The sequence below is a fragment of the Pectobacterium parmentieri genome, assembly GCF_001742145.1.
Lineage (GTDB): Bacteria > Pseudomonadota > Gammaproteobacteria > Enterobacterales > Enterobacteriaceae > Pectobacterium > Pectobacterium parmentieri.
The window spans coordinates 3284244-3341914 of sequence record NZ_CP015749.1 but is presented as its reverse complement, the minus strand read 5'-3'; the positions used below and the strand labels follow the sequence as shown (position 1 = coordinate 3341914).

The window sequence follows — 57671 nt, the reverse complement described above, 5'->3', positions numbered from 1 at the left end:
GTTATTACCCGCGGCTATGGTCGCGTTGCCTGTAATAGCAAAGGGGGCGGATGTTCAACGCTCGGATAAACCTAGGCTGTGTCCCTTAACTTAACAGCCTTTTCAAAAATAACCGGCTCGCCCCCAGTTTAAGCATACTCAGATAATTTCTTGCTGTTTTTTTTGAGCGTGTAGCGATGCGACGATTTTCTTTTAATCCCGCAAAGCAGCGCTCCACAACATTGCGTTTTTTGTACAACCGTGTATTGAGTTTTCTGCGTCTATCCTGACTGGCCTTCTTAATTAGGGTGAATATGTATGCATAATGGAAAGCGGTTTTTTTATTAAGCCGATAACCACATCAGCCTGAGGAGAGTCATATCTTCAACTTTGCGCTGTGTTCGGATTGTCTGAGGGAAGGAGGGCGCGGCTTTGTTGTATATTAAAAATTAATAATTCAATAAAGCCGAGCATAAAAATTCATCAGTAACACCTGACAAATGTTCATTTATTTAACAACGCGAATTGAACATTCTGTCAATTTTAAAATAGATATTTAAAACGAATGCGCGCGCCATAGCGATCTTTATCACTGCTATCAACTGATGTCATGTCTCCGTGGCCGTTTATGTAAGAATAGTACGCGCCAAGGTAAGTTTTAAAATTATCCATCTCTAAGATGTTAGGTAATTCATAAGATGTAAATACGGTGTGGATGTCGTATTTCCCGGGGCGTAACGCTTTGTCCTGGTCTGAGTTATTATTACGTTGGTAGTATTTAATATCATTGCGTGCATAAATATAACCAACCTGTAACTTACGCCATAATACGTTACCGCCAACAGAAAAGTCACTTTCATTCTTGGCATCTAAATATGCCGTGCTTAAATTAGCGACGATGCCGTTTTCACTATTATCTTTCAAGTTATCCCAATTCAAATTGAGACCATAGCCGGTTCGACGAGATTGGTCTTCAAATTTCCCATCTGTATTTTGGTAACCGTAGGCATTACGGATGACGTTAGCATCCATAGCACCCGCAATGGTGAGGTTATCTTTTTTCCAAGCGACTACCGGACGGACATAGACCACATTTTTGCGGTTATCCAATTTGCGGCCATGATATTTTTCATCTTTGAACACCTTACTGCCATTTTCAACTAATGTATTCACTTCGAAGTACCAATCATTGTAGGTACTGCTCAAATTCATGGCTCCTCCGTTATTACTTCTCCCCCGACCCTCTTTCATCATATAGACGTAACCGAATCCGTCTGCATATAAGTCGTTGGCGCTATTTCCTGAGTGTTCAACGAAGGTATCCTGGTTAAGTGGGAACATATCGTAGGCTTCATATCGGCCAATCTTGAAGTTCCACTTATTATCTTTACCAAAATAGAAGACGGCATCATCAAGCCCCATGGAACCGGACATATTAGCCAAAGGTTGCACCTTAAATCCGGCACGATTTCCGTTGGAAAGCGCTCGTTCTCCATCCAAACCAATCAAAATGCGTCCATTCAAATCCCAGCGTTCTTTATCTTTAAAGTCTCCAGATCCACTCCCTGCCTGAGTGTGCATTGATGTGATCTGGCCTTTGCGGCTTGCGGCATCAATGTTAAATTCAACATCGCCATACAGCTTTAATTTTCCCCAGTTGCTATTGTTGCCAACAAAGCTATTAGATTTTTCAGCGACATTTTGTCGTTTCTCTAATTGGTTGACTTTTTCATTAGCCAGCGTGGCATTGGCTTGAGCCTGATCTGAATGTTTTTCAAGGGTAGCAATGCGCTGCTCTATATTCACTGAATTGGTGTTTTTCAGTGGTGTATTCTTGTTCGTTATTAATTGTTCAAGTCTAGCCGCTTTTTGTTCCGCAGAGGCTGCTCTTGTTTCGGCATCTATCGCTCGTTTTTCAAGGGAATTTAAACGCGCTTCTATACTACTTAACGAACTCTCAGCGTTAACGAATAAGGGGAGCGCGCTAAGTAAGATTCCTATCGCTAACGATGTTTTTTTTATTCTCATTGATTATTCCTCTTGGCCTATATATTTTATTTCCAATAAAAGGATGAAACATAAGGGGAGAAGATAGTATGACTCTTCCTATCTATTTTTTTGTTGCAATAACATTTCAGGCGAGATGTTATTTAACGAAGGTACAACTACGTTGGCACCAATAAGACTTTCCTGCTTTACTGCGATACCCACTGAAAATATTTTTGCTTTATTCAATGCGACAATGCCCGCCGGTGCATCTTCAAACCCTACTGCATTATGGGATTCGACACCGATGGATTTCGCCGCCTTTAAAAATATTTCAGGATCAGGTTTTCCCCTCTTTAAGGTGTCTGGGTCAACAATATGTTGAAAGTAATCGATAATTTTTAATTTTTCTAATATGAGCTTGGCATTTTTTGATGCGGACGCAATGGCGCATGGAATACCAAGCTCTTTCGCTCTTTTAATAAATAAAAGAACGCCGGGGAGAATGTCTTTTTCAGTTAACTGGTTAAGAGTATTAACGTAGTAGTCATTTTTTTCTTTAGCCAGTTTTACTTTTTCGTTATGATCAAATTCATTCAATTTCCCGCCATATTGGAGAATCCTTTCCAAGGACCCTTCACGGCTAATCCCCTTCAGCTTTTCATTAAACTCCTCATCGATATCTATGCCAATCTTATTGGCTAGATGTTTCCACGCTATAAAGTGATAATGTGCGGTATCTACAATCACGCCGTCTAAATCAAAGATGAAACCGTTATTCATTATTTTAGACCTCAGTATATTCATAAGAGAAATCAACTCCGGAGATGACGGCGTATTTTTTATGGTGAATCTCTACCTGAGTATCTTTGCTGGCAGAAATGATGATTTCCTTATGTGAAATAACAAAATAATAGTGGATCCCACGATGCTGTAGATTAAAGCGAAGGCATTGCCATCCCTCTGGTAGTGAAGGTGAAATACGTAAAAAAGCGTGACGGATATCTACCCCTGCATAAGCCATGATTGTCGTATTTAACGTCGCAGCCATAACACCGGTGTGGATGCCCTCAGCGGTAGTGCCACTTTGAATATCCTGATAATCAGAAGACAGTGCTTCTCGGTATAATGTCCAGGATAGCTCAGGCAAACGGATGTCATTGGCGAGCTGGGCATGTACGATGCGTGACAGTGTGGAACCATGGGATGTACGCTCCAGATAATAATGCAGATTCCTTCTTGCATAATTTTTTCTTAGGTTGTATCCCATATTTTTTAATATCTCTGTTACGTCATCTTCAGAGAAATTATTAAATATCATTAAGGCATCTGCTTGTTTGGCAACTTTATAGTGGTCTGCACTTTTGCCTTCAGCACGTAATATTCTGTCCATGCGGTAAATGTTTTTATATTTTTCCCTGTAGTGTTCCCAATCAACTTCTTTTAAATCAAAGTACCCATCGAATTGTGAGATGATGTCATCTTCGATAATTAACGATAGGTTTTTTCCTACATGGTCGATCTCAGCCCAAAATTTCTTATTGAGATTAATCGTGTCGTTAATGGTATTGATGGTATGTGTATCGAATTGTTGGTGTAATTCAGCTAACGTCGAAAACAGCCATGAAACCATCAGATTGGTATAAGCATTATCCTTAAGCCCGCCCGTTTCGCTACCGACAGTGTGTTCATGAAATTCATCCGGCCCCATCACATCGCTAATAGAATAGCGCTGAGTCGTTTCATCCCACTGGGATTTACTTAACCAGAAACGGGCAATTTCCAGCAGCATTTCAAGGCCATGAGACACCATAAACTTATGGTCTTTGGTATTGATCCAATACAGCCAAATATTATAGGCAATCGCTAATGAAACATGCCGTTGCAGACAGCTATAGTCCGGATCCCACTCACCATTTAGCGGATTTAGGTGAACTACTTGCGTTTGCTCACTACCATCATGCCCTGATTGCCATGGGAACATTGCTCCCTCATAACCTTCTTTTTTTGCTGCCTGACGTGCCATAGGTAAGCGGTTATATCGATACATCAGTAATTGGCGAGCGGTTTGAGGGAAATGCATGATATAGAAAGGTAAGATGAATATTTCATCCCAGAATATATGGCCTCTATAGGCTTCACCGTGTAACCCCCTTGCGGTGACTGACACATCAAGTTGGTAGTCTTTATTGCTGAAAGGCGAGCAGGAACACATCAAATGATAGGTATGTAAGCGTAGGAGTTTTTGAGACATCAAATCGCCATCAATAATAATGTCTGTTTTATCCCACAGCGATTCCCACGCCTGTTGCGTTGATTTTAATTGAGTCGCAAAATCCACTAATACCGACTCGTCTGCAATGTGCCACTCATCGGGAAATACCGTCGATAGCCGAATATTGACGCTTTTTTCAAACTGATATGTTTTCCCTTGTATGACCGAGCATGTGATCGATTGGCTAACCTTGTTCGGCTCTTCCTGAATGTGAATATCTTTTTCTGTGAAGAAGTCTCCTCGTATCGCTGAGGAAAATCCCATCCCGATTCCTGATTGAAGGGTTTTTGCATTTAAATAGGCATTTTTACCTGACACCGCGCAAGACAACACTTCATAGTGATGTGACGTGAGGCTGCGGTAACGCGCTACGCCATAGTTATACGTTTCCCCGTCAATGTGAGTGCTGATGGTGATATCACCGTGAAAGTTAAGAGGTGTGAAGCAATATTCAATAGCGAAACGAGTAGGGTGAGACATATCCGCCAGTATTTGGCTACGGATTTGTATCTGACGTTTTTGGTCGTCTTCTACCAGCCAGTTTTGTTCCAGCACACCATTTTTCAGAGAAAGATGGCGGTAAAGCGCAATATTCTTATTGGTCTCGGGCGTTAGCCAATTGCCGTTACCGATTTTAATTCGGATCGCTCGTGCGTCTGGCGCATTGACAAAATCCTCGTTGGTGACCATATGACCAACAATATTTGATTGTGCCTGGTTATAGCATCCGGCAAGGTAAGTGGCTGGATAAGTCGCGTCATTTGCCTGCATATCAGGCATAGCGCCACGTACACCTAAATAACCGTTCGCTACCGTTAATAGCGATTCTATGGCGTACTCTTCCTTCCCTGCGGTAAATCCGCAGTAATTAATATTCCAACTGAGCGCATGATATTGCTGCTCGATCGCGTCTTTCAGATTATCAGGGGAGAGTGTGTCTGCATTCTCTTTAGCAATAAATGGCACATTAAAAATTTCCGAAAGTGCCTTTTCTAAATTGATAACCTCTTGATTCGCCAGTTCGATACAGAATAGTGGGTAATACGGTAATTTCTCTCCGCTTATTATCCCACCATTGACCAGAGGGAAATCATTTTTTATCTCTCTTAATACCGCTAAACATGCCTCGGACGATAAAGAATTCCATTCCAAATCATAGTGATGTTTAATTTCATCTAAGAAGGCACTAAGTCCATTTTTATTTACTAATATAGCTAGATAATTCATGTTGAACTCTTTTAAATAACGGAATTTATAGACAAGTTACCAGTGTGCTTTTTCGTTGCTGATAACGATAAACAGCCATCGTCAATATGATAGGAATGACGATTGCGACAACCATGGCAACAAGGTAAATACCCCAAAATGTAGGCTGAATTGAAAGAATACCGGGGATTCCGCCAACGCCAATCCCATTAGAAAGGACACGAGAATAGCCGCAAATAAGCCCTGCTAATGCAGCACCAATCATCGCGCACAGCATAGGGAAGCGATAATGTAAGTTGACGCCGTACATGGCTGGTTCCGTTACGCCTAAGTAAGCGGAAATAGCGGCAGGTATGGTCACTTCACGCTCGTTATGTTTTTTGCTAATCAAAATGATGCCGACAACCGCTGAGGCCTGTGCAATGTTTGAGAGTGCAATGATTGGCCAAATCGGTGTTCCTCCCACGCTTTGCGTTAATTGCATGTCGATTGCCAGAGTCGTGTGGTGTAGACCTGTGATGACTAAAGGTGAGTAGAAAAAGCCAAAGATCATTGAGCCAATGGGGGCGAAATCGCCTAGCATTAAATAGCGAACCCCTTCTGAAATACCATTGCCGATAAGACGGCCAATAGGCCCGAGGATGGCATGGGCAACGGTAATAGAAACCAATATCGTGATGACGGGGACGATGACTAATGTCAGGTAATTAGGAATGTATCTGCGTAATCTAACTTCAAACCAACCCAGGAATAGCCCAGCTAAAATAGAGGGGATCACTTGAGCCTGATAACCGACTTTCTGAATGACAAAAATCCCGAAATCCCAGGTATCAGGAATCTGGCTTCCGGTACCGTAGGCATTCATTAATTGCGGTGAGACGAGCGTAATGCCTAATACGATACCGAGTATGGGAGATCCGCCCATTTTTTTTACCGTCGACCAGCAGATTGCTACAGGCAAGAAATGGAAAATTGCCTCGCACGGTAACCATAAAAAATCATATATTGGCTGGAGCCATGAATAGGTTGAGATGAGAGTCTTATCGCTGGAGACGGGCATTTCTCCAATAACGTTTCTCAAACCAAGTAATAAGCCACCGCAGATGAGAGCGGGTAATAACGGGATAAAGATTTCAGACAAATTCGCAATTAATCGCTCCCAAAATTTCATATTATTTTGGGCGTGAACTTTTGCTTCTTCTTTACTAGTAGCGGTGATGTTTATTTTTTCTATCAGTTCCTTGTAGTAAACATCTACATCCATTCCTATTATGATTTGGAATTGCCCTGCATTATTGAAGCATCCTTTTACTACAGGGATTTCCTTAATTTTTTCAATGTCTGCTATATCGGGGTTATTCAATACGAAGCGTAGGCGAGTCAGGCAATGAGAGACGGTACTGATATTTCCCTCACCGCCAACTAATTTAATTATCTGTTCTATCACATCAGAGTTTATTACTTTTTTCATTTTGTTGGTCTCTGGTTTCTTAATCCTTAATTTAAGATACGTAGAGACATGACTTGCCTCAATGGGAACGTTCCCATAAATTGACAGATATCACATAAATTATATTTAACTAATAATTTATTTATTTTAAATCAAGAAGATAAAACAATGTGTGTTTTTGGTGAGAAATTATCGTTAATAATGTTAATCAACAGGTTGGCAGAGAGTTCGCCGCTTTCGCGGAACCCTAAACGGCAGGTTTTTGTTTCGGGAAATAAAAATTTCAGTAAATCATTTCGGCCAATGCAAGCTACAAAAACATCATTGATCATTTGGGTTTTTAAGTATTTTTGTACGCCAAAGGCTAATGAGTCTGTGGCGCATAAAATGGCTTGGGGACGCGAGGAAAGTACCTTTTGTGCGAGCAGGTAACCGCTTTGAAAATTGAGTTCCCCTAACTCGGCATTAATGGTTAATCGATGTTGCTGGCAATAATTTTCGTAGGCTTTAAAACGGAGTAACCCGGTTGTTTCATCTTGTAAATCAATACCGATGTAACCAATTTGATTGAATTTTTTTTCTTGATGCAAAAATTCCATGAGATGATTTACGGTACCTGTATCGTCATTACAAACACAGGTATAACCGTCAAATGAACGCGCGATGATGACGATACGCTGCTGCCAGGACGCTAACTGTTCACTGGCGATCCCTGTGAAGGCGAATAATATGACGCCATCAATCTTTCGCCGTTCCAACATAGTTAAATGTTCATCAACTTTTTTGGGGTCGAACTGGCTTTCCAGAATAATAGGGTCGATACCATTAGCATGCAAAAGGGGTAAAATGGCTCTTACTGTTTGGTTTTCTGCATAAGAATCAAGGCGGGTCACGATAATTCCAACGGTTCGGCTCGCTAATCCACGCATCGCTCTGGCTGATTTTGACGGTGTGAATTGATACTGCTCAATCACCGCGAGCACTTTTTGGCGTGTAACTTCATTAACATTCTGGTCGTTATTGAGTACACGGGAAACAGTCGATTTTCCCACCTTACAAAGGGCCGCTATGTCTTTTATCGTCAATTTATTCACGGTCGCTGTATTCCACTACCAGACGTCTCTTAAGATTTACGATGTTAATATAGTTGCCCATGCTTAACAATTACAGGCTCGCAGTCGGTATAACGCCAACGTTTTTGCTATGAACGCTAGCAAAGCCTACTACGCCATGAATGGATAATCCCTCCCCGAATAGGCCAGAAGGCAACTAATGTGTATGCCTTCTGGTTTTCTGCACGGTTACAACGATTCCCCGTTGCTATTAATCACGTCTTTATACCAGTAGAAACTGTCTTTGCGCCGACGTTCCAGCGTGCCTTTGCCTTCATCATCACGATCGACATGAATAAAGCCGTAGCGTTTTGACATCTGTGCTGTTCCTGCGCTGACCAGATCGATTGGCCCCCAACTGGTGTAGCCCAGCAATTCGACGCCATCATCGATAGCTTCACGTACCTGAATCAGATGACGACGCAGATAATCAATGCGGTAGCTGTCGTGAATGCTGCCGTCCTCTTCTACTACGTCACGTGCGCCTAGGCCGTTTTCCACGATGAACAGCGGTTTCTGATAGCGGTCATACAGCTCGTTCAGCAGGAAACGCAGGCCTTCGGGGTCGATCTGCCAGCCCCATTCAGATGCTTCAAGGTGCGGGTTGGGGATCAGGCGAATGATGTTGCCGCGTGAAGACTGGTATTTTTCCGGCTCGAAGGTTGCACAGCCGCTCATGTAATAGCTGAATGAAACAAAGTCTACGGTGTGGCTCAGATCGTCTTTGTCCTGCGCGGTAATAGTGAGTTCGACGTCATTTTCCCGGAAATAGCGCTGAATCCAGGCCGGATAGGTGCCGCGTACCTGCACATCACCGAAGAACAGCCATTCACGATTCTTGCTCTGCGCTTCCAACACATCTTTCGGATGGCAGGTCATGGGGTAGCGTACCGCACCCAGTAGCATGTTGCCGATTTTGGCATCCGGGATGATCTCGTGGCAGGCTTTTACCGCACGCGCACTGGCAACCAGTTGGTGGTGGATAGCCTGATAAATATCCTGTTTGGAGGGTTCGCCGCTTAGCCCGATGCCCGTAAAGGGTGAATGCAGCGCCATGTTGATTTCATTGAACGTCAGCCAGTGCTTCACCTTGTCTTGGTAGCGGCTGAAAACGGTACGCGCATATTTCTCAAAATGGTCGATGACGGCGCGATTGCCCCAGCCTCCCAATTTTTTTACCAGACCGTAAGGCATTTCATAATGCGACAGCGTAATCAGCGGCTGAATCTGATACTTCGCCATTTCATCAAACAGGCGATCGTAGAAGGCCAGACCGGCTTCACAAGGTTCCGCCTCATCGCCTTCGGGATAAATGCGCGTCCAGGCGATGGAGGTACGCAAGACCTTGAACCCCATTTCGGCGAATAGCTGGATATCCTGTGGGTACTGATGATAAAAGTCGATTGCTCGATCTTTGATACAGCTAATGCTCTCATCGCGTTCTGTCACCGGACCATGCACGCCTTTTAGCTGAAGATCGGAGGTTGATACACCTTTACTGTCTTCATTCCATGCGCCTTCAACCTGATTTGCTGCGACTGAACCACCCCATAAAAATCCTTCGGGGAATGCTTTCATGGTATTTCTCCTCATCGTTTTTTACATCATTACGCTGCGTCGGCTTGTGGCTCCGTGCGCTCGCGCAGGGAACCGCCGGATGACAGGCAAAAAAAAACTTGGGCAGAAGAGAGTATCACTACTCACCTCTGCCCAAGTCTCGCCCGCCAGTGGCGGTAACGTCTTAGCTGAACACTATACAACCCTGAATCTCTGCGGCAATGTCCCCGTTTGGTTATGTGACTCCGATCACGGCATCACGACTTAGTGGCGCGCTACACCAGCACAACGATAATCTCATCGATGTGCATAACCTAACGTAGTCGATGAACCAGAAATGCGCGACGGCTCTCTTATCCTGCACCACCGTGATGCAGTGATGCCGCCTGATATTTCATTATTTCCCTCTCTTTCTCGCTGTATCTGGCTTTGCATAACGCTGGCACACAACTTGCTTATCAAACCTGTAGCGATTCCGCAGGTTTGCCTCAACGCTGAGTAAAACCTCGGACGGGACAATGGCGTCCACACAATCATGCTTTCCGCATTATGGCGAGAGCGCGGTTCTGTGGACGTTTTTTTATGTCTGAATTCGCCCGGTGCAGCTCTCTTTCTCGGGGCTGTTGCAACATCAGCCCTACGGGAGTCAGCCATGAATGCCAAATCCTCAGCGTGTGTGAAGAGCGTTTGCCCTTACTGTGGGGTCGGCTGCGGCGTGGTCATGGAAGTAAAAGACAATCGCGTGATCAAGGTGTCAGGCGATAAGACGCATCCCACCAACTTTGGTCGACTATGTACCAAGGGCAATACGAGCGGTCAGGCACTTGCCGAATCAGGACGGCTGGAACATGCCTATTTGCGGGGGGATCGCCAGCACGAATCGGTCAGAGTGGATATGGAGAAAGCCATCAAAGAAACCGCGCGGCGGTTACGGGAGGTGATTGATACCCACGGCCCTGATGCCGTATCGCTGTACGTCTCTGGTCAGATGTCGCTGGAATCCCAATATCTGGCGAATAAGCTCGTCAAGGGCTTTATCGGTACGAATAACATAGAGTCAAACTCCCGCCTATGTATGGCCAGTGCGGGTAGCGGCTACAAGCTCTCTTTGGGATCGGATGGGCCGCCGGGATCGTACAAAGACTTTGACCATGCCGACGTCTTTTTCGTCATTGGCGCGAATATGGCTGACTGCCATCCCATTCTTTTCCTACGCATGATGGATCGCGTCAAGGCTGGGGCTAAACTCATCGTAGTTGATCCGCGCCGCAATGCCACGGCGGACAAAGCGAATCTGTTCCTGCCAATCAAACCGGGTACGGATCTGGCTTTGCTCAACGGCCTGCTTTATCTGCTGGTCCAGAATGGGCACACCGATCCTGCATTTATCGCTGAATTCACCGAAGGGTGGGAGGCGATGCCTGAATTCCTTGAAGACTATTCCCCGGAGAAAGTGGCGGAGATAACCGGGCTGCCAGAAGCCGATATCCGTAAAGCGGCAGAGTGGATCGGCACAGCACCGGAATGGATGAGCTGCTGGACGATGGGGCTTAACCAAAGTACTCACGGCACCTGGAATACCAATGCGATCTGTAACCTGCACTTAGCCACCGGGGCGATTTGCCGTACAGGAAGCGGCCCGTTTTCCCTGACGGGGCAGCCCAATGCGATGGGCGGGCGTGAAATGGGCTATATGGGGATGGGATTACCGGGGCAGCGCTCAGTGCTGGTGGAGAAAGATCGTGCGGCCATTGAAACGATCTGGGATGTGCCCGCAGGAACCTTACGCACCGATCTTGGCGGCGGCACCGTAGCCCTGTTTGAAGATATGATGGCGGGTAAGATCAAGGCGTGCTGGATCATCTGCACGAATCCGGTCGCCACCGTTCCCAACCGTAAAAACGTGATTGCAGGGCTGCAAGCCGCCGAGTTGGTTATCACACAAGATGCATTTCTCGATACCGAGACTAACCGTTATGCCGATATCCTATTGCCCGGCGCGCTGTGGGCTGAGGCAGAAGGCGTGATGATAAACTCCGAGCGGAATTTAACGCTGATGCAGAAGGCGGTTGATCCGCCCGGCGAGGCGATGGCGGATTGGCAAATCATTGCCAAAGTAGCCTGTGAGATGGGCTATGAGAAGGGGTTTAGCTACGGCTCGGCATCCGAGGTGTTTGAAGAGATCAAACAGTTCTGGAACCCAAAGACGGGCTACGACATTCGGGGAGCCAGCTATGCGCGCTTACGGCAGTCTCCCTTGCAGTGGCCCTGTCCCCCTGAGGATAACCAAGACCGCCACCCGATTCGCTACCTTAACGACGGCGTGAGCCAGACGCGTAAAGACTTGCCGGATGGCACGCGGCCGCGCCTTGTGTTTGCCACTGAAAGCGGTAAAGGGGTATTTCTTCCTCGACCACATATGCCACCCGCAGAAATGCCGGATAGTGATTTCCAGTTTGTGCTGAATACTGGCCGCTTGCAGCACCAGTGGCATACGATGACGAAAACCGGAAAAATTCCAACGCTCAATAAGCTCAACCCAGGGCCTTTTATCGAAGTGCATCCTGAAGATGCCATCGCGCTCGGTATTCAGGATAACGATCGTGTGGAAGTCCGATCGCGACGCGGGCGTGCGGTACTCCCTGCCGTGGTGACTAATCGGGTTCGTCCCGGCAACTGCTTTGCTCCTTTTCACTGGAATGATGTTTTTGGTGACGATCTGGCGATTAACGCGGTCACCAGCGATGCCATTGATCCTATTTCTCAGCAACCTGAATTCAAGTTCTCTGCCGTAGCGCTGGTGCGGATCGCTGAACCCGTATCACCTATGCCTTCGAGCCAAGAGAGCAAACCTGCCGCTGTGCCCATACCGGAACAGGTCGAGGTGGGTACGCCGAACAACGACATCAAGGAACTCGACATGAAACATATCGATGCGCTGGCTACGTTACTCGGCCTTGATGCTCCCCCAGCGATAACGCTGAGTGCGCATGAGCAGCACTATCTGCAAGGTTATATTGCGGCGCTGCGTACTGACGCATCACGGTTGGCTGGCGGTGTGCCCGTACTGCCCGCTACGGCACCGTTAGAGCCCACCAGACGCCTGATGCTTGATGGTATGCTGGCTGGGCTTTTTGCCCGCACCTGGTTGCCTGATAGCGGTGCCGCTTCTCTGCCAGCGCCTTCTTCCGCTGTCGTGACCGTACCATCACCGCCACCTATTTTGGTTTTATGGGCATCATCCACCGGCAATGCGGAAAGTTTCGCGGCACAGTGCGCCGAACGCCTGAAGACGGAAGGACATACTGTCACCCTGTCCGATATGGACAGCTTTAAAAGTGCCAGTTTGCCTGCGATGCCGCGTGTGATTTTCATCGCCAGCACGTTTGGTGACGGCGATCCGCCCGACAATGGCACGAATTTCTGGGCGTCATTACAGGCTGATTCAGCCCCTCGGCTGGCTGAAATGGAATTCGCTGTGCTGGCATTTGGTGATTCAAACTACGACCAGTTTTGTGGTTTTGGTCGTCGGCTCGATGCGCGGCTTGAGGCGCTGGGGGCCAAGCGTCTGTCAGCGAGAATTGACTGTGAACCTGATTATCAGGATGCGGCAAAAGTCTGGCTGGACAGCATGATCAACGCGCTTGCGGGCGCAAGTATGCCAATCGTAAATAGCGTGGCTATGACTGCAACGGCGACACTGGCCGACGAGGATGAAGCGTACACAGTGGCACCTGTCGTGGCATCGCCTCCTCTCTTCAGCAGAAATGCGCCTCTTCCCGCACGCCTTGTCATCAATCAACTGCTTAATGCGTCGGGAGCGGAAAAAGAGACCCGGCAATTCGCTTTTGATATTTCAGGTAGCGATATGTGCTACGAAGCGGGCGACGCACTTGGCATCTGGCCAACTAACAACCCTGAACGGGTGAACGAGATGCTCTCTGCCCTCAAGCTCTCGCCATCTACTGTGGTGTGCGTGAAGGATAAAGGTGACATGACGCTGATTGAGGCGTTATCTCAGCATTTCGAGATTGCCCGCATCACGCCGGATGTCTTGCAGTTTGTCAGTGCTCGCTCAGGGCATAAAGTGCTGGCTGAACTGTTGAAAGAGGAGCGCAAGGAGGAACTGAAAGAGTGGCTGTGGGGACGGCAGATTGTCGATGTGCTACAGGCATTTCCGGTTCAGGTTCAGGCCGAAGAGTGGTTGACCGTGCTTAAGCGCCTTCAGCCACGCTTGTATTCGATTTCGTCCAGTCCGAAGGTTACACCGCATCAGATCCACCTGACCGTCTCGACGGTACGCTATGGCATGGAGGGTAAATCACGTGGCGGCGTGTGCTCAACTTTTCTGTCTGACCGCGCAGCAGCGTCTGTAGCGGTGCCCATTTTCATTCAAAAATCAGCGCATTTTCGCACGCCGAAAAACACGGATACGCCAATTATCATGGTCGGCGCTGGCACCGGTATCGCGCCATTCAGGGCTTTTCTGCAAGAGCGACGGGCGACAGGGGCGCAAGGTAAAAATTGGCTATTCTTTGGTGAGCAACGCGCGGCGACCGATTTCTACTATCGTGAGGAGCTAGAGAAACTGCAACGTGACGGTTATTTGCATCGCTTTGATACGGCCTTTTCGCGTGACCAAAGCGAGAAAATTTATGTCCAGCACCGCATGTGTGAGCAGGGCGCTGAGCTATGGCGCTGGTTGGAGGAGGGGGCGTATTTCTATGTGTGTGGTGATGCCAGCCGTATGGCGAAAGATGTGGACTCGGCGCTCCGGCAGGTCGTACAGGTTCACGGAAATATGAGTAGTGAAGAAGCGGCTACTTATGTTGCCACAATGTCGCAGGGCAAACGCTACGTGCGAGATGTGTACTGATTGCCTGCGGTATAAAGCCCGTCTGGTTACGAGGCGTTAGGGGTTTCCCCCTAACGCCGTGGTTTCATGTTGTTACTAGGCTTTTGCTTGCAGAGCCTTGACGACGGCTTCTCCAAGCGCTTTAGCCGATGCAGGGTTTTGACCTGTGATTAACCGTCCGTCAACGACAACTTTATTTTCAAAGATCGGCGCTTCTTCGAAAATTGCGCCATCCTTTTTCAGCGCGGCTTCAAGTTCAAACGGCACAATTTTGTCGTAATTACGGGAAACCTCTTCTTCAGCGGTAAATCCGGTAAGGTGACGCCCTTTAATTAACAGCTCGCCGTTGCTGAGTTTCACATTCAGCAATCCCGCTGGGCCGTGGCAGACCGCACTGATAATCTTGTTGTTCTCATACATCGTACGTACGATGTTGATCAACTCTGGATTGTTGACGAAATCCCACATTGGCCCATGTCCACCGACGAGCAGGATCGCGGTGTACTTAGTAGGATCAACCTTTGCTAGCGGGATTGAATTAGCCAGTTTGTTACGGTGTTCTGGGTTAGTCCAGAAATCCAGATTCCCCTGATCTTTGAGATCAAACCCGTCGAAGGGGGGCAATCCTCCTTTGGGGCTGGCAATATCGTAATCCAGCCCCGCTTTATCAAAGACTTCAACCGGATGAGTGAGTTCTGGAAACCAGAAACCGCCCACAAGCTCTGGCGTTTTTTTATCCAGGCTGGAAACGACGACTAAGACTTTATCTTCTTTCTGGTGGGGCTGGGCAAAGGCGGAAGAGGCTGCGGCACACACAGCAATCGCGGCGATAAGGCCCGTACAACGCTTTATTATTGACATAGAAAATTCCTTCAGCAGGTGGTGTTTGCCGACTATATCCGGGATAACCGATTGAAAAAAGGCGGTAAAAACGGAATGCGTTGTTTAAAAAATCGATGTAATACTTTTGTATTAGCGTGATAAATTGTCATAAAGTGAGTTTGATAATCCCTGTATTGCATGACGATAAGGAACCCTGATGGGGCAATCCGATAGCTTTGATGGACTTGCAGAATTTCTGGCGATAGCGAAACGGCTGAGCATTCGTAAAGCGGCACTCGATCTCGGTAAGACGCCGGGATCCATGAGTTTGTCGCTCCAGAGATTGGAACATCGTCTCGGCGTGTTACTTTTCCACCGCACAACGCGCAAGATGGCATTGACGGAAGCTGGGGAAGCGTTGCTGCTGAAAATTGGCCCTGCGGCACAAGCGATTGCAACTGGTTTTGAAGATGTGGCGCAATCGGCAAAAAAGCCATCGGGGACGTTGAAGCTGATTGTCGAACGTTTAGCACTTCCTCATGTTATCGAACCGCTCATCCCTGCATTTCGTCAGGCGTGGCCGAATTTGAATGTCGATATCACGGTAAGTAACCGTCACGATAATTTCGTTTCTGAAGGCTATGATGCTGGCATCATGATCGGTTCCTACATCGAACAGGATATGATTGCGATACGACTTTCCCCACCATTTCAGTGGGCGGTATTTGGATCGCCGGACTATTTCAAAACGCATGGAAAGCCTAAAGTCACGAGCGATCTGGAGCATCACGAATGTATTCGCTTTCGTCGTCCTGAAAAGGGCGATATTTATCGCTGGGAGTTTATCGAAAACAAAGAAAGTGTGAGGCTTGAACCAACGGGCACGGTCACCGTTAACGATGGGGAACTGATGCGTAGCCTTGCGGTTAGGGGCGTTGGGCTTATTTACTCATCTACCTTCCATACCTCACGCGAGTTGGAAAATGGCACGCTGGAAGCGGCGTTACTCGATCTCTCGCCGGGAAACGACGGCCTCTTCTTGTATTTCTCAAGGGCCGCGAGGAACCAACCCAAATTGCGCGCGTTTATTGATGTGTGTTCACAGTTGATTAAAACGTGAAGATTTTTTTCTGAAAAACAGAACGCTGAGCCTGTCATTGATATTGTGTAATTGCCTGTTTTTAGTCTGCTGATTCCAACCGCGAAGACAGGCACATATGGATGAAAAGCAACGTCAGCCCCCGCGACTGAGTCGGCTAACCGCGTCCAAACCGGAGGTCAGCAGCCGCTGAGCGTGCGGTTGACGAAATCATGACAACAGTGGTTAAGGCCGCTCTGAGTTTTGTCGCAATGGGAAAAGCTGGGTATTGATAATTGCAATATTCACTTCACAAGGGGTTCCATCATCCAGAAAGACGGTTTCATTAATCTCCATAACGGCATCATTTTCCGATAAATTCAGTAAAGCCAAGGTGTCAGGATCGGTTAATTTTTTTGCCGTTAAGTTTTGATCCCTACGCTGGACTTTTTTACCGGTAATTTGCTCGATGTAGGCGTATTTTGATATTTCTAATTTGCTGAACTCCATACTGCTAAACATGCTTACCGGAAGATGTATGTGTTCCAGCGCCACAGGGATATTATCGAAGCACATCAGACGTAATATTTTATACACCTTGTCGCTATTCTTAATGCGCAACGCCTGTGCCATATCCGGTGACGGGACTTTTATTATGCTGGCAGATACAATTTTTCTGACCCCTTTGTGACCGTGTTTTTGGGCCTGATAATCAAAAGGGGAAAGTACGTGAAACCTCCCTGAGTGGTTGCTTATCCCGATTGAACCAACAAACAGCCCAGACCCTTTTACCCGGTAAATTCTCTGTTGCTCAATCAGGATACGTGTCGCTTCGCGAACGGTGGCACGGGTAATTCCTATGTTTTTGGCGATAGCGATTTCAGTATCAAGCTTATCCCCAGGCAAGAGGCTATCATCCTTGATTTTCTTAAGGATGTAATCGACCACCTCTTTCTGTTTTTCTGTAATGCCATCGGCCATCTACTTTATTCCTGATAAGGGTGAAGGACTGGCTCCCCTGAGCCCCGTCTGCACATGCCTGTCTTACTTTCTTCTCCAGACAATGCTTCTGTTACATAGAGATGTGATCAAGATAACGAATTTGCATTTAGAACTAACATGTCCAGATATATTTTAACTTTACATGTTGTATCTGTACACATCTAGGTTCATTATCAAGATGACTATACATCTAAAACATGTCTATACGTAATAAATTAAGCTGAAATTATTCAAACTATATCCATACAGATTCATTGATTTTTTAAGTGCAATTTACTGTTTTAATTGATTATGCCCCACCAGGGAATCAAACATAAAGAGATCGTTTTTACAGGCTAAATGATGACATGTGATGGAAGGGTGCAGTGAGTTTCAGGATGTTTTCCCAAAATCTGACTGTACATACAGAGTGTCTTGATACTATCGGTAAATTCAGGGCAGACCTTATCCCTGAAGAACACTGAGTTTAAGAGAGATGATTTATGAGCAATAGAGCGTTAGCAAATGCCATTAGGTTCCTGAGCATTGATGCTATTCAGAAAGCCAATTCAGGCCATCCCGGTGCTCCTATGGGAATGGCAGATATCGCCGAGGTGATCTGGCGTCGCCATCTTTGCCACAACCCGAAGAATCCTCAATGGTCTAACCGCGATCGTTATGTCCAGTCCAACGGGCATGGTTCTATGCTGCTCTACGCTCTCCTGCACCTGACTGGCTATGACGTATCAATGGATGATATCCGTGAGTTTCGTCAATTACATGCGCGCACCCCTGGGCATCCTGAATATGGGTATACACCCGGTGTTGAAACGACAACCGGCCCATTGGGACAAGGGATCGCCAATGCGGTTGGAATGGCGATTGCAGAAAAGGCGCTGGCGGCTGAGTTTAACAAACCCGGTTTTGATATTGTCGATCACCATACATGGCTGTTTATGGGCGATGGCTGTTTGATGGAGGGTATCTCTCACGAAGCTTGCAGTCTGGCCGGGACATTACAGCTAGGAAAACTTATTGCCGTCTGGGACGATAATGGTATTTCCATTGACGGCCATGTCGATGGATGGTTCTCGGAAGATACCGCAGCACGTTTTCGGGCTTATGGCTGGCATGTCATCGAAGGCATTGATGGGCATAACTCACAGTCGGTGGATGCTGCGGTACGGGAAGCCAAAACCGTGACCGACAAACCTAGCCTTTTATGCTGTAAAACAGTGATTGGTTTCGGTTCACCCAATAAAGCGAACAGCCATGACTGCCATGGTTCAGCCCTTGGTGTGGATGAAGTGGCTCTGGTGCGTAAAGAACTTAACTGGCCTTACAAACCTTTTGAAATCCCTGATGATATCTACAAAGCATGGGATGCAACCGAACAGGGGGCCAGCAATGAGAAAAAATGGAACCAGAGGTTTGCTGATTATCAGCAAGAATGGCCTGAGCTAGCCAGTGAGTTTAGCCGCCGCATGGAGGGGGAACTGCCTGCGTGCTGGGCTGAAGATATTAATCAATACATTGAGGCGTTACAGGCTAACCCTGCAAGCCTGGCAACCCGTCAGGTCAGCCAGAAATGCTTGAATCATTTTTCTGATCTGCTTCCTGAACTCATGGGGGGGTCAGCAGACCTTTCACCTTCTAACCTGACACGCCACGTAAAATCTGTCGATTTCACCGCTGACTACCCACAAGGGAATTATATTTCCTATGGTGTCCGTGAATTCGGCATGTCAGCCATTATGAATGGGCTGGCATTACATGGCGGTTTTATTCCGTATGGCGGCACATTCCTGATGTTTATGGAATATGCCCGCAATGCAGTGCGCATGGCCGCATTGATGAAGATCCGCTCTGTATTTGTGTACACACATGACACCATCGGGTTAGGAGAAGATGGTCCCACGCATCAACCGGTGGAACAATTAGCTTCTTTGCGATTGACGCCGAATATGGAAACCTGGCGTGGGTGCGATCAGGTGGAAGTTGCCGTTTCCTGGCAGCAGGCGATAGAACGCAAAGATGGGCCAACGGCCTTGATCCTCACGCGGCAACCTCTGGAACAACAACCGCGAACGCCTACCCAGCTTGCAAATATTGCTCGCGGAGGCTATGTGCTGATTGACTGTGACGGGCAACCTGAAATATTACTGATATCCTCCGGTTCAGAGGTCGAGTTGGTTGTCGCAGCGGCGGTAGCGCTGCAAGGGGAAGGCCATCAAGTCCGTGTGGTTTCAATGCCTTGTACGGAACGTTTTGATAAGCAGGATGAACATTATAAGGAATCAGTACTTCCGAATGGTGTTCGCAATCGTCTCGCTGTAGAAGCGAGTATTGAAGGATTTTGGCAGCGTTATACCGGTCTGGACGGGAAGGTTATCGGCATGACGTCATTCGGCGAATCGGCTCCGGCAGCCATACTTTTCAGGCACTTTGGGTTCACGAAAGAAAACGTACTTGATGTGGCTCGAAGTATGCTGAAGTCATGAGAATAAGATTGAATCGTTCGTTTTTAAATCAGGAAAAAGACTATGTCACATCTGGCGAATTGGTTAAATGACGAAAGAATTCAGTATGTTGAAAACGTTACTGATTGGAAGGAAGCCATCCGGATTGCAGGGCTTCCTCTGCTCAATGAGGGAGCAATATTGCAGGAATATATTGATACCATCATCCGGCAAAAAGAAGATATTGGGCCTTACTTTGTGATCGCCCCCCGGATTGCAATGCCTCACGCGCGTCCAGAGCAAGGGGCAAAAGCACTGGGATTATCTATCGTAAAACTGGGTAACGCAGTGAAGTTTGATGCTGATGAGAATGATCCGGTGGACGCTATTTTCATGTTCTCAGCACCAGACAGCAATAGCCATATTGAAATGATTTCTCAACTGGCTGAAGTGCTTTCTGATGAAAATATAATGGAAAGGTTCTTCAATGCGTGCAGTAAAGAAGAGCTTAATACGATTTTATTAGCCGATAATGCTGTCAGCTAATAATCCAATGTTGATTAACGGTTCATGAGGTGTGAGATGAAAATTATGGCGGTTTGTGGTTCAGGTCTGGGAAGCAGCTTCATGATGGAAATGAACATCAAGAAAGTGCTGAAAAATATCAATGTTGTTGCTGACGTTGACCATTCCGATCTCGGGTCTGTCACCCCCGATCTGGCGGATGTTTTTGTTATGGCTAAAGATATTGCCTACAGCGCCAACCTTCCTGCAGAGAAGATCATTATCATTAATAACATTATCGATCTGAAAGAAGTTGAACAAAAAATACGTGAGTATTTTGATAAAAACTAATTCGTACACATAGATAAACACCTTATCGTAGAGGTTAATATGTTTACCCAAAACCTTTTGCAGTTTGTCGTCGACGTGTTGAAAGTGCCATCTATTTTGGTCGGACTGGTGGCATTATTCGGGCTTGTTGCACAGAAAAAGCCTCTCCCTGATGTTATTAAGGGGACAGTGAAAACAATCCTGGGCTTTTTGGTGCTGGCTGGTGGGGCGACGGTACTGGTTGGCTCTCTGTCACCTTTGGGTGATATTTTCAAGCAAGCATTTGATGTTCAAGGGATCATCCCTAATAACGAAGCGATGGTTTCTATCGCCCTGGCTAAGTACGGTGCTCCGACCACGCTGATTATGGCGTTCGGCATGGTCGCTAACATCATTGTCGCCAGATTTACCCGCCTGAAATATATTTATCTTTCAGGGCACGTCACCTTCTATATGGCCTGCATGGTGGCGATTATTCTGTCGGTAGCCGGTTTTGAAGGTGCGCAGCTTATTTACACCGGGTCTCTGGCTTTGGGGATGTTGATGGCAGCCTTCCCTGCATTGGCACAGCCATATATGCGTAAAATCGTGGGCGGCGACCAGGTGGCTTTAGCGCACACAGGAACGATTGGCTATGTTTTATCCGGTTGGATAGGATCCGTGGTAGGTAAAGGATCCAAATCTACCGAAGAAATGAATATGCCCAAAAACCTGAGCTTTCTGCGTGACAGCACAATATCAATCTCTCTGACGATGATGATTATCTATTTAATCTTGTCGGTTTCTGCCGGGAAAGAGTATGTAGAAAGCCATTTCAGTCATGGTCAAAATTACCTGGTCTACTCGTTTATTCAAGCCATTACCTTTGCCGCAGGTGTATTTATTATTCTCCAGGGCGTTCGCTTAATATTGGCTGAAATTGTCCCTGCCTTTACGGGCTTTTCTGAAAAACTGGTGCCTAACGCAAAACCTGCGCTGGATTGCCCTATTGTTTTCCCTTATGCGCCAAATGCGGTTCTGGTTGGTTTTATTTCAAGTTTTATTGGTGGACTGGTTGGGTTGTTTATCCTCGGTCAACTTCATTGGGTATTGATTCTACCGGGTGTGGTTCCTCACTTTTTCTGTGGTGCTACGGCCGGTGTTTTTGGCAATGCCACCGGCGGTAGGCGTGGGGCCATCCTGGGAGCCTTTGCTCATGGTATCTTAATCACCTTCCTGCCTGTTGCTTTGCTGCCCGTACTCGGTGCGATTGGGTTAACAAATACCACCTTCTCTGATACTGACTTTGGCGTAGTGGGGATTGTTCTTGGAAATATGGCCCGCTTTATGGATAAAGGGACCATCACCATGGTTATTACCGGTATTTTTGCGCTGATGGTTATCTATAATTTTACGGCTAAGAAGAAAGTGGCTTCGGAAGAAACTCCGGATTAATCATTCTGTTAATTGCAACCAGAGGGGGGCTCTCCTCTGGATGCGCTAACAGCTTGCCAAGCCTGTTGAATAAAGCTAACTTCCAGTGTCAAACAGAGGCCGTTCACCCTATCCCCGACAGGGCGCGGCCTACCGTGGCAACGCAGAGGTTCAAAATCACAATTGGAAAACGTCTAACCACGCGATCCGTTAACGGATTTTCTCCGGGCTTTTACAAGGGACTGGCGCGTGAGCGCGTATTTCAGCGATATCAAAATTTTGGACCTGTGCTCGTCGCCTCACGGGTGAGCTTATTCAACCGCCTGGTGATAGGCGTTTGCCAATGAGCCAGCGTTATCAGGAGAAAAAATGAGTACCCGTGTCAATGAATACGAGCAGCCGATTGGCGAACCATTACCCCATTGGTCGGAGCGCCCGTTGCCAGGAGATGTAATCCTCCAAGGGGCATTCTGCCGTTTGGAACCCTTCAGTGCAGCGCAACATGCACACGAACTCTATATGGCTTACAGCAAGGCACCCGATGGACGTGACTGGACTTATCTTCCCGTCGGGCCTTTCGATGACGCGCGGGCGTACTTGTGCTACGCCGAAAGTGTAGAACGTACTACAGACCCGAAGCATTACGCTGTTATCGACATGGCCCTCGGGCATGCCGTGGGGACACTTGCGCTGATGCGTACTGATGCCCGCCATGGCGCCATCGAAGTAGGTTGGGTCATGTTTTCGCCGCTTCTCAAGCAGAAGCCCGCTTCGACGGAGGCGCAGTTCCTCCTGATGCAGTATGTCTTCGATAACTTGCAGTATCGACGCTACGAGTGGAAGTGCGACAGCCTCAACGAGCCATCACGCAAGACCGCACTGCGACTGGGTTTCACTTTCGAAGGTCTCTTCCGGCAGAGCATAATCTATAAGCAACGATCCCGTGATACTGCTTGGTTTTCGATCATTGACAAGGAGTGGCCGCACCTCAAACAAGCGTTCTTAGCCTGGCTGGCCCCGGAGAATTTCGATAGTGAGGGCAGTCAACTCAAGTCGCTGGCTGAAATCAGAGATGGGTCTGCAAAGGGCTAGGCCGCATGTTGGCGTTGCATGATCAATCCTGCTGCCTTGTCAGTATGCGTATTTGTTGGTGCGAAGCTCTTCGTTTTGGATGGGAGAGGGAAAGAACGGACTATGATTAGAAAATAGGCCTTACCATCCCTTTGCAATCATTACTGCTACAGTGTGTCCGGTTTGCTTTCTTAAGACGCTTGCGCGGCACTCTGCCCACAACACCGTATCTTCTGCGTGTGGCACGAGAATTCTTTCCATACCCAAGGTTGGGCAGTGAAGCTATGGAATGCGGATAACACAGCCAATAACCACTATGATTACCCTGCAAAATATCTCCAAAAAACAAAGGAGTTACGCTATTAACGTAACTCCTTGAATTTGGTGGCCCCTGCTGGACTTGAACCAGCGACCAAGCGATTATGAGTCGCCTGCTCTAACCACTGAGCTAAGGGGCCGAATGGGCGGTGATTATACGGTAATGTGTGGGGGAAGGTCTATAGCCGATCTATCGGGTGGTGATTTTATACTCAAGATAGCTTGTTGTTATTCTTATCAGAATTTACGATAGGTGCAGTCAACGGCAGTAGGGAAAGACATGATTACCGATATTCTGGCAATGAATCTTCAGGTTGTTTTTTGTGGTATTAACCCTGGGCTGTCGACGGCCCATCACGGTTATCATTTCGCGAATCCCAGTAATCGCTTCTGGAAAGTGATTCATCAGGCGGGTTTCACCGAACGTTTGCTGACACCTGCGGAAGAACAGCATCTGCTGGACACGGGATGCGGCATCACCATGCTAGTGGAGCGTCCAACGGTTGAAGCAACGGAGCTGGGGAGAGATGAGCTGCTGCAAGGTGGAAATACGATTGTTGAGAAGATGACGCGCTATCAGCCGCGTGTCTTGGCCGTGCTGGGGAAGCAGGCGTTCAGTCAGGCGTTTGGTATCAAAAAGGTTTCATGGGGGCGTCAGGCGCTACGTGTTGGCGAGACACAGGTTTGGGTTCTGCCGAACCCTAGCGGGCTTAATCGCGCGACGTTAGAGGCGTTGGTGGCGTCATATCAGGAACTGCATCAGGCATTGCAGGATAGAGCGTAAATCTAGGCTGAGTATCTGACAGGTAAAAAATGACCCCGGCGAACCGGGGTTATGTAGAGAGAAAGCTATCTAACGTGTGGATTAGCTGAGAGATAAATTAATCATCCAGGAAGCTACGCAGCACTTCAGAACGGCTTGGGTGGCGCAGTTTACGCAGCGCTTTTGCTTCGATCTGACGAATACGTTCACGCGTAACGTCAAACTGTTTGCCGACTTCTTCCAGCGTATGGTCGGTGTTCATATCGATACCGAAACGCATACGCAGGACTTTCGCTTCACGCGCAGTCAGGCCAGCCAGTACGTCGTGTGTCGCCGAACGCAGGCTTTCCGACGTGGCGGAATCCAGCGGCAGCTCCAGCGTCGTATCTTCGATGAAATCGCCCAAGTGTGAATCTTCATCATCACCAATTGGGGTTTCCATTGAAATCGGCTCTTTCGCGATCTTCAGCACTTTGCGGATCTTGTCTTCCGGCATCAGCATGCGTTCGGCCAGCTCTTCCGGCGTCGGTTCACGACCCATTTCCTGTAACATCTGACGAGAGATACGATTCAGCTTGTTGATCGTCTCAATCATGTGTACCGGAATACGGATGGTACGCGCCTGATCGGCGATAGAACGGGTAATTGCCTGACGAATCCACCAGGTCGCATAGGTCGAGAATTTGTAACCACGGCGATATTCGAACTTATCTACCGCTTTCATCAGACCGATGTTACCTTCCTGAATCAGGTCGAGGAACTGCAAACCACGGTTGGTGTATTTCTTCGCGATAGAAATAACCAGACGCAGGTTGGCTTCCACCATTTCTTTCTTGGCGCGACGTGCTTTTGCCTCACCAATCGACATACGGCGGTTGATGTCTTTAACCTGCTCGATCGTCAGACCGGTTTCTTCTTCGATCTGCTGCAGTTTCTGTAGGCTGCGGGTGACGTCTTCTTCAACATCATTCAGCTTTTCAGACCAGGGTTTGCCCATTGCTACTGCTGCGGCAAACCAACTGTTGTTGGTTTCATTGCCAGTGAACATGGTGACGAAGTTTTTCTTCGGCATTTTGCATTGTTCAACGCACAACTTGATGATCAAACGCTCTTGAGTACGAACGCGATCCATCATAGAGCGCATGCTGTTAACCAGGAAATCGAACTGTTTCGGTACCAGACGGAACTGTTTGAACACTTCAGACAGGTTCAGAATTTCCTGTGCGGCCAGCGCATGACTGCGACCGTGGGCTTTGATCACCTGACGGGTTGTTTCATATTGCTCACGTAGTTCAGTGAACTTCTCACGCGCCAGTTCAGGATCGATACTGTTGTCGTCTTCTTCCTCGTCTTCGTCTTCTTCCTCGTCATCATCGCTTATTTCTTCGCTCGAAAGCTCGGAACCAACGTGGGTCGCGGTAGGGGCAATGTCTTCTTCCGCATTAGGATCGACGAAACCGATGATCAGATCGGACAGGCGACTTTCACCCGCTTCGACGCGATCGTATTGTTCCAGCAGGTAGGTAATGGCCTCAGGATACTCGGCGACAGAGCACTGAACCTGGTTGATACCGTCTTCAATACGCTTGGCGATATCGATCTCGCCTTCACGCGTCAACAGCTCAACGGTACCCATTTCACGCATGTACATGCGAACCGGATCGGTAGTACGACCAATTTCCGATTCAACACTGGATAGAACCTGCGCAGCAGCCTCTGCCGCATCTTCATCGGCATCATTGGTGTTTTCGGCCAGCAGCAGATCGTCTGCATCAGGCGCTTCTTCCATCACCTGGATGCCCATGTCGTTAATCATCTGGATGATATCTTCGATCTGATCCGAGTCGATGATATCTTCCGGCAGATGGTCATTGACCTCAGCATAGGTCAGGTAGCCTTGCTCCTTACCACGGGTGACAAGCAGTTTAAGCTGTGACTGCGGGTTTTGCTCCATAAGACGGTATCCACACTTCAGAGTATTTGGGTTGGTGTCGGTCAGCGTAGTTCGCTAACAATAGCATTAGGGGTATTTTTATTATCGCCGCAGCCCCTGTAGCGGCTCTTTGCAGGGCTCGACCCTGCTATTTATCGGCAATTAAGCCTCTGTATCAGTGTTTTCTGGTCAACGCCAGTTGCAACGACCAAAGCTCTTTTTTTTCTTTGGCGTTGAGCCCATGTGTTCTGTCACGGGCTATCAATGTTTCTTGTCGCTGTTTCAACAGTTGATCGTAGAGCTCTGCCAGACTGATTCTGAACTTCTCGTCGAGCTCTTCCTCTACGATCATATGGTTCCACGAAGCCATGGTTTCAAGCTGCTTCCGGTATTTGCTGTCGCGATATTTTTCCAACAGCAGACCCATATTCATCCCTGGGCTGGCGTTGCAGGTTTTCACCAAGTCTTGAAACAGCGATAAGCCTGCCACTTTGTCTTCTTCAATACCTTCCAGTGCGAGGTCAGGAACCTCTGCCGCCAGTCTCGGGTTTTGTACTAAAAGTCCTACAAGTATACGCATAGTTGTGACTTTTAGTTGCGGCGGCTGGTAGGATTGAGCCTGCTCAGCCACTTTGGGCAGCAGTCTGTCCAACTGGTTGTCGTCTAAAATACCTAGTTTGTTGCCGAGCTGCTGGCGTAAATACAGCCGCAACGTCTCTCCCGGCACTTGGCCTATCAGCGGCAGTACCAGCGTGCTGAGCTTGGTTCGGCCGTCGGGCGAACTCATATCCACCTGCTGCTGCAACGTCTCAAACAGAAACTGCGACAACGGCAGAGCGTGTTCCATGCGCTGCTCAAATACGGCTTTGCCCTCTTTGCGCACCAGCGTGTCGGGGTCTTCACCGTCCGGCAGAAACATAAAGCGTAGCTGACGACCATCGTTCAAATAGGGTAGCGCAGTTTCCAGCGCACGCCATGCCGCTTCGCGTCCGGCACGGTCTCCGTCGTAACAACACACCACCAGGTCTGTGGCGCGAAATAGTAACTGAATGTGATCGGCGGTCGTGGAAGTCCCCAACGAGGCCACTGCATAATCAATACCAAACTGCGCCAGCGCCACCACATCCATGTAACCCTCAACAACCAAGAGTCGTTTGAGCTCAGTGTGGTTTTGCTGCGCTTCATACAGGCCGTACAGTTGGCGACCTTTATGAAAAATCTCTGTTTCCGGCGAGTTAAGATACTTTGGTGTACCATCGCCTAATACGCGTCCGCCAAAGGCAATCACCCGACCCCGTTTGTCGCGGATAGGAAACATCACACGCTCACGGAAGCGATCATACGTTCGGCCTTGATCGTTAGTCACCAGCATGCCGGCATCGTTCAATGTGCTGCGATCGTCATTATTGCGACCAAAGCGTTTTAAAACGTTATCCCAGCCGGGCGGGGCGAAGCCAATCGCAAAATGGCTGATGACGTCTGCGCTTAAACCGCGCTGTTGCAGATACTGTAACGCTGGCGTACCCACCGACTGAGTGAGCGCTTGCTGATAAAACCCGCTGAGCTGACCCATCAATTCGTACAGGCTTTGCCGCTGGTGGCGCTCTAACTGGGTTGGGCCTGTGCCAGTTTCATAAGGCACTTCGAGGCCATATTGCGTGGCAAGTTCTTCAATGGTTTCAACGAATTCGAGACGATCGTAATTCATCAAAAAGTCAATGGCATTGCCGTGTGCGCCACAGCCAAAACAGTGATAGAACTGTTTGTCACCGTTTACGGTGAATGAGGGGGTTTTTTCGTGATGGAACGGACAGCACGCATGGTAGTTTTTGCCCTGCTTTTTCAGTTTGACGCGCGCGTCAATGAGATCGACGATGTCGGTGCGAGCCAGCAGGTCATTAATAAATACGCGTGGGATTCGTCCAGCCATAAGCCCCTGGTGTATACCTTCTGCAACGTGGTTACATCGGATATAGCTTATAAACGACAACAAGCCGCGCTCCCTTTCGGAAAGCACGGCCTTCGTATGCAACTGCTAAGTCTGCGGATTAATCACGCGTAGGAGGGAGAACCCTCCTGAAAATTAATACAGACGAGTGCGGCGTGCGTTTTCTCGAGCCAATTTCTTCGCGTGACGTTTCACTGCAGAAGCTTTAGCGCGCTTGCGTTCGGTCGTTGGTTTTTCATAAAACTCACGACGACGAACTTCAGCCAGAACGCCTGCTTTTTCACAGGAACGTTTGAAGCGACGCAGAGCTACGTCGAACGGCTCGTTTTCACGTACTTTAATTACCGGCATGTGCCTCTCACCTCAATAAATTCGGTTTGCCGCTGGCCTTGTGCCAGCCTTTTCAAAATGGTGCGGAATTCTACTGCAAACGTGACGCCTTTGTAAAGCATTGCGGTGATCATAAAACGCGCAACCGAGGCCAGCACAGAAATCAGGCCGCTTATGGTAGACTATCTACAGTTTGAAGCAAGCGGCATTTACCGCGTGCTTGTATCGTCATCAAGGTAGGAACAGTAATGCGCGTATTGGGTATCGAAACATCCTGTGATGAAACTGGCGTGGCCATTTATGACACGGTAACCGGTTTGCTCGCTAATCAATTATACAGCCAGGTCAAATTGCATGCTGACTACGGTGGCGTAGTGCCTGAGCTTGCCTCACGTGACCACGTGCGTAAAACGGTTCCGTTGATTCAGGCAGCGCTGGGTGAAGCTGGATTACAGGCCGGTGACATTGATGGTGTGGCTTATACCGCGGGGCCAGGCTTAGTTGGCGCATTATTGGTTGGTGCGACGGTTGGTCGTGCTCTGGCGTTTGCCTGGGGTGTGCCAGCGATTCCTGTGCACCACATGGAAGGGCATTTGCTGGCACCCATGCTGGAAGATAACCCACCTGCGTTTCCCTTCGTTGCGCTGCTGGTTTCTGGTGGCCACACGCAGCTCATCAGCGTGACGGGCATTGGTGAATACCGTTTGCTGGGTGAGTCGGTTGACGATGCGGCGGGTGAAGCGTTTGATAAGACCGCCAAGTTACTGGGATTGGATTATCCAGGTGGCCCGATGCTGTCGAAAATGGCGCAGGCGGGCGATCCCCATCGCTTTACGTTTCCACGCCCAATGACCGATCGGCCGGGGTTAGATTTCAGCTTCTCTGGACTAAAAACGTTTGCTGCTAATACGATCCGTAGCAATGGTGATGACGAGCAAACGCGTGCCGATATTGCACGTGCATTTGAAGATGCTGTTGTGGATACGCTGGCTATCAAGTGTCGTCGTGCGCTGGATGAAACAGGTTTTAAACGACTGGTTATGGCTGGGGGCGTGAGCGCCAACCGGACGTTGCGCCAGCGTTTAGGTGAGGTGATGGCAAAACGCGGTGGTGAAGTATTTTATGCGCGCCCCGAATTCTGCACGGATAACGGCGCGATGATTGCCTACGCGGGCAGCGTTCGCCTGGTTCATGGTGCGAGCCAGACGCTTGGTGTATCTGTTCGACCACGCTGGCCATTGGCTGAATTGCCCGCAGTGTAAGCATTCGAGTGATAATCGCTACGTGTAGCAGATTCTACACGTAGCAAAAAGCGGCAGCGGACGAGCTAATTACAACTCTTGTTCGAATAACACCAAAATTGCTTCGTAAAGCTGTTTGACGCTGAAGCCTCTTGCTGGCGTGGTGAAGATGGTGTCATCACCCGCAATGGTGCCCAGAATGCCTTCAGATTTTCCTAGTGAGTCTAACAGGCGGGCTATGAGTTGCGCGGCACCTGGGCTTGTGTGGATCACGATGACCGCGTCATTGTAGTCTACGTCTAACACCAGATTCTTTAGCGGGCTGGATGTGGTAGGGACACCGAGTTCGGCAGGGAGACAATACACCATCTCCATTTTGGCATTGCGTGTGCGCACTGCACCAAATTTCGTTAGCATGCGTGACACTTTGGATTGGTTGATGTTTTCAAATCCTTCGTCTTGCAATGCTTGAACAATTTCACTTTGGGAACTGAACTTCTCTTCCTTTAATAGCGCCTTGAACGCTTTAACGAGGTCTTCTTGTTTTGTCGAATTTCGCATTCTGCACCGGATTAATTGTTAGGGTTAATCTTTCTATTATGCAGTTGTGTGAATTTTTATGCAATTAAATTGCGTATAATTCCAGTCTATTTCCCCATATATGCGCTAGTCGCTGTTTTCAAAAAAATTCAGTCTCTTGGGTAGTCCAAAAAATGCGTCCTGCGTCACATAAAAGTAAATCAAATGTTATCAGAATGATGTTGTTTGGACGTCATTGATCGGTGTAATGTAGCGCACTGGTTAAACACACGTGAATTAACACCACGTTATAGCTCAATAGCTTATTAACTTTACTTACCTTTCGAACGAATGGCTGTTTTTGATTTATTATTAGAGACATAGCGTATTTTTATCTCTCATGTTATTTGCAGAAAGATAAGTAAACTGATTTTACCTTTGTTTTTTATATTTTGTTTATAACCAAATGAATTCACGGCACTTTTTTATTTTACGATAATAAGGAGTTTAGGATGAAAGTTGCAGTTCTCGGAGCAGCAGGTGGTATCGGTCAGGCACTCGCACTCCTCCTCAAAACCCAGCTTCCTTCAGGTTCAGAACTATCCCTTTACGATATTGCTCCGGTAACACCGGGTGTTGCTGTCGATCTGAGCCATATTCCTACAGCAGTGAAGATCAAAGGCTATAGCGGTGAAGACGCTAAACCAGCGCTTGCTGGTGCGGATATTGTGCTGATTTCCGCTGGCGTGGCACGTAAACCTGGTATGGATCGTTCCGATCTGTTCAATGTCAACGCAGGTATTGTGCGCAACCTGGTTGAGCAAATTGCGGTTACCTGCCCGAAAGCCTGCATCGGGATCATTACTAACCCCGTGAACACGACCGTCGCTATTGCAGCCGAAGTGCTGAAAAAAGCCGGCGTGTATGACAAAAACAAACTGTTCGGCGTAACCACGCTGGATATCATCCGCTCCAACACGTTTGTTGCTGAGTTGAAAGGCAAACAGCCGCAGGATATTAACGTACCGGTTATCGGTGGGCACTCTGGTGTGACGATTCTGCCTCTGCTGTCTCAGGTTCCTGGTATCAGCTTCAGCGAACAGGAAGTGGCCGATCTGACCAAACGTATTCAGAATGCAGGCACCGAGGTTGTTGAAGCCAAAGCGGGTGGCGGATCGGCTACGCTGTCTATGGGGCAGGCTGCTGCGCGTTTTGGTTTGTCTCTGGTCCGCGCGCTGCAAGGCGAAAGTGGTGTGGTGGAATGTGCTTACGTTGAAAGCGATGGCAAACATGCACGCTTCTTCGCTCAGCCGATTCTGTTAGGTAAAGATGGCGTCGCTGAACGTAAAGACATTGGCGCATTAAGTGCGTTTGAGCAAAATGCACTAAACAGTATGTTGGACACGCTGAAGCAGGATATTGAGTTAGGCGAGACCTTCATCAAATAATTACGATTGTTAATAATACGCAGAATAAAAAGCCGGAGATGTCGATCTCCGGCTTTTCTTATTTTAATCGGGGCGGATGAGTTTTTTTCTGTCGATAAGCTCATTGGTTTCTGGATTGTAATATCGACTAGGCCAAATCTCTGATGGGTGAATACTCAGCGCATCGGCGATAAGCCATTCCCCTTTGGGCCAAGGGCGTGAGAGCGCGTTAGCTAACGTAGATGAGCTTAATCCGGCTGCTCGCGATACTGCCGCCAGCGTTGTATTTTTCTTGCGCAGTGCAGCAATGATATCAGCGGGATGCCAGTCTTGTTTCCTTAAAATCATAATCCTTCCCTTATTTGCTATAAGACGACTGTAGATTAGTGGTATAAATAACGGATGTTAGTTATATGCCGAGCTAACATGACATTATTATTTGGAAATAATATAGCATTAATTTTCCTTAAAATTCTCAATATATTTCCAAAATAAACGCGTTTTTGTTAGGGATGGCACTATCAGGATGAAAGGCAATGAAAAAAGAGTGGTTTGCTACCAGCGAATTGGTTGGAGTCGGCGGCCTTCCGAAATCAAGACAAGGATTGAATAAGCGCGCCCGTGAGGATGGATGGGAGAAACGCCGCCGCAAAGGCGTCCAGGGACGGGGGGTAGAGTATTCAATTCACAGCTTGCCGGAGACGGTAAGACAGTCCCTATTACTCGACATCGAGCCTTCCGCCTACTCGGCGAGACAGCCTGCGGCATTAGCCGTATGGATGCAGATCTATCAGCAACTATCTGAGAAAGAAAGAGATGAGCTAATTGCTTATATTCTGCGGGTCGGGGTGTCTACTACGCTGAGCCAGTTGGGTATTACCCCTTCGGATGGGGACGTTGCCTCATCAATGGAAATTGGTTGATTTGCCACTGATATGTGCTCTGTCGTTAATCTTAGCGATAGAGAGGAACCTGTATTTTTCTTTTGCTTTGTAGCTGTGTTCTGGCCGCGATGTTTGGGCATCGCGCAGGATTTAATCATTTCTTCTATTACTTAGGTGTGTCGGTAACGCGTAAAAGTTAGCGGTTTAGGTAATTATAGTCTACTATATGGAAACTTTTGGGCGAGTTGACGTAATGCCTGTTCAAAACAAACAAGGGAGTGACGAGTATGGACAAAGAATGGTTTGCAACAAGTGAGCTGGTTGGCGTAGGTGGGTTGCCTAAGTCACCGCAGGGACTGAACAAACGGGCGCGAGATGACGGTTGGGAAAAGCGCAGACGGAAAGGCGTTCAAGGGCGTGGCGTCGAATACTCTATTCGTAGTTTACCGAATGAAGTCAGGAATTCTTTGCTAGTGAAAGAGAATCCGCCAACAGAGTATTATCGCATCGATAACGAACCGACCCTGCTGTCATCATGGGTGCATATTTTCCATCAGCTATCTGTTGATGAGCGTGCCCAACTGATTAATTTCATCTTGCGTGAAGGAACAATAGCGATGTTGTCTCGGTTGGATGATGTCACCAGCGATCAGACGGCCTAGTCTGCCGAACGAGTAGCGCTGCAATGCAGCGCTACTTAGGTTGAATCTGCCAGATAAAATCGTACACCACGTTAGAAGTCGCGTTGTACGGCTAAGTGGGCTAGGCCTTCAAGTGCCACACGGTACGGCGTTTCCGGTAACCGTTGTAGTGCGCTGATCGCCTTATCCGCCTCTTCTTCGGCGCGTTGGCGCGTATAATCGAGCGAACCGCATTGCTGCATCGCGGCAAGAACCGGTTCTAGCAGGTGACGCCCATTTCCTTCTTCAATCGCATTGCGAATCAGCGAGCTCTGTTCCGCATTACCATGATGCATGGCGTGCAGCAATGGTAGCGTTGGCTTGCCTTCATTAAGGTCATCGCCCGTGTTTTTGCCCAGCGTTTTACCGTCTGCACTGTAGTCCAGCAGATCGTCAATTAACTGGAATGCGGTGCCTAGGTAGCGACCATAATCCTGAAGCGCTTTTTCTTGCCCTGGCGTTGCACCGGCAAGGATAGAAGATGATTGTGCTGCGGCTTCAAATAAACGTGCTGTTTTGCTGTAAATGACGCGCATATAACTTTCTTCCGTGATATCCGGGTCGTTGCAATTCATTAACTGCAAGACTTCACCTTCAGCAATCACGTTTACTGCTTCTGACATCAGAGCCAGCACGCGTAACGATTCAAGGCTGGTCATCATCTGGAAGGCGCGGGTATAGATGAAATCCCCAACTAACACGCTCGCCGCGTTGCCAAAGGCAGCATTCGCCGTCGCTTTACCTCGGCGCATGTCGGATTCGTCTACCACATCATCATGCAGCAGCGTTGCTGTATGGATAAATTCGATCAGGGCGGCGACAGTGACATGCTTATCCCCGTCATAGGCGAGGGCTCTGGCTGCAAGCACTGCAATCATCGGGCGTATCCGTTTTCCGCCACCACTGATGATGTAATGCCCAAGCTGGTTGATCAAAACGACATCGGAATTCAGTTGTTCAAGAATGACTTTGTTAACAGCAGCCATATCCTGTGTAGTTAGTTTTGTAATTTGTTCTAGATTCATGGTTTGTGCCAACGTATGTCTTCAACACTGCCGTAAGATTGCGGTTGCATATCGGCAAGATGGAACTCATTAGGCCGATTGTACTTGAAAAATGAGAGAGATAAACGGCAGTTCATACGTTGTATTCTTTTTCTTCACATCCGTTGATTATGCACTTGTCATCCTCAGTATTTTTGCGTAGAATTCGCGCCCTATTATGAATATTTATAGCGCGCTCTGAAAACCTATTAATGAGTGCGCGGAAAGCGGAGTTTTATATGTACGCAGTTTTCCAAAGTGGTGGTAAACAACACCGAGTAAGCGAAGGGCAAACCGTTCGCTTGGAAAAGCTGGACATCGCAACTGGTGAAGCCGTTGAGTTTGACCAAGTTCTGATGGTTGCTAATGGTGAAGAGATCAAAATCGGCGTTCCTTACGTTGATGGCGGTAAAATCAAAGCTGAAGTTGTTGCTCATGGTCGTGGCGAAAAAGTGAAGATCGTTAAGTTCCGTCGCCGTAAACACTACCGTAAGCAAGCAGGCCACCGTCAGTGGTTCACTGACGTGAAAATTACCGGCATCAGCGCTTAAGATTAGGAGAGCGGACAAATGGCACACAAGAAAGCTGGCGGTTCAACCCGTAACGGTCGTGACTCTAACGCACAACGTCTGGGCGTAAAACGTTTTGGCGGCGAAAGTGTACTGGCTGGCAACATCATCGTTCGTCAACGTGGCACCAAATTCCACGCAGGAACTAACGTTGGTTGCGGCAAAGATCATACTCTGTTTGCTTTGACTGATGGTAAAGTTCAGTTCGAAGTTAAAGGCCCAAAAAACCGTAAATTTATCAGCATCGTTGCTGAATAATTTTTCGCGTTAGGTCTTACGGATTTAAGCCCCGCAATTCTTTGCGGGGCTTTTTACATTCTGATTCTGAGTAAACCACCTGGATAAGTATGAATACTAAACAGCAGACAGGTATCGGTCTTTGTCTGGCGCTTACCACGGCTGTTTGTTGGGGGGCGTTGCCGATAGCCATGAAACAGGTTCTGGTGGTTATGGAGCCTTATACGATTGTTTGGTATCGCTTTCTTATCGCATCGATTGGGCTCGGCATTGTTCTGTCATCCCGAAAGAAGTTACCGCCAATGCGGGTTTTCCGTCATCGGCGTTGGTGGATTTTGCTGCTGATTGCGACAGCGGGACTGTTAGGCAATTTTGTTTTCTTTAGCTCGTCCCTACAATATCTGAGCCCGACAGCGTCTCAGGTTATTGGACAGCTTTCTCCAGTTGGTATGATGCTCGCCAGCGTACTCATCCTGAAAGAAAAGATGCGTGGTACGCAAATCATTGGGGCGATCATGCTGATCTGTGGCTTGATCCTGTTCTTTAATACCAGCCTGATTGAGATTTTTACCCGGCTAACGGACTACACGCTGGGTGTATTGTTGGGTGTTTGCGCCTCGGCAGTATGGGTATCCTATGGTGTGGCGCAGAAAGTCCTGTTACGACGTCTGACATCGCAGCAGATTCTGTTTCTGCTGTATGTTCTGTGTGTTGTCTTTATTACGCCTTTTGCCAAGCCTGACGTTATTTTTCAACTGAGTGGGTGGCAGCTTATCTGCCTGTTATTCTGCGGTGCGAATACATTAATTGGATATGGTGCGCTTGCGGAGGCGATGGCACGTTGGCAGGCGTCGCAGGTTAGCGCGGTTATTACGTTAACGCCGCTATTTACGCTGCTGTTTTCAGATCTGCTGGCGTTAGGGTGGCCGACTTTTTTTGCTGCCCCAGTGCTGAATTGGGTTGGCTATGTAGGAGCCTTTGTCGTGGTTGCTGGCGCTATGTTTTCTGCTATCGGCCATCGTCTCCTCCCTGGAAAAAAAGAGCCGGTGCCGCCATTGATGGCGAAAAAGTAGATTAAGAAAAGCGTATTGCGGTAGGTCACTGGCATTTTTTGACATTCCATATGCGCTGTTTATTTTTAATACAGATGAAATTATTGGAGCAGGCAGGTACAATCCTGCTCCTTTGCTGGAATGCGTTCTGGTGCGTCAGTTTTTTAATGGTGAGTAGAAATGTGCTACTTACCGTAAAATCAAATAGTTACGCCAAAGAGAACCAATAACAAGCCTAAAACACGTAGATATTCTCTATTGGTTTTTTGCGGAGAGAATCAATGAAGTTTGTAGATGAAGCCACAATTCTTGTTGTAGCGGGCGATGGCGGTAACGGTTGTGTTAGCTTTCGCCGTGAAAAATATATTCCTAACGGTGGCCCAGACGGCGGTGACGGCGGTGACGGCGGTGATGTTTATCTGCTTGCTGACGAAAACCTGAACACACTGATCGACTACCGTTTTGAAAAATCCTTCCGCGCTGAGCGTGGACAAAATGGACAAAGTCGCGACTGTACCGGTAAACGCGGTAAAGATATTACGATTAAAGTTCCTGTTGGTACCCGAGTTCTGGATCAGGGTACTGGCGAGGTGCTGGGGGATATGACGCGCCATCAGCAGAATCTGATGGTGGCGAAAGGCGGCTGGCATGGTTTAGGTAACACGCGTTTTAAATCGTCCGTCAACCGCGCTCCTCGCCAGAAGACCAGCGGCACGAAGGGAGAAGAACGTGAGCTGACGCTGGAGCTGCTGTTGCTGGCTGATGTGGGCATGCTTGGCCTGCCTAATGCGGGTAAATCGACCTTTATCCGTGCAGTATCAGCGGCGAAGCCGAAAGTGGCAGATTATCCGTTTACCACGCTGGTACCGAGTCTGGGCGTGGTTCGTATGGATAGCGAGCAGAGCTTTGTTGTGGCGGATATTCCTGGGCTGATCGAAGGGGCATCCGATGGTGCCGGACTGGGGATTCGTTTCCTGAAACACCTTGAACGTTGCCGCGTACTGCTACATTTGGTTGATCTGGCGCCGATCGATGAGTCAGATCCGATTGAAAATGCCAAAATCATTATCAACGAGTTAGAGCAGTATGGCGCTGGTTTGGCAGAAAAACCGCGCTGGCTGGTTTTCAACAAGGTTGATTTGATCGACAAGACTGAAGCTGAAAAACGTGCCAAAGAGATTGCGGCTGCGCTTGGTTGGGATGACAAATACTATCTGATTTCTGCGGCAAACCGTGAAGGCGTTACCCCACTTTGCTGGGATGTGATGAGCTTCCTGAAAGCTAATCCGAAAATAGCGGCGATTGCTGAAAGTGCACCGGAAAAAGTTGAGTTCATGTGGGATGACTATCATCGTGAACAACTGGCTGAAGTAGAAAAAGAAGCCGAAGAAGAGTGGGATGATGATTGGGACGACGAAGATGATGAAGGCGTTGAGATTATCTATCAAAAATAATTCGTTCTTCTGCTAGTCAATTCTCGCTTATCACGGCCTTACCCTGACAGGGTAAGGCCGCATTCTTATTTTAATTACTCTGATAAATGTCTTTGTAGAGGCGGCTTTCAAATCTCACCAGAGGGACGCGGCGTGCGCTCTGATCTTCTGGCGGTACGGCATAGCCGGACAGGAACTGAACGAATGCCATACGCTGGCCGCTTGCGGTGGTAATGAAACCTGCCAGATTGTATACGCCCTGTAAGGCCCCTGTTTTAGCCGAAACCTTGCCATCAACGCCAGCTTCATGCAGGCCGCCACGGTAACGCAATGTGCCGTCATAGCCTGAAAGTGGAAGCATCGTGATGTAATTTAGCTGATTATCGTGCTGTGCGATGTACTGTAATACCTGCATCATCGTTTCTGGCGAAATCAGGTTGTGTCGTGACAGGCCTGAACCGTCAACAACAATACTATTTCCTAAATCTACACCAGCTTTCTGACGAAGAATCTGACGCACGGCGTCGGCCCCTGCGCGCCACGTTCCTGGTACGCTAAAGCGTTCATGCCCAATGGTGCGAAAGACCGTATCGGCAATCATATTGTCGGATTTTTTCAGCATGATAGTGAGAAGATCATGCAGTGGCGCTGATTGTGTCTGGGCAAGCACGCTTCCTGCTGCACTTGGCTGTGCCTGTCGGCGTAAGCTGCCTTTAATGCGGATATCTGCCTGCTGAAGTTCATCTTTAACGATTGCGCCGGCGTAGCTTGCTCCATCTTGAATAGCGAACGCCAGCGGAAGGGGATCGGTGCGCTGAGTCAGGCAGCCAGTGAGCGTAAAGCGATTCAATTCTCCGGGAACCACATCCAGTTCACAGTATTGAGCATCGGAAGATCCTTTAGCCAGCGTGCGCACTTCGCTGAACATTTGCACTGGATAATAGGAAGCGACGCGAATGAATGCATTATCACCTGCTTTAGGTGCACTGTAGAGCGAAACGGAAAAACAGTTGCGATCGACAATGGCAGCCCCCGGCGGGGCGCTGAAACACTGTGTTATATCGTTCCATGGCCAGCCAGGTGCTTTGTCGTGACTGGCAAATACCGAAGTATCGATCAACACATCACCTGCAATTTCCTGTATTCCTCGTTTCCTTAATTCTTGCACCATATTCCGTATTTGCTGGCGTTTCAGGGTTGGATCACCGCTAAACCGTACAATGAGGTTACCGTTCAGAATTCCTCTGGAGACAGGACCGTGGCTTTCCATCGTGGTGATGAATCGATAATCTGGGCCCAATTGTAGCAATGCAGCTAATGCGGTTATCACCTTTTGTGTACTGGCGGGAAGCGCCATTTGCTGGCTATTGAAGGCCATGCTGGGTGTTGTTGCGCCAACTTTCTGTACCAATAACGCCAAATTGGCACCATCAGGTAAATATTGACGATGATCCTCAACTGAAGCTGCATTGGCATGCAGAACAAAAGCGCAGGCAAATCCGGTAACAATCGATGAAAAACGCATAATCTCAGCTAAGAACGGGGTAACGTGTGGTCATACTACGGCGCAATAAGGTCTAAAGTAAACGATGACCCTCATTGAACTCTGGGGTAAAATACGTATCAAAATGCAAAACCGCTGCTAGCCTGGAAATTTTGTTCCGGGGCTGGTTGCTTTTGTTTTATGTCCAGTAAGGGCTGGCACGTTGCAGAGACTCCGCCGCCTTTGATTTTTAGCGCGTCAGGATGACGATTATTTGAGTCTTACAGACTTTTTTAGAGGTATAGATAATATGAAACAATTTCCGATGACGTTGCGCGGTGCTGAAAAATTGCGCGAAGAGCTTGATCACCTGAAATCTGTGCGCCGTCCTGAAATTATAGCGGCGATTGCCGAAGCGCGTGAGCACGGCGATCTGAAAGAAAATGCAGAATATCATGCTGCACGCGAGCAGCAGGGCTTTTGTGAGGGGCGTATTCAAGACATTGAAGCCAAACTGTCCAACGCACAGGTTATTGATGTGACAAAAATGGCCGCGAACAATGGGCGTGTTATTTTTGGCGCTACCGTGACGGTGATGAATCTGGATAACGATGAAGAGCAAACCTACCGAATTGTTGGCGATGACGAAGCGGATTTTAAACAAAATCTGATTTCTGTTAACTCCCCGATCGCGCGTGGTCTGATTGGCAAAGAACAAGACGATGTGGTGGTCATTCGTACACCGGGCGGCGACGTGGAATACGAAGTCCTGAAAGTCGAATATCTATAAATTTACCATTTTGTTGATTAAAACAGCAAAAATTGTAAAGAAAAGAAAAAGGCCGCTTGCGGCCTTTTCTCTAACCGAGAGGCATGGCACCTTTCCGTTAAAACCGAGTATCCTGAAATAAAAAGTGTTATCGTGGTAACACAATTTTACGTTCTTTTGCAGGCCGGTAGAGCACGAGCGTATGGCCGATAACTTGAACGTTAGCGGCACCTGTTTCACGAACAATCGCTTCAACAATCAAGGTTTTGGTTTCACGATCTTCTGTCGCTACTTTTATCTTGATCAGTTCGTGATGCGATAATGCTTGTTCGATCTCAGCCAGAACACCTTCGGTGAGACCGTTATTGCCTAGCATGACAACCGGTTTTAGCGGGTGTGCCAAGCCTTTCAGGTGTTGTTTTTGTTTATTACTTAGGTTCATTGTCTTTTTTACTTAGGTTGGGATTGAAAACGGGTCATTCTACCGCCATCTCATGATTATAACCAATTTGACTGTTCTGATTGGTAATATGTGAGAAGTTTCTCCCCACCACGAGCGTGTTACTGAGAATAGTTGGAAAATCGATGGCGAATAAAAAGCGTTCTGCAAGCTCCAGTCGCTGGTTGCAGGAACACTTTAGCGATAAATATGTGCAGCAGGCCCAGAAAAAAGGGCTGCGATCACGTGCTTGGTTTAAACTTGACGAAATACAGCAGGGCGACAAACTGTTTAAACCCGGTATGACGGTTGTGGATTTAGGTGCTGCACCTGGCGGCTGGTCACAATATGTGGTTACGCAAATTGGTGGAAATGGTCGAATTATCGCGTGTGATATTTTACCGATGGATCCGATTGTTGGTGTCGATTTCCTGCAAGGGGACTTTCGTGATGAACTGGTCCTCAAAGCCTTGCTCGAAAGGGTTGGCGATAGCAAAGTTCAGGTGGTGATGTCTGACATGGCCCCTAACATGAGTGGTACACCAGCCGTTGATATTCCGAAGTCGATGTATCTGGTTGAATTAGCACTTGGTATGTGTCGGGATGTGTTAGCGCCAGGTGGAAGTTTCCTGGTGAAAGTGTTTCAGGGAGAAGGCTTTGATGAATACCTGCGGGAAATTCGCTCCCTGTTTACGAAGGTGAAAATTCGTAAACCAGACGCCTCACGTGCCCGGTCTCGTGAAGTGTACATTGTAGCGACAGGGCGCAAACTGTAGTACCCTAACGCTGTTTTTTAACACAGTTGTAATATGAGGTTAATCCCTTGAGTGACATGGCGAAAAACCTAATTCTCTGGTTAGTCATCGCAGTTGTGCTGATGTCTGTTTTCCAGAGCTTTGGGCCCAGCGAGTCGAATGGCCGTAGGGTGGATTATTCAACCTTCTTGACTGAAGTGAATCAGGATCAGGTCCGTGAAGCACGTATTAACGGGCGTGAGATCAGTGTTATCAAAAAAGACAGCAACAGATACACGACCTACATTCCAGTCAATGACCCCAAGCTACTGGATAACCTGCTAACGAAGAGTGTGAAAGTCGTTGGTGAGCCACCGGAAGAGCAGAGCCTGCTGGCTTCTATTTTTATTTCCTGGTTCCCGATGCTGTTACTGATTGGCGTTTGGATCTTCTTCATGCGTCAAATGCAAGGCGGCGGTGGTAAAGGTGCCATGTCCTTCGGCAAGAGCAAGGCGCGTATGTTGACTGAAGATCAGATCAAGACGACGTTTGCTGATGTAGCCGGTTGCGACGAAGCGAAGGAAGAGGTTAGCGAACTGGTCGAGTACCTGCGTGAACCTAGCCGTTTCCAGAAATTGGGCGGTAAAATTCCGAAAGGTATTCTGATGGTCGGCCCGCCGGGAACGGGTAAAACGCTGCTGGCTAAAGCCATTGCCGGTGAAGCGAAAGTACCTTTCTTTACGATTTCTGGTTCTGACTTCGTTGAAATGTTTGTCGGGGTCGGTGCTTCTCGTGTTCGTGACATGTTCGAACAGGCGAAGAAAGCTGCACCTTGTATCATCTTTATCGATGAAATCGACGCCGTTGGCCGTCAGCGTGGCGCTGGTTTAGGTGGTGGTCACGATGAACGTGAACAAACGCTGAACCAAATGCTGGTTGAGATGGATGGCTTTGAAGGCAACGAAGGCATTATTGTTATTGCGGCGACTAACCGTCCCGATGTGCTTGACCCTGCTTTGCTGCGTCCAGGCCGTTTTGACCGTCAGGTTGTGGTTGGCCTGCCGGATGTTCGCGGTCGTGAACAAATTTTGAAAGTTCATATGCGTCGCGTACCGCTATCTCCAGATATCGATGCGTCAGTTATCGCGCGTGGTACACCAGGTTTCTCCGGTGCGGATTTGGCTAACCTGGTTAACGAAGCTGCATTGTTCGCCGCTCGTGGCAACAAACGCGTGGTTTCGATGGTCGAATTCGAGAAAGCTAAAGACAAAATCATGATGGGTGCTGAGCGCCGTTCCATGGTGATGACCGAAGCGCAGAAAGAATCGACGGCATATCATGAAGCGGGGCACGCTATCGTTGGTTCGCTCGTTCCTGGGTATGACCCGGTGCATAAAGTCACGATTATCCCACGCGGTCGCGCGTTGGGCGTCGCTTTCTTCTTGCCGGTAGGCGATGAAATCAGCGCAAGCCGCCAAAAGCTCGAGAGTCGTATTTCGGTGGCCTACGGCGGACGCTTGGCGGAAGAAATTATCTATGGTTCTGACTACGTTTCTACAGGCGCATCGCAAGATATCAAAATGGCGACCAGCGTTGCACGTAACATGGTGACGCAATGGGGCTTCTCTGAAAAACTCGGTCCTCTGCTTTATGCGGAAGAGGAAGGGGAGGTGTTTCTCGGCCGTTCTGTAGCAAAAGCCAAGCATATGTCCGATGACACTGCGCGTATCATCGATCAGGAAGTTAGGCGTTTGGTTGATACGAACTACGAGCGTGCTCGCCGCATGTTAATGGAAAACATGGATATCCTCCATGCCATGAAAGATGCGTTGATGAAGTATGAGACGATTGATTCGCCGCAAATCAGCGATTTAATGGCTCGTCGCGAAGTTCGCCCGCCTGCTGGTTGGGAAGAATCAGGCTCAGGTAATAACACGGGCAACGGCGGTGCACCTAAAGCGTCTACGCCAGTGGATGAGCCGCAGACGCCTAATCCAGGTAGCAATTCTGGTAATACAATGTCTGAGCAAGTGGACGACAAATAATACGTCCGTGATAGACATTTGTAACATTACGAAACCCCAGCCCAGGCTGGGGTTTTTTACTGGGAATGCTCTTGAATCATATTTCACGCTAACTACACCAGAATGCGGAGGTAAATCATGCAACTGGTCGCCAGAGACTCTACGCTGGATCTTTCCTGCCCACACGTCATGGGCATTCTTAACGTTACGCCGGATTCTTTTTCCGATGGTGGTAAACACAATAATCTTGATGCGGCATTACTTCATGTCCAGAACATGATGAGCGCTGGCGCGACACTGATCGATATTGGCGGTGAGTCAACGCGTCCCGGCGCGGCTGAGGTCAGTACGGAAGAAGAACTGGAACGTGTAGTGCCTGTGGTTGAAGCCATTGCTAAACGCTTTGACGTATGGATCTCAGTCGATACCTCAAAGCCGGAAGTGATGACAGCGTCAGCGTTGGCGGGCGCGCATCTGATTAATGATATTCGTGCTTTGCAAGAGCCGGGTGCTCTGGAGGCAGCGGCGGCAACAGGTTTGCCAGTGTGCCTGATGCATATGCAGGGTATGCCGAGAACCATGCAGCACAAACCGCATTATGATGACCTGCTTCAGGATATCGGAAATTTCTTGCAACAACAGATAGAACGCTGTGTTAATGCCAATATTCCGAAAAGTAAGCTATTGCTGGATCCTGGGTTTGGATTCGGTAAGAATCTTGCTCATAATTACGCGCTTCTGGCTCGTTTGAGCGAGTTGCATCGTTTTGAACTGCCTCTTTTGGTTGGCATGTCGAGGAAATCCATGATTGGACAACTCCTTAATGTGCCGCCTGCGCAGCGTGTTCATGGCAGCGTCGCTTGTGCAGTTATCGCTGCGATGCAAGGAGCACAGATTATTCGCGTTCACGATGTTAAAGAAACGGCTGATGCTATGCGCATTGTTGAGGCTACCCTTTCTGCGAAGGAATAAAAAACAAAATGAGTAACCGCAAATATTTTGGTACCGATGGTATACGTGGCAAGGTTGGTGATACGCCGATTACACCTGATTTTGTACTTAAACTGGGCTGGGCTGCCGGGAAAGTACTCGCGCGGCATGGTTCGCGTAAAATTATTATCGGCAAAGATACCCGTATTTCTGGCTATATGCTGGAATCCGCGCTAGAAGCCGGGCTCGCGGCTGCGGGATTATCGGCTTCTTTTACCGGCCCGATGCCTACGCCTGCTGTCGCTTATCTTACCCGGACATTCCGTGCTGAAGCCGGTATCGTTATTTCTGCTTCTCATAACCCTTATTATGATAACGGTATTAAATTCTTCTCGATTGATGGCACCAAATTGCCGGATGAAGTAGAGGAAGCGATAGAAGCTGAACTGGAAAAGCCACTGACGTGTGTTGAGTCCGCAGAGTTAGGCAAAGCCAGCCGTATTGTTGATGCTGCTGGGCGCTACATCGAATTTTGTAAGGGAACTTTCCCGAGTGAACTGAGCCTCAATGGCTTAAAGATTGTCGTCGATTGTGCCAATGGTGCTACCTATCATATCGCCCCAAGCGTATTGCGTGAGCTTGGTGCTAAAGTCATCGCGATTGGCTGTGAGCCGGATGGGATGAATATCAATGAAGAGTGTGGCGCGACGGACGTGAGGCAGCTACAGGCACGTGTACTGGCTGAAAAAGCGGATGTTGGGCTGGCCTTTGACGGTGATGGCGATCGGCTCATCATGGTCGATCATTTGGGCAACAAGGTCGATGGCGATCAAATCCTGTATATCATCGCCCGTGAAGGCCTGCGTCAAGGGCAACTACGTGGCGGCGCAGTAGGCACCCTGATGAGCAATATGGGGCTTGAGGTCGCGTTAAAGCAACTGGGTATCCCGTTTGCTCGTGCCAAGGTGGGTGACCGCTATGTGTTAGAAATGATGCAGGCAAAAGGGTGGCGCATTGGTGCGGAAAATTCTGGTCATGTAATCCTATTGGATAAAACTACGACGGGAGACGGTGTGATTGCTGGTTTGCAAGTACTTACCGCGATAGTGAAAAACCATATGAGCCTGCATGATCTATGCAGTGGTATGAAGCTATTTCCACAGATCTTGGTCAATGTACGGTTTACGGGTGAAAACGACCCGCTGGAAGACAACAATGTGCAGCAGATTACGCTGGATGTGGAAAAAGAATTAGCCGGACGTGGGCGAGTATTGTTGCGAAAATCTGGTACTGAGCCACTTATTCGGGTCATGGTTGAGGGCGAACACGAAGAGACGGTGATTGCGTTGGCGAATCGTATTGCGGATGCCGTGAAAGCTGTCGGCTGAACGTTTTTTGATTCATCAATCAGGTAGATAAGGCTTTCGATATGCATTTGGTGTCGAAAGCCGCTGTTTTTTTCTGCAATCAACCCGTGGCGACCAAATTACCCTTGCGTACGCTACATCCTTTGGTTAGTATTCAGACCCGCTTGATAAGGGATGTACTCTACATCCGGCCTAGCGGAATGACACGCGGTTTACCGCCAGAATATAGCATCTCCATGAATCATGGGGAAAACGGTTAACGGGTACGACTATGTACGAAGTTCTATTAGTGATTTTCCTGTTAGTATCGATCGGGCTGGTTGCCTTGATCATGCTCCAGCAGGGTAAAGGTGCTGATATGGGAGCCTCGTTCGGAGCAGGTGCTTCTGCCACTTTGTTCGGTTCGAGCGGCTCTGGTAATTTCATGACCCGCATGACGGCGATACTGGCGACCCTGTTCTTCATTATCAGCCTCATTTTGGGGAACTTAAGTTCCCTGCAGAAAAGAGGCGGTACATGGGATAACCTGAGCCAGCCAGAAAGAGTGGAGCAGACAACAGCGCCTGTTGCACCTTCAACGCCGGCGAGTGACATTCCGAAGTAAGCGTTTTAAAGCAGTAACTGTGATGCCGTGGTGGTGGAATTGGTAGACACGCTACCTTGAGGTGGTAGTGCCCGATTGGGCTTACGGGTTCAAGTCCCGTCCTCGGTACCAACATAAAAAATAGACGCTAACAAGCGTCTATTTTTTTGTCTTTAATTTCTCACATTAGCCTTACAGATGCGCCAGTTACTTGCTGTCTAATCAGTCAATAAAGGCTTGAGGCGCGTTTTCTATTCTCTCAGTAATATACTTCACTATTTTATACTGCCCTTTCTTCATGGTATCCGACAGTCGCTGAAGCATCGGATCGGATGAGGTAGATTTATCTATGCTCGCAGTTTTTTAGAGGACTACTGTGGCTGGTTACGCTCATTGTTCCGATGTCAGTCAATTGTCATTGAGGTTAAGGCCAGGTGCCTCTGATGTAGCGATTGGTTCATCAACGCGTCTGCACTCAGGTGTGGAGTGTAAAATGTGACGTGAGGGATGGTTCCTCACGTTGGTTCAACACTCGGAAGGTCAACGTGATTACTTCCCTGAACGATGACCGTAAGCATCTGCTCCTGTCGTTCAAATCGGGTAGGAAGCTGTCTTGGTGCGATCACTCTCTCGTGAAGAACTGCTTGCTACTCTACAACCCTGTTGAGGTTACGTTCCCTGTTACTTGATGTGTACTTTCTCCCCTGGGAGTCATTTTGACCGCGAGGGACTTCAAACCGAGTAAATCTGCTAGGTTGCTATTCTTTCCATCACGAAATAAATATAAAAAACTTTGATGGAAATAAAATAACTATTCTGTAATATTTATTTGATGGTATGAATATATAAATTTCTATGCTGTAATGTCACGTGTTGTTTTTTATAATTCACTACGCTAAATATTATTTAATGATATTTTATTGCTAATTGACTTCATTATTCTAACTTTATTAAATGATTATGTCCGTATATATGATTAATTATCGTTTATCTTGATAAGATAATAATTGTATTTGAAATAAGGTTTTTTTAATAAATTGATTTTATTGTATTATTTCATTTGTTTTTGGCTTTTAAAATAAAATTAACGGAGGGTTTATTGTTGGTAAGTTTATGTTTTATTTTGGTTTTGTCTGTTGTGGTTAATGGTTTTGTACACTGTTTTAATGTTTTTTAGTATGAAGTGAATTTGTTAAATAGGGTTTTTATGGGGAAATTAGTGTTTTTTTAAATTATAATGAATAAAGTTGAAATTATGATTTTTTGAAGGTCTGTATGAGAGATATATTGATGTTGCCGTGATTATTGATGTTATTGTTAGAAGAGGAATGAAGATAAAATTTATTTAGTTATTATTTTATTTGAAAATATGTAAATCCCAAATGCCATCTCTTCCACATCTCCTTGGCATCTGATCCTTTCTTCTACAGCTTGCCTACTTTACGACTAGGGCGGCGGAACAAGATCGGTTTGGAATCCCTGGCGCTGTGATTGACGTTCCAAACGAGCGGTTGTTATTGACAAATAGACCTATTCCACGTATAAAAATCGCCTTCGAACCAGTCCTATGGATGACTTGCATTTGTGCGGTTGTCAGCGTAGTATTTGCCACGTTTTCGGACGCGGGGTGGAGCAGCTTGGTAGCTCGTCGGGCTCATAACCCGAAGGTCGTCGGTTCAAATCCGGCCCCCGCAACCACTTACTTCCAGTAAAGTGTTTTTTCAAATATGTTCTTCACTCAATTTCTATCTCTTTTTGCAGTGATTTTTGAAAAAATCCTTCACCGAAAGTTATGCCGCGATGGCTCGCGGTATTAGGGTCCAGTTGCATAAAGCCCCGATTTTTCGGGGTTTTTTGTTATTTGGCAACAAACAACTGGGCTATTAGGCCCTTTTTTTATGTCTTGGGGGTGGACTTGTCCACATTAGAGCAAAAATTAACAGAGATGATTTCAGCGCCCGTGGCCGCATTAGGCTACGAATTAGTTGGGATTGAGTTCATCCGTAGCCGCCAATCGACGCTGCGTATCTATATTGATAGTGAAGATGGGATCACTGTTGATGATTGTGCTGATGTCAGCCACCAGGTCAGTGCGGTATTGGACGTAGAAGACCCAATTACTGTCGCTTATAACCTGGAAGTTTCGTCTCCAGGGCTCGAACGTCCCTTATTCACAGCAGAACACTATCTGCATTTCATCGGTGAAGAGGTGACAGTGGTGCTGCGTATGGCAGTCCAGAATCGCCGTAAATGGTTGGGTGTGATCAACGCTGTTGACGGCGAAATGATCACCATAACAGTGGAAGGCAAAGATGAAGTATTCGCGCTGAGCAACATTCAGAAAGCGAATCTTGTACCCCACTTTTAAAGTTTGGATGAGGCAACTAGGATGAACAAAGAGATTCTGGCTGTTGTTGAAGCAGTTTCCAATGAGAAATCCCTTCCGCGCGAGAAGATTTTTGAGGCGTTGGAAACCGCACTAGCGACGGCAACCAAGAAAAAATACGAGCAGGAAATTGACGTTCGCGTCAGTATCGATCGTAAAACCGGCGATTTTGATACCTTTCGTCGTTGGTTGGTGGTGAATGAAGTCACTCTGCCAACTCGTGAAATTACGCTTGATGCTGCGCAGTTCGAAGATCCTTCTCTTGACGTTGGCGGTTATGTTGAAGATCAAATCGAATCCGTAACCTTTGACCGTATTACTACGCAAACGGCAAAACAGGTTATCGTACAGAAAGTTCGTGAAGCTGAACGTGCGATGGTTGTTGATCAGTTCCGTGAGCAAGAAGGCGAAATTATCACCGGTGTCGTGAAGAAGGTGAACCGTGATAATATTTCACTTGAAGTCAGACCGATTGATGGCTCTAACACTGGTGCAGAAGCCGTTATTGGCCGTGAAGACATGCTGCCTCGTGAAAATTTCCGCCCTGGCGATCGTATTCGTGGCGTGCTGTACTCTGTACGTCCAGAAGCTCGCGGTGCTCAACTGTTTGTCAGCCGTTCCCGCCCGGAAATGCTGGTTGAGCTCTTCCGCATTGAAGTGCCAGAAATCGGCGAAGAAATTATCGAAATTAAGGCAGCGGCTCGCGATCCGGGTTCACGTGCGAAAATTGCAGTGAAGACGAATGACAAGCGTATCGATCCTGTCGGTGCTTGTGTCGGTATGCGCGGTGCGCGCGTGCAGGCTGTTTCCAGTGAACTGGGTGGCGAGCGTATTGATATCATTCTGTGGGATGACAATCCTGCACAGTTTGTGATCAATGCCATGGCCCCTGCCGATGTGGTATCGATCGTCGTTGATGAAGATACCTGCACGATGGATATCGCCGTTGAGTCGAGTAATCTGGCTCAGGCGATTGGTCGAAACGGGCAGAACGTCCGTCTGGCTTCCCAACTGTTGAAACAGCATCGTTCAGACGATCGTTGGGAACTGAACGTGATGACAGTGGAAGATCTTCAAGCCAAGCATCAGGCCGAAGCACATGCTGCAATCGACGTCTTTACCAAGCACCTGGATATTGATGAAGAGTTTGCCACTGTGTTGGTTGAAGAAGGTTTCTCCTCACTTGAAGAACTGGCCTATGTGCCAATCAAGGAACTGCTGGCTATCGAAGGCCTTGATGAAGAAACCGTTGAAGCATTGCGTGAGCGAGCTAAAGCCGCATTAACAACGCTGGCATTGGCGCATGAAGAAAGCCTTGGTGACGGTCAACCTGCTGAAGACTTACTTAGCTTGCCTGGGCTGTCGCGTGAGTTGGCGTTCAAACTTGCTGCGATCGGTGTTTGTACGCTGGAAGATCTTGCTGAACAGGGCGTTGACGACCTGACAGATATTGAAGAGCTCAATGATGAGCAAGCGGGCGAATTGATTATGGCCGCACGTAATATCTGTTGGTTTGGCGACGACAACGAATAACGAACTGTAGCAGGAAAGGAACAGCATGACAGATGTAACCGTAAAATCGCTGGCCGCAGAGATTCAAACTCCGGTGGACCGCCTGGTACAGCAGTTTGCTGATGCGGGAATGACCAAGTCTGAATCGGACTCTGTGACCCAGCATGAAAAAGAAACGTTATTAGCGCATCTGAACCGCGATCGCGGTAATGCGCCGAGTAAATTAACGCTGCAGCGCAAAACACGTAGCACGTTAAATGTCCCTAGCACCGGTGGTAAAAGTAAGTCGGTGCAGATCGAAGTCCGCAAGACACGCACTTATGTAAAACGCGATCCTATTGATGCCCAACGGGCTGAAGAGGAAGAGCAGGCACGGCGTGAAGCGGAAGAACAGGCACAACGTGCCGCTGAAGAGCAGGCTAAACGCGAGGCCGATCTGCGCGAAACTGCTGAGAAAGCGAAGCGTGCTGCCGACGAGCAAGCCAAACGTGAAGCCGCTGAAAAAGCTAAGCGTGATGTAGCGGAAAAAGAAAAAGTGACGAACCAACAAAACGAAAATATGACCAAGCCAGCTCAGTCTGAGAAAGCGAAACGTGAAGCGGAAGCTGCCGAACTTAAACGTAAAGCAGAAGAAACTGCGCGTCTTAAAGTTGAAGAAGAAGCGCGTCGTATTGCTGAAGAAGCTCGCCGTATGGCTGAAGAGAACGCCGGACGTTGGGAAGCGGAAAGTGCGACTAAACCTGAAGAATCTGCCGATTATCACGTGACGACGTCTCATCATGCCCGTGAAGCAGAAGATGAAAACGACCGTCAGGTTGAAGGTGAGCGTCGTACCCGCACCCGCGCAGCTAAAGTCACCAAGCAGAAGAAAGGCAATCGCCAGTCTGAGTCTAAAGCTGACCGTGAAGAAGCGCGTGCCGTTACCCGTGGCGGTAAAGGCAAGCGTAAGCCAAGCTCACTGCAGCAGAGCTTCAATAAGCCTGCTCAAGCGGTTAACCGTGATGTTGTGATCGGTGAAACCGTTACCGTTGCTGAACTGGCTAACAAAATGGCAGTTAAAGGCTCTCAGGTCATCAAAACGATGATGAAGCTGGGTGCGATGGCAACCATCAACCAGGTCATCGATCAGGAAACCGCGCAACTCGTCGCGGAAGAGATGGGCCATAAAGTCATCCTGCGTCGTGAAAACGAGCTGGAAGAAGCAGTAATGAGCGATCGTGATATGGGTGTTGCGGCGGAATCCCGCGCGCCAGTCGTGACCATCATGGGTCACGTTGACCACGGTAAAACCTCTCTGCTTGACTATATCCGTTCAACCAAGGTAGCAGCAGGCGAAGCGGGTGGTATTACCCAGCACATCGGTGCTTACCACGTTGAAACTGACAACGGTATGATTACGTTCCTGGACACACCGGGACACGCCGCGTTTACCGCAATGCGTGCTCGTGGTGCTCAGGCTACGGATATCGTGGTACTGGTTGTGGCAGCGGACGATGGCGTGATGCCGCAGACAATCGAAGCTATCCAGCACGCGAAAGCGGCTAAGGTTCCGGTTGTTGTTGCAGTAAACAAAATCGATAAGCCAGATGCCGATCCGGACCGTGTAAAAACCGAGCTGTCTCAGTACGGTATCATGCCGGAAGAGTGGGGCGGTGAATCTCAGTTTGTCCACGTATCTGCTAAAGCCGGTACGGGTATCGATGAACTGCTGGATGCGATTCTGTTGCAGGCCGAAGTTCTGGAGCTGAAAGCCGTTCGTAGCGGCATGGCAAACGGTGTAGTGATCGAATCCTTCTTGGATAAAGGTCGTGGCCCGGTTGCAACTGTACTGGTACGTGAAGGTACGCTGAATAAAGGCGACATCGTTCTGTGCGGCTTTGAATATGGCCGTGTTCGTGCGATGCGTGATGAGTTAGGCCGTGAAATTACGTCCGCAGGTCCTTCTATTCCTGTCGAAATTCTCGGTATGTCTGGTGTGCCTGCCGCAGGTGATGAAGCCACGGTTGTTCGTGACGAGAAGAAAGCACGTGAAGTTGCCTTGTATCGTCAGGGTAAATTCCGCGAAGTTAAACTGGCTCGTCAGCAGAAATCTAAACTGGAAAACATGTTTGCCAACATGACAGAAGGTGAAGTTTCTGAGCTGAACATCGTTCTGAAATCTGACGTACAGGGTTCTTGTGAAGCGATTTCCGATTCACTGCAGAAACTGTCTACTGATGAAGTGAAAGTGAAGATCGTCGGTTCCGGTGTGGGCGGTATCACAGAAACTGACGCTACGCTGGCAGCGGCATCGAATGCGATTATCCTTGGTTTTAACGTTCGTGCCGATGCATCAGCACGCCGTGTCGTTGAAGCGGAAAGCCTGGATCTACGTTATTACTCCGTCATCTATGATTTGATCGACGAAGTGAAACAGGCGATGAGCGGTATGCTGGCGCCGGAGTATAAGCAAGAGATCATCGGTCTGGCCGAAGTCCGTGACGTCTTTAAATCACCGAAATTTGGCGCTATCGCTGGCTGTATGGTGACGGAAGGTATCGTTAAGCGTCACAACAAGATCCGTGTATTGCGTGACAACGTGGTGATCTACGAAGGCGAGTTGGAATCTCTGCGCCGCTTCAAAGATGACGTTAACGAGGTCCGTAACGGCATGGAATGTGGTATCGGCGTGAAGAACTACAACGACGTCCGCCCTGGCGATATGATCGAAGTCTTTGAAACGATTGAGATCAAACGCACGATCGCCTAATTCGTTTCAGCGACGACGTAAGTGATTTATAAGGGGGGCCTAGTGCCCCCCAATTTTTACTGGAGAATTTATCATGGCAAAAGAATTCAGCCGCACCCAGCGCGTTGCGCAGGAAATGCAAAAAGAAATCGCCATTATCATTCAACGTGAAGTGAAAGATCCGCGCATCGGCATGGCGACCGTATCCGGTGTGGAAGTTTCTCGCGATCTGGCCTATGCCAAGGTTTTTGTGACCTTCCTGAATGATAACGAGCCAGAGCAAGTTAAAATCGCGGTGAAAGCACTGCAAGATGCGTCTGGCTTTATCCGTATGATGATTGGTAAGGCAATGCGCCTGCGTGTTGTTCCAGAATTAACCTTCTCCTATGACAACTCATTGGTTGAAGGGATGAGAATGTCTAATCTGGTGACCAATGTGGTCAGAAACGATACGGAACGACGTTCTGTTACGGGCGAAGATCAGGAGGATTAATGAGTCGTCCTCGTCGCCGTGGCCGTGATGTACACGGCGTATTGTTATTAGATAAGCCGCAAGGCGTGTCGTCTAATGATGTTTTGCAGAAAGTAAAACGGATTTTTAACGCTAACAGAGCGGGTCATACAGGGGCGTTGGATCCATTAGCCACCGGTATGCTGCCGATTTGTCTTGGGGAAGCGACAAAGTTTTCCCAATATTTGCTGGATTCTGATAAACGCTACCGTGTCATTGCTCGCCTTGGGCAACGCACTGATACCTCTGATGCCGATGGCAACGTGATTGAAGAACGTGCTATTGGTTTTTCTGCTACGGATCTGGAGCAGGCGCTGGAGAGTTTTCGCGGTACTACGCAGCAAGTACCATCCATGTACTCAGCGCTGAAATACCAGGGGCGTAAGTTGTATGAGTACGCACGCCAGGGGCTGACGGTTCCGCGTGAAGCACGTGAAATTACCGTTTACGAACTTCAGTTTATTCGCTGGGAAGGCGATGAGTTGGAGCTAGAGATCCACTGCTCGAAAGGGACGTACATCCGTACCATCATTGACGATCTGGGTGAAAAGCTGGGATGTGGTGCGCATGTGATTTACCTGCGTCGCTTGCAGGTTGCTGCGTATCCGACTGAAAGAATGGTGACGCTGGAACAACTGGCTACCTTGGCCGAGCAGGCTCAGACTGAAGAGCTCGCACTTTCTCTGACCCTTGACCCTCTATTGATGCCGATGGAAAGCCCGGTTATTGATTTCCCTGAAGTGAATTTGCCACCCGTTGTCGCAGGCTATTTGAAGCTTGGACAGGCTGTTCAGGCAGCGCATGCGCCGTTGAACGGCATGGTGAGAATCACCGAGGGAGACGCGCATAAATTTATCGGAATGGGTGAAATTGACGACGATGGTCGCGTTGCGCCGCGGCGTCTGGTTGTTGAGTTTCCAGTGTAAACCCGCCCGTTGCTGCCTTGCTATCGCAGAACGCTGAGGGTAGAATAGCGCGGCTTGACTATTGGGTGGCTGAATTAGAGATCGGCGCCTGTTTTTTTATCTATAATGTTTGGAGTATTACAATGTCTCTAAGTGTTGAAGCTAAAGCTAAAATCGTAGCAGACTTCGGTCGTGGCACTAACGATAGTGGTTCTACTGAAGTTCAGGTTGCTTTGCTGACTGCGCAGATCAACCATCTGCAAGGCCACTTTTCTGAGCACAAAAAAGATCACCACAGCCGTCGTGGTCTGCTGCGTATGGTTTCTCAGCGTCGTAAGCTGCTGGACTACCTGAAGCGTAAAGATGTAGCACGTTACACCAGTCTGATCGCGCGTCTGGGTCTGCGTCGCTAAGTCTTCTGAGTTTCAGTGGAAAGGGGCCTCTTTTGGCCCCTTTCTTCTAGGAAGCATTAGCAAAACAGAGTAATGTATTGTTGTTAATAGGATCTTGCATTACAGAGGTTCGCGCGGCTAATGAGAGGCTTTATCTGCATAGGCAAGATAAGGGTTGTCATTAGTCGTGAGAATGTAGTGTAAAGGTCGGGAGTTCACTGGTGCGTTTATCTTGAATACGTGTAACGTGCCCCAGCTAAGGATATTATTTTGCTGAATCCGATCGTTCGTAAGTTTCAATATGGTCAGCATACCGTCACGTTAGAGACCGGTATGATGGCACGCCAGGCTACCGCCGCTGTAATGGTAAGCATGGATGACACTGCGGTATTCGTTACCGTTGTCGGCGCTAAAAATGCTAAACCAGGCCAAAGTTTCTTCCCGTTGACGGTTAACTATCAGGAGCGTACCTACGCTGCTGGACGTTTCCCCGGTGGTTTTTTCCGCCGTGAAGGTCGCCCAAGCGAAGGCGAAACGCTGATTTCTCGTCTGATTGACCGTCCGATTCGCCCTCTGTTCCCAGAAGGCTTCCTGAATGAAGTTCAGGTGATTGCCACTGTCGTTTCCGTTAACCCACAGGTTAACCCTGACATCGTTGCCATGATTGGTGCTTCTGCGGCGCTGAGCCTGTCTGGTATCCCGTTCAGCGGTCCTATCGGTGCAGCACGCGTCGGTTACCTGAACGACCAGTATGTCCTGAACCCAACGACAGATGAGCTGAAAGAAAGCCGTCTGGATCTGGTTGTTGCAGGTACACAAGGCGCAGTTCTGATGGTGGAATCAGAAGCTGAAGTGCTGAGTGAAGATCAGATGCTGGGTGCAGTCGTGTTTGGTCACGACCAACAGCAGATCGTTATCGAAAACATCAACTCACTGGTTGCAGAAGCGGGCAAACCGAAGTGGGAATGGCATGCGCCAGAAGTTAATGTTTCTTTAGAGCAACGTGTACAGGCTCTGTCTGAAGCACGTTTGGGTGACGCTTACCGTATCACCGAAAAACAAGAGCGTTATGCACAAGTTAACGTCATCAAAGCTGACGTTGTTGCTGCGCTGCAAGCCGAAGATGAAACGCTGAATGCTGGTGAGATCCAGGAAATTCTGGGCAACATCGAGAAAAATGTCGTGCGTAGCCGTGTACTGGCTGGCGAACCGCGTATCGATGGCCGTGAAAAAGACATGATTCGTGGTCTTGATGTGCGTACTGGTGTACTGCCACGTACCCACGGTTCTGCGTTGTTCACCCGTGGTGAAACGCAGGCGCTGGTCACTGCAACGTTGGGTACTGAGCGTGACGCGCAGACCATCGACGAACTGACCGGTGAACGTACCGATCGCTTCCTGCTACACTACAACTTCCCTCCGTACTCTGTCGGTGAAACCGGGATGGTTGGCTCGCCTAAGCGTCGTGAAATTGGTCACGGTCGTCTGGCTAAGCGCGGTGTGTTGGCTGTTATGCCGAAGGCGAACGAATTCCCGTACACCGTGCGTGTGGTCTCTGAAATTACGGAATCTAACGGTTCTTCTTCCATGGCGTCTGTCTGCGGTGCTTCTCTGGCACTGATGGATGCAGGTGTGCCGATCAAATCAGCCGTTGCGGGTATTGCGATGGGTCTGGTGAAAGAAGGCGACAACTTTGTTGTTCTGTCCGACATTCTGGGTGATGAAGATCACCTGGGCGATATGGACTTTAAAGTTGCTGGTAGTCGTGAAGGTATCACTGCGCTGCAGATGGATATCAAGATCGAAGGGATTACCCGTGAGATCATGCAGGTTGCTTTGAATCAAGCCAAGGGTGCGCGTTTGCACATTCTGGGTGTGATGGAGCAGGCAATCAGCACGCCGCGTGGCGATATCTCTGAATTCGCACCGCGTATTCACACCATCAAAATCAGTACCGATAAGATCAAAGATGTGATCGGTAAAGGTGGTTCTGTGATCCGTGCGCTGACGGAAGAGACTGGCACGACTATTGAAATTGAAGACGATGGTACTGTGAAGATCGCTTCAACTGACGGCGAAAAAGCGAAACACGCAATTCGTCGTATTGAAGAGATCACTGCCGAAATCGAAGTTGGCCGCGTGTATCAGGGTAAAGTGACTCGCATCGTTGACTTTGGTGCTTTCGTCGCTATTGGCGGTGGCAAAGAAGGCCTGGTGCATATTTCTCAGATCGCTGACAAGCGCGTAGAGAAAGTGACTGACTACCTGCAGATGGGTCAGGAAGTGCCGGTCAAGGTTCTGGAAGTTGATCGTCAGGGCCGCGTGCGCTTAAGCATCAAAGAAGCCAATGCACAAACTCAGGAAGCGGCAGCTCCGTCTTCTGAGGAATAACGACTGTTAGAAAACGGTCTTATGGCACCTTGCCTGATTATGGCAAGGTGCCGTGTATATCGTAAGGGTATGGATGTCCTTGCGTTGAGCGGTCCGGGACAGGATGTTCATCCAATGTTTGTCTTCGGGAGTGGGAAATGAAGCCTTTCTTGCGCTGGTGTTATGTTGCAACAGCACTCATGCTGGTAGGATGCAGCAACACGGATTGGCGTAAAGACGCAGTATTGGCGATTCCGTTACAGCCGACTTTGCAGCAGGAAGTGATCCTAGCACGCATGGAACAAATCCTTGCAAGCCGGGCATTAACCGATGATGAGCGAGCACAGCTATTATATGAGCGCGGAGTGCTGTATGATAGTCTCGGGTTACGGGCATTGGCGCGGAATGATTTTTCACAAGCGCTGACGATCCGCCCTGATATTCCAGAAGTTTTTAACTATTTGGGTATCTATTTAACGCAGGCAGGCAATTTTGATGCTGCCTATGAAGCGTTTGATTCTGTACTAGAGCTTGATCCAACTTACAATTACGCGCGTTTAAACCGTGGCATCGCTTTGTATTATGGCGGTCGCTATCTGTTAGCGCAGGATGATCTGCTGGCGTTTTATCGAGACGATCCGAATGATCCTTTCCGTTCGTTGTGGCTGTATCTTGTGGAGCGAGAAATCAATCCAGAGGCGGCCAAAATTGCGTTGAAGAAACGCTATGACGACGTAAAGAAAGGGCCTTGGGGATGGAATATTGTCGAATTCTACCTGGGTAGTATCAGTGAAAAAACACTGATGCAGCGGTTACAGGAAGAAGCTACGAATAACACTTCGCTCGCTGAGCATCTCAGTGAAACTGACTTCTATTTAGGTAAGCACTACCTAAGTCTGGGGGACAAGAACACCGCCTTGGCGCTGTTCAAGCTGACGGTTGCCAACAATGTCCATAACTTTGTTGAGCACCGCTATGCATTGTTGGAATTGGCGCTATTAGGCCAAGAGCAAGACGACCTATCAGGATCGGACCAGCAATAGCTGACGAACACGTAATCAGCCTGAAAAACCTCGGTTATCA

At 48.2% G+C, this 57671-nt stretch carries 46 protein-coding genes, 3 tRNA genes and 1 pseudogene; 32 read left to right on the top strand and 18 right to left on the bottom strand.

What is annotated here, in order from left to right; genetic code table 11:
• Positions 1-85: 85 nt before the first annotated feature.
• The 7 genes and pseudogenes from A8F97_RS23365 to A8F97_RS15120 form a co-directional block, all read right to left on the bottom strand.
• Positions 86-235 (bottom strand): annotated as a pseudogene (locus tag A8F97_RS23365) (IS5 family transposase); the annotation flags it as partial.
• Between the two features lie 287 nt (positions 236-522).
• Positions 523-2007, bottom strand: a complete 1485-nt coding sequence (locus tag A8F97_RS15145; protein WP_012822510.1) for a carbohydrate porin — start codon at positions 2005-2007, stop codon at positions 523-525.
• Positions 2008-2085: 78 nt separating this feature from the next.
• The gene (gene pgmB, locus A8F97_RS15140) at positions 2086-2748 is read right to left on the bottom strand and encodes a beta-phosphoglucomutase (protein ID WP_033071940.1); all 663 of its coding nucleotides are present in this window, start codon (positions 2746-2748) and stop codon (positions 2086-2088) included.
• 4 nt (positions 2749-2752) lie between these two features.
• Positions 2753-5467, bottom strand: coding sequence for a glycoside hydrolase family 65 protein (locus A8F97_RS15135; RefSeq protein ID WP_025919790.1), 2715 nt, complete (start codon positions 5465-5467; stop codon positions 2753-2755).
• A gap of 25 nt (positions 5468-5492) precedes the next feature.
• Positions 5493-6917, bottom strand: a complete 1425-nt coding sequence (treB, locus tag A8F97_RS15130; RefSeq protein WP_012822513.1) for a PTS trehalose transporter subunit IIBC — start codon at positions 6915-6917, stop codon at positions 5493-5495.
• A gap of 131 nt (positions 6918-7048) precedes the next feature.
• The gene (gene treR, locus A8F97_RS15125; protein ID WP_012822514.1) at positions 7049-7990 is read right to left on the bottom strand and encodes a trehalose operon repressor TreR; all 942 of its coding nucleotides are present in this window, start codon (positions 7988-7990) and stop codon (positions 7049-7051) included.
• A 207-nt stretch (positions 7991-8197) separates the two neighbouring features.
• Positions 8198-9586, bottom strand: a complete 1389-nt coding sequence (locus tag A8F97_RS15120; protein WP_033070885.1) for a glycoside hydrolase family 1 protein — start codon at positions 9584-9586, stop codon at positions 8198-8200.
• Between the two features lie 631 nt (positions 9587-10217).
• Here A8F97_RS15120 and A8F97_RS15110 point away from each other — a divergent pair.
• Complete coding sequence (locus A8F97_RS15110) at positions 10218-14441, top strand: sulfite reductase subunit alpha (protein ID WP_033070887.1); 4224 nt, start codon at positions 10218-10220, stop codon at positions 14439-14441.
• 75 nt (positions 14442-14516) lie between these two features.
• Here the strand turns inward: A8F97_RS15110 and A8F97_RS15105 are convergent, their stop codons facing one another.
• The gene (locus A8F97_RS15105) at positions 14517-15281 is read right to left on the bottom strand and encodes a type 1 glutamine amidotransferase domain-containing protein (protein ID WP_025919794.1); all 765 of its coding nucleotides are present in this window, start codon (positions 15279-15281) and stop codon (positions 14517-14519) included.
• 178 nt (positions 15282-15459) lie between these two features.
• On the opposite strand from A8F97_RS15105, the gene A8F97_RS15100 reads away from it, so the two are divergent.
• Positions 15460-16362 carry a LysR family transcriptional regulator gene (locus A8F97_RS15100; RefSeq protein ID WP_012822519.1) on the top strand — a complete coding sequence of 301 codons (903 nt, stop codon included), beginning with the start codon at positions 15460-15462 and terminating at the stop codon, positions 16360-16362.
• Positions 16363-16566: 204 nt separating this feature from the next.
• Here the strand turns inward: A8F97_RS15100 and A8F97_RS15095 are convergent, their stop codons facing one another.
• On the bottom strand, positions 16567-17301 hold the full coding sequence (locus tag A8F97_RS15095) for a GntR family transcriptional regulator (protein WP_012822520.1): 735 nt from the start codon (positions 17299-17301) through the stop codon (positions 16567-16569).
• Positions 17302-17804: 503 nt separating this feature from the next.
• Here A8F97_RS15095 and tkt point away from each other — a divergent pair.
• The 5 genes from tkt (at position 17805) to A8F97_RS15070 (ending at position 23099) form a co-directional block, all read left to right on the top strand.
• Positions 17805-19802 (top strand): transketolase, encoded by a 1998-nt coding sequence (gene tkt, locus A8F97_RS15090; protein ID WP_033070888.1) that lies wholly within the window; start codon positions 17805-17807, stop codon positions 19800-19802.
• 42 nt (positions 19803-19844) lie between these two features.
• Complete coding sequence (locus tag A8F97_RS15085; RefSeq protein ID WP_012822522.1) at positions 19845-20306, top strand: PTS sugar transporter subunit IIA; 462 nt, start codon at positions 19845-19847, stop codon at positions 20304-20306.
• Positions 20307-20342: 36 nt separating this feature from the next.
• Positions 20343-20615 carry a PTS sugar transporter subunit IIB gene (locus tag A8F97_RS15080; RefSeq protein ID WP_012822523.1) on the top strand — a complete coding sequence of 91 codons (273 nt, stop codon included), beginning with the start codon at positions 20343-20345 and terminating at the stop codon, positions 20613-20615.
• A gap of 39 nt (positions 20616-20654) precedes the next feature.
• The gene (locus A8F97_RS15075; RefSeq protein WP_012822524.1) at positions 20655-22028 is read left to right on the top strand and encodes a PTS ascorbate transporter subunit IIC; all 1374 of its coding nucleotides are present in this window, start codon (positions 20655-20657) and stop codon (positions 22026-22028) included.
• 348 nt (positions 22029-22376) lie between these two features.
• Entirely contained in the window at positions 22377-23099 is a 723-nt protein-coding gene (locus A8F97_RS15070) for a GNAT family N-acetyltransferase (protein ID WP_033070889.1), read from the top strand.
• Positions 23100-23460: 361 nt separating this feature from the next.
• Here the strand turns inward: A8F97_RS15070 and A8F97_RS15065 are convergent.
• Positions 23461-23536: transfer RNA gene (locus tag A8F97_RS15065), tRNA-Ile, on the bottom strand.
• Between the two features lie 140 nt (positions 23537-23676).
• Here A8F97_RS15065 and mug point away from each other — a divergent pair.
• Positions 23677-24180, top strand: a complete 504-nt coding sequence (mug, locus tag A8F97_RS15060; RefSeq protein WP_033070890.1) for a G/U mismatch-specific DNA glycosylase — start codon at positions 23677-23679, stop codon at positions 24178-24180.
• A 97-nt stretch (positions 24181-24277) separates the two neighbouring features.
• Here mug and rpoD read toward each other — a convergent pair whose 3' ends face one another.
• The 3 genes from rpoD to rpsU all read right to left on the bottom strand — a co-directional run bounded on the left by rpoD (position 24278) and on the right by rpsU (position 28391).
• On the bottom strand, positions 24278-26113 hold the full coding sequence (rpoD, locus tag A8F97_RS15055) for an RNA polymerase sigma factor RpoD (RefSeq protein ID WP_005971474.1): 1836 nt from the start codon (positions 26111-26113) through the stop codon (positions 24278-24280).
• A gap of 154 nt (positions 26114-26267) precedes the next feature.
• Positions 26268-28022 (bottom strand): DNA primase, encoded by a 1755-nt coding sequence (gene dnaG, locus A8F97_RS15050; protein WP_033070891.1) that lies wholly within the window; start codon positions 28020-28022, stop codon positions 26268-26270.
• Positions 28023-28175: 153 nt separating this feature from the next.
• Positions 28176-28391, bottom strand: a complete 216-nt coding sequence (gene rpsU / locus A8F97_RS15045) for a 30S ribosomal protein S21 (RefSeq protein ID WP_001144069.1) — start codon at positions 28389-28391, stop codon at positions 28176-28178.
• Between the two features lie 227 nt (positions 28392-28618).
• Between rpsU and tsaD the strand changes: the two genes are divergently transcribed.
• A complete protein-coding gene (tsaD, locus tag A8F97_RS15040) occupies positions 28619-29632 on the top strand; it encodes a tRNA (adenosine(37)-N6)-threonylcarbamoyltransferase complex transferase subunit TsaD (protein WP_033070892.1) in 1014 nt (337 codons plus the stop codon).
• Between the two features lie 69 nt (positions 29633-29701).
• On the opposite strand, the gene argR is transcribed toward tsaD, so the two are convergent.
• Positions 29702-30172 carry a transcriptional regulator ArgR gene (gene argR, locus A8F97_RS15035; protein ID WP_012773258.1) on the bottom strand — a complete coding sequence of 157 codons (471 nt, stop codon included), beginning with the start codon at positions 30170-30172 and terminating at the stop codon, positions 29702-29704.
• Between the two features lie 470 nt (positions 30173-30642).
• On the opposite strand from argR, the gene mdh reads away from it, so the two are divergent.
• Complete coding sequence (gene mdh / locus A8F97_RS15030) at positions 30643-31578, top strand: malate dehydrogenase (RefSeq protein WP_012822528.1); 936 nt, start codon at positions 30643-30645, stop codon at positions 31576-31578.
• 63 nt (positions 31579-31641) lie between these two features.
• Here mdh and A8F97_RS15025 read toward each other — a convergent pair whose 3' ends face one another.
• The gene (locus A8F97_RS15025; RefSeq protein ID WP_005971488.1) at positions 31642-31905 is read right to left on the bottom strand and encodes a helix-turn-helix domain-containing protein; all 264 of its coding nucleotides are present in this window, start codon (positions 31903-31905) and stop codon (positions 31642-31644) included.
• A 188-nt stretch (positions 31906-32093) separates the two neighbouring features.
• On the opposite strand from A8F97_RS15025, the gene A8F97_RS15020 reads away from it, so the two are divergent.
• Positions 32094-32480, top strand: a complete 387-nt coding sequence (locus A8F97_RS15020) for a DNA-binding protein (RefSeq protein WP_012822529.1) — start codon at positions 32094-32096, stop codon at positions 32478-32480.
• Between the two features lie 248 nt (positions 32481-32728).
• The gene (locus A8F97_RS15015; protein ID WP_012822530.1) at positions 32729-33103 is read left to right on the top strand and encodes a DNA-binding protein; all 375 of its coding nucleotides are present in this window, start codon (positions 32729-32731) and stop codon (positions 33101-33103) included.
• Positions 33104-33174: 71 nt separating this feature from the next.
• Here the strand turns inward: A8F97_RS15015 and ispB are convergent, their stop codons facing one another.
• Entirely contained in the window at positions 33175-34146 is a 972-nt protein-coding gene (gene ispB, locus A8F97_RS15010; RefSeq protein ID WP_033070893.1) for an octaprenyl diphosphate synthase, read from the bottom strand.
• 257 nt (positions 34147-34403) lie between these two features.
• Here ispB and rplU point away from each other — a divergent pair, with 257 nt between their 5' ends.
• From rplU to cgtA, 4 genes are all read left to right on the top strand, one after another.
• On the top strand, positions 34404-34715 hold the full coding sequence (rplU, locus tag A8F97_RS15005; RefSeq protein ID WP_005971496.1) for a 50S ribosomal protein L21: 312 nt from the start codon (positions 34404-34406) through the stop codon (positions 34713-34715).
• An 18-nt stretch (positions 34716-34733) separates the two neighbouring features.
• Entirely contained in the window at positions 34734-34991 is a 258-nt protein-coding gene (gene rpmA, locus A8F97_RS15000) for a 50S ribosomal protein L27 (protein ID WP_005971498.1), read from the top strand.
• Between the two features lie 89 nt (positions 34992-35080).
• Complete coding sequence (locus A8F97_RS14995; protein ID WP_012822532.1) at positions 35081-36043, top strand: DMT family transporter; 963 nt, start codon at positions 35081-35083, stop codon at positions 36041-36043.
• 260 nt (positions 36044-36303) lie between these two features.
• A complete protein-coding gene (gene cgtA / locus A8F97_RS14990; RefSeq protein WP_012822533.1) occupies positions 36304-37476 on the top strand; it encodes an Obg family GTPase CgtA in 1173 nt (390 codons plus the stop codon).
• A 70-nt stretch (positions 37477-37546) separates the two neighbouring features.
• Here cgtA and dacB read toward each other — a convergent pair whose 3' ends face one another.
• On the bottom strand, positions 37547-38980 hold the full coding sequence (gene dacB, locus A8F97_RS14985; RefSeq protein WP_033070894.1) for a serine-type D-Ala-D-Ala carboxypeptidase: 1434 nt from the start codon (positions 38978-38980) through the stop codon (positions 37547-37549).
• A 268-nt stretch (positions 38981-39248) separates the two neighbouring features.
• Between dacB and greA the strand changes: the two genes are divergently transcribed.
• Positions 39249-39728: a transcription elongation factor GreA gene (gene greA / locus A8F97_RS14980; RefSeq protein WP_005971506.1), complete on the top strand. Its 480-nt coding sequence runs from the start codon at positions 39249-39251 to the stop codon at positions 39726-39728.
• A gap of 127 nt (positions 39729-39855) precedes the next feature.
• Here greA and yhbY read toward each other — a convergent pair whose 3' ends face one another.
• Entirely contained in the window at positions 39856-40149 is a 294-nt protein-coding gene (gene yhbY, locus A8F97_RS14975) for a ribosome assembly RNA-binding protein YhbY (protein ID WP_005971508.1), read from the bottom strand.
• A gap of 143 nt (positions 40150-40292) precedes the next feature.
• Here yhbY and rlmE point away from each other — a divergent pair, with 143 nt between their 5' ends.
• From rlmE to nlpI, 15 genes are all read left to right on the top strand, one after another.
• Positions 40293-40922, top strand: coding sequence for a 23S rRNA (uridine(2552)-2'-O)-methyltransferase RlmE (rlmE, locus tag A8F97_RS14970; RefSeq protein ID WP_005971510.1), 630 nt, complete (start codon positions 40293-40295; stop codon positions 40920-40922).
• A 47-nt stretch (positions 40923-40969) separates the two neighbouring features.
• On the top strand, positions 40970-42925 hold the full coding sequence (gene ftsH / locus A8F97_RS14965; protein ID WP_012822535.1) for an ATP-dependent zinc metalloprotease FtsH: 1956 nt from the start codon (positions 40970-40972) through the stop codon (positions 42923-42925).
• Between the two features lie 117 nt (positions 42926-43042).
• On the top strand, positions 43043-43876 hold the full coding sequence (folP, locus tag A8F97_RS14960; RefSeq protein ID WP_012822536.1) for a dihydropteroate synthase: 834 nt from the start codon (positions 43043-43045) through the stop codon (positions 43874-43876).
• Between the two features lie 8 nt (positions 43877-43884).
• Complete coding sequence (gene glmM, locus A8F97_RS14955; protein WP_012822537.1) at positions 43885-45222, top strand: phosphoglucosamine mutase; 1338 nt, start codon at positions 43885-43887, stop codon at positions 45220-45222.
• Between the two features lie 250 nt (positions 45223-45472).
• Complete coding sequence (gene secG / locus A8F97_RS14950) at positions 45473-45805, top strand: preprotein translocase subunit SecG (protein WP_012822539.1); 333 nt, start codon at positions 45473-45475, stop codon at positions 45803-45805.
• Positions 45806-45829: 24 nt separating this feature from the next.
• Positions 45830-45916 (top strand) — tRNA-Leu (locus tag A8F97_RS14945).
• A 1489-nt stretch (positions 45917-47405) separates the two neighbouring features.
• Positions 47406-47482 (top strand) — tRNA-Met (locus tag A8F97_RS14940).
• Positions 47483-47699: 217 nt separating this feature from the next.
• The gene (rimP, locus tag A8F97_RS14935) at positions 47700-48152 is read left to right on the top strand and encodes a ribosome maturation factor RimP (protein WP_025919808.1); all 453 of its coding nucleotides are present in this window, start codon (positions 47700-47702) and stop codon (positions 48150-48152) included.
• 21 nt (positions 48153-48173) lie between these two features.
• Entirely contained in the window at positions 48174-49703 is a 1530-nt protein-coding gene (gene nusA / locus A8F97_RS14930) for a transcription termination factor NusA (RefSeq protein WP_012822541.1), read from the top strand.
• A gap of 25 nt (positions 49704-49728) precedes the next feature.
• A complete protein-coding gene (gene infB / locus A8F97_RS14925; RefSeq protein WP_012822542.1) occupies positions 49729-52431 on the top strand; it encodes a translation initiation factor IF-2 in 2703 nt (900 codons plus the stop codon).
• A gap of 73 nt (positions 52432-52504) precedes the next feature.
• On the top strand, positions 52505-52903 hold the full coding sequence (gene rbfA, locus A8F97_RS14920; RefSeq protein ID WP_005971529.1) for a 30S ribosome-binding factor RbfA: 399 nt from the start codon (positions 52505-52507) through the stop codon (positions 52901-52903).
• Positions 52903-53847, top strand: a complete 945-nt coding sequence (gene truB, locus A8F97_RS14915) for a tRNA pseudouridine(55) synthase TruB (RefSeq protein WP_012822543.1) — start codon at positions 52903-52905, stop codon at positions 53845-53847. The genes rbfA and truB overlap by 1 nt, the downstream gene beginning before the upstream one ends.
• A 122-nt stretch (positions 53848-53969) precedes the next feature.
• Complete coding sequence (gene rpsO / locus A8F97_RS14910) at positions 53970-54239, top strand: 30S ribosomal protein S15 (RefSeq protein WP_005971532.1); 270 nt, start codon at positions 53970-53972, stop codon at positions 54237-54239.
• A 249-nt stretch (positions 54240-54488) separates the two neighbouring features.
• Complete coding sequence (gene pnp / locus A8F97_RS14905; protein ID WP_014698739.1) at positions 54489-56609, top strand: polyribonucleotide nucleotidyltransferase; 2121 nt, start codon at positions 54489-54491, stop codon at positions 56607-56609.
• Between the two features lie 137 nt (positions 56610-56746).
• Positions 56747-57631, top strand: coding sequence for a lipoprotein NlpI (nlpI, locus tag A8F97_RS14900; RefSeq protein WP_005971537.1), 885 nt, complete (start codon positions 56747-56749; stop codon positions 57629-57631).
• Positions 57632-57671: the final 40 nt, after the last annotated feature.

Bases quoted from the DNA above. Each gene is read 5' to 3' on its own strand.
- pgmB (WP_033071940.1), bottom strand. From the start codon at position 2,748: ATGAATAACGGTTTCATCTTTGATTTAGACGGCGTGATTGTAGATACC.
- A8F97_RS15135 (WP_025919790.1), bottom strand. From the start codon at position 5,467: ATGAATTATCTAGCTATATTAGTAAATAAAAATGGACTTAGTGCCTTC.
- rpsO (WP_005971532.1), top strand. From the start codon at position 53,970: ATGTCTCTAAGTGTTGAAGCTAAAGCTAAAATCGTAGCAGACTTCGGT.
- A8F97_RS15100 (WP_012822519.1), top strand. From the start codon at position 15,460: ATGGGGCAATCCGATAGCTTTGATGGACTTGCAGAATTTCTGGCGATA.
- truB (WP_012822543.1), top strand. From the start codon at position 52,903: ATGAGTCGTCCTCGTCGCCGTGGCCGTGATGTACACGGCGTATTGTTA.
- ispB (WP_033070893.1), bottom strand. From the start codon at position 34,146: ATGAATCTAGAACAAATTACAAAACTAACTACACAGGATATGGCTGCT.
- argR (WP_012773258.1), bottom strand. From the start codon at position 30,172: ATGCGAAATTCGACAAAACAAGAAGACCTCGTTAAAGCGTTCAAGGCG.
- A8F97_RS15085 (WP_012822522.1), top strand. From the start codon at position 19,845: ATGTCACATCTGGCGAATTGGTTAAATGACGAAAGAATTCAGTATGTT.
- treB (WP_012822513.1), bottom strand. From the start codon at position 6,917: ATGAAAAAAGTAATAAACTCTGATGTGATAGAACAGATAATTAAATTA.
- rlmE (WP_005971510.1), top strand. From the start codon at position 40,293: ATGGCGAATAAAAAGCGTTCTGCAAGCTCCAGTCGCTGGTTGCAGGAA.
- A8F97_RS15025 (WP_005971488.1), bottom strand. From the start codon at position 31,905: ATGATTTTAAGGAAACAAGACTGGCATCCCGCTGATATCATTGCTGCA.
- dacB (WP_033070894.1), bottom strand. From the start codon at position 38,980: ATGCGTTTTTCATCGATTGTTACCGGATTTGCCTGCGCTTTTGTTCTG.
- yhbY (WP_005971508.1), bottom strand. From the start codon at position 40,149: ATGAACCTAAGTAATAAACAAAAACAACACCTGAAAGGCTTGGCACAC.
- mdh (WP_012822528.1), top strand. From the start codon at position 30,643: ATGAAAGTTGCAGTTCTCGGAGCAGCAGGTGGTATCGGTCAGGCACTC.
- A8F97_RS15075 (WP_012822524.1), top strand. From the start codon at position 20,655: ATGTTTACCCAAAACCTTTTGCAGTTTGTCGTCGACGTGTTGAAAGTG.
- A8F97_RS14995 (WP_012822532.1), top strand. From the start codon at position 35,081: ATGAATACTAAACAGCAGACAGGTATCGGTCTTTGTCTGGCGCTTACC.
- A8F97_RS15110 (WP_033070887.1), top strand. From the start codon at position 10,218: ATGAATGCCAAATCCTCAGCGTGTGTGAAGAGCGTTTGCCCTTACTGT.
- rplU (WP_005971496.1), top strand. From the start codon at position 34,404: ATGTACGCAGTTTTCCAAAGTGGTGGTAAACAACACCGAGTAAGCGAA.
- rpsU (WP_001144069.1), bottom strand. From the start codon at position 28,391: ATGCCGGTAATTAAAGTACGTGAAAACGAGCCGTTCGACGTAGCTCTG.
- infB (WP_012822542.1), top strand. From the start codon at position 49,729: ATGACAGATGTAACCGTAAAATCGCTGGCCGCAGAGATTCAAACTCCG.
- rpoD (WP_005971474.1), bottom strand. From the start codon at position 26,113: ATGGAGCAAAACCCGCAGTCACAGCTTAAACTGCTTGTCACCCGTGGT.
- A8F97_RS15070 (WP_033070889.1), top strand. From the start codon at position 22,377: ATGAGTACCCGTGTCAATGAATACGAGCAGCCGATTGGCGAACCATTA.
- A8F97_RS15095 (WP_012822520.1), bottom strand. From the start codon at position 17,301: ATGGCCGATGGCATTACAGAAAAACAGAAAGAGGTGGTCGATTACATC.
- A8F97_RS15080 (WP_012822523.1), top strand. From the start codon at position 20,343: ATGAAAATTATGGCGGTTTGTGGTTCAGGTCTGGGAAGCAGCTTCATG.
- glmM (WP_012822537.1), top strand. From the start codon at position 43,885: ATGAGTAACCGCAAATATTTTGGTACCGATGGTATACGTGGCAAGGTT.
- dnaG (WP_033070891.1), bottom strand. From the start codon at position 28,022: ATGGCTGGACGAATCCCACGCGTATTTATTAATGACCTGCTGGCTCGC.
- rbfA (WP_005971529.1), top strand. From the start codon at position 52,505: ATGGCAAAAGAATTCAGCCGCACCCAGCGCGTTGCGCAGGAAATGCAA.
- rpmA (WP_005971498.1), top strand. From the start codon at position 34,734: ATGGCACACAAGAAAGCTGGCGGTTCAACCCGTAACGGTCGTGACTCT.
- A8F97_RS15015 (WP_012822530.1), top strand. From the start codon at position 32,729: ATGGACAAAGAATGGTTTGCAACAAGTGAGCTGGTTGGCGTAGGTGGG.
- nusA (WP_012822541.1), top strand. From the start codon at position 48,174: ATGAACAAAGAGATTCTGGCTGTTGTTGAAGCAGTTTCCAATGAGAAA.
- tkt (WP_033070888.1), top strand. From the start codon at position 17,805: ATGAGCAATAGAGCGTTAGCAAATGCCATTAGGTTCCTGAGCATTGAT.
- A8F97_RS15105 (WP_025919794.1), bottom strand. From the start codon at position 15,281: ATGTCAATAATAAAGCGTTGTACGGGCCTTATCGCCGCGATTGCTGTG.
- greA (WP_005971506.1), top strand. From the start codon at position 39,249: ATGAAACAATTTCCGATGACGTTGCGCGGTGCTGAAAAATTGCGCGAA.
- A8F97_RS15020 (WP_012822529.1), top strand. From the start codon at position 32,094: ATGAAAAAAGAGTGGTTTGCTACCAGCGAATTGGTTGGAGTCGGCGGC.
- nlpI (WP_005971537.1), top strand. From the start codon at position 56,747: ATGAAGCCTTTCTTGCGCTGGTGTTATGTTGCAACAGCACTCATGCTG.
- cgtA (WP_012822533.1), top strand. From the start codon at position 36,304: ATGAAGTTTGTAGATGAAGCCACAATTCTTGTTGTAGCGGGCGATGGC.
- A8F97_RS15145 (WP_012822510.1), bottom strand. From the start codon at position 2,007: ATGAGAATAAAAAAAACATCGTTAGCGATAGGAATCTTACTTAGCGCG.
- folP (WP_012822536.1), top strand. From the start codon at position 43,043: ATGCAACTGGTCGCCAGAGACTCTACGCTGGATCTTTCCTGCCCACAC.
- A8F97_RS15120 (WP_033070885.1), bottom strand. From the start codon at position 9,586: ATGAAAGCATTCCCCGAAGGATTTTTATGGGGTGGTTCAGTCGCAGCA.
- tsaD (WP_033070892.1), top strand. From the start codon at position 28,619: ATGCGCGTATTGGGTATCGAAACATCCTGTGATGAAACTGGCGTGGCC.
- mug (WP_033070890.1), top strand. From the start codon at position 23,677: ATGATTACCGATATTCTGGCAATGAATCTTCAGGTTGTTTTTTGTGGT.
- secG (WP_012822539.1), top strand. From the start codon at position 45,473: ATGTACGAAGTTCTATTAGTGATTTTCCTGTTAGTATCGATCGGGCTG.